Annotated in this window: 47 protein-coding genes and 1 tRNA gene; 23 read left to right on the top strand and 25 right to left on the bottom strand. The window is 72.0% G+C overall.

The window, feature by feature from the left end; translation table 11 throughout:
* Positions 1–66: 66 nt before the first annotated feature.
* The gene (locus ACIPYQ_RS33235; protein WP_401257805.1) at positions 67–714 is read right to left on the bottom strand and encodes a uridine kinase; all 648 of its coding nucleotides are present in this window, start codon (positions 712–714) and stop codon (positions 67–69) included.
* A gap of 93 nt (positions 715–807) precedes the next feature.
* Here ACIPYQ_RS33235 and ACIPYQ_RS33230 point away from each other — a divergent pair, with 93 nt between their 5' ends.
* The gene (locus tag ACIPYQ_RS33230) at positions 808–2,262 is read left to right on the top strand and encodes a WGR domain-containing protein (protein ID WP_401257804.1); all 1,455 of its coding nucleotides are present in this window, start codon (positions 808–810) and stop codon (positions 2,260–2,262) included.
* On the opposite strand, the gene ACIPYQ_RS33225 is transcribed toward ACIPYQ_RS33230, so the two are convergent.
* On the bottom strand, positions 2,215–2,619 hold the full coding sequence (locus tag ACIPYQ_RS33225) for a cupin domain-containing protein (RefSeq protein WP_401257803.1): 405 nt from the start codon (positions 2,617–2,619) through the stop codon (positions 2,215–2,217). The two genes, ACIPYQ_RS33230 and ACIPYQ_RS33225, sit on opposite strands and share 48 nt — an antisense overlap.
* Positions 2,620–2,758: 139 nt before the next feature.
* On the opposite strand from ACIPYQ_RS33225, the gene ACIPYQ_RS33220 reads away from it, so the two are divergent.
* A complete protein-coding gene (locus ACIPYQ_RS33220) occupies positions 2,759–3,415 on the top strand; it encodes a DUF2293 domain-containing protein (protein ID WP_401257802.1) in 657 nt (218 codons plus the stop codon).
* On the opposite strand, the gene ACIPYQ_RS33215 is transcribed toward ACIPYQ_RS33220, so the two are convergent.
* Positions 3,402–4,034, bottom strand: coding sequence for a chaplin (locus ACIPYQ_RS33215; protein WP_401257801.1), 633 nt, complete (start codon positions 4,032–4,034; stop codon positions 3,402–3,404). The genes ACIPYQ_RS33220 and ACIPYQ_RS33215 overlap by 14 nt on opposite strands.
* 196 nt (positions 4,035–4,230) lie before the next feature.
* On the opposite strand from ACIPYQ_RS33215, the gene ACIPYQ_RS33210 reads away from it, so the two are divergent.
* Positions 4,231–4,797 carry a hypothetical protein gene (locus tag ACIPYQ_RS33210; RefSeq protein WP_401257800.1) on the top strand — a complete coding sequence of 189 codons (567 nt, stop codon included), beginning with the start codon at positions 4,231–4,233 and terminating at the stop codon, positions 4,795–4,797.
* Here ACIPYQ_RS33210 and ACIPYQ_RS33205 read toward each other — a convergent pair.
* From ACIPYQ_RS33205 to ACIPYQ_RS33190, 4 genes are all read right to left on the bottom strand, one after another.
* Positions 4,760–9,700 carry a DUF3320 domain-containing protein gene (locus tag ACIPYQ_RS33205; RefSeq protein ID WP_401257799.1) on the bottom strand — a complete coding sequence of 1,647 codons (4,941 nt, stop codon included), beginning with the start codon at positions 9,698–9,700 and terminating at the stop codon, positions 4,760–4,762. The two genes, ACIPYQ_RS33210 and ACIPYQ_RS33205, sit on opposite strands and share 38 nt — an antisense overlap.
* A 145-nt stretch (positions 9,701–9,845) precedes the next feature.
* Positions 9,846–11,063 carry an SWIM zinc finger family protein gene (locus ACIPYQ_RS33200; RefSeq protein ID WP_401257798.1) on the bottom strand — a complete coding sequence of 406 codons (1,218 nt, stop codon included), beginning with the start codon at positions 11,061–11,063 and terminating at the stop codon, positions 9,846–9,848.
* Complete coding sequence (locus ACIPYQ_RS33195; protein WP_401257917.1) at positions 11,060–13,861, bottom strand: DEAD/DEAH box helicase; 2,802 nt, start codon at positions 13,859–13,861, stop codon at positions 11,060–11,062. The genes ACIPYQ_RS33200 and ACIPYQ_RS33195 overlap by 4 nt, the downstream gene beginning before the upstream one ends.
* A gap of 192 nt (positions 13,862–14,053) precedes the next feature.
* Positions 14,054–15,367: a helix-turn-helix domain-containing protein gene (locus ACIPYQ_RS33190; RefSeq protein WP_401257797.1), complete on the bottom strand. Its 1,314-nt coding sequence runs from the start codon at positions 15,365–15,367 to the stop codon at positions 14,054–14,056.
* 172 nt (positions 15,368–15,539) lie between these two features.
* On the opposite strand from ACIPYQ_RS33190, the gene ACIPYQ_RS33185 reads away from it, so the two are divergent.
* Together ACIPYQ_RS33185 and ACIPYQ_RS33180 are read left to right on the top strand one after the other, a co-directional pair.
* Entirely contained in the window at positions 15,540–16,169 is a 630-nt protein-coding gene (locus ACIPYQ_RS33185) for a hypothetical protein (protein WP_401257796.1), read from the top strand.
* A 63-nt stretch (positions 16,170–16,232) separates the two neighbouring features.
* Positions 16,233–16,493: a DUF6343 family protein gene (locus ACIPYQ_RS33180; RefSeq protein ID WP_361770592.1), complete on the top strand. Its 261-nt coding sequence runs from the start codon at positions 16,233–16,235 to the stop codon at positions 16,491–16,493.
* A gap of 33 nt (positions 16,494–16,526) precedes the next feature.
* Here the strand turns inward: ACIPYQ_RS33180 and ACIPYQ_RS33175 are convergent, their stop codons facing one another.
* The 4 genes from ACIPYQ_RS33175 to rpsA all read right to left on the bottom strand — a co-directional run bounded on the left by ACIPYQ_RS33175 (position 16,527) and on the right by rpsA (position 20,332).
* Complete coding sequence (locus tag ACIPYQ_RS33175; protein ID WP_401257795.1) at positions 16,527–16,913, bottom strand: tetratricopeptide repeat protein; 387 nt, start codon at positions 16,911–16,913, stop codon at positions 16,527–16,529.
* 66 nt (positions 16,914–16,979) lie between these two features.
* Positions 16,980–17,588, bottom strand: coding sequence for a dephospho-CoA kinase (gene coaE, locus ACIPYQ_RS33170; RefSeq protein ID WP_401257794.1), 609 nt, complete (start codon positions 17,586–17,588; stop codon positions 16,980–16,982).
* Between the two features lie 48 nt (positions 17,589–17,636).
* Positions 17,637–18,575, bottom strand: coding sequence for a PAC2 family protein (locus ACIPYQ_RS33165; protein WP_361770600.1), 939 nt, complete (start codon positions 18,573–18,575; stop codon positions 17,637–17,639).
* A 248-nt stretch (positions 18,576–18,823) separates the two neighbouring features.
* Complete coding sequence (rpsA, locus tag ACIPYQ_RS33160) at positions 18,824–20,332, bottom strand: 30S ribosomal protein S1 (RefSeq protein WP_327413389.1); 1,509 nt, start codon at positions 20,330–20,332, stop codon at positions 18,824–18,826.
* 351 nt (positions 20,333–20,683) lie between these two features.
* Between rpsA and ACIPYQ_RS33155 the strand changes: the two genes are divergently transcribed.
* Positions 20,684–21,532 carry a class I SAM-dependent methyltransferase gene (locus ACIPYQ_RS33155; RefSeq protein WP_401257793.1) on the top strand — a complete coding sequence of 283 codons (849 nt, stop codon included), beginning with the start codon at positions 20,684–20,686 and terminating at the stop codon, positions 21,530–21,532.
* Between the two features lie 4 nt (positions 21,533–21,536).
* Complete coding sequence (locus ACIPYQ_RS33150; protein WP_401257792.1) at positions 21,537–24,194, top strand: ATP-dependent RNA helicase; 2,658 nt, start codon at positions 21,537–21,539, stop codon at positions 24,192–24,194.
* Here the strand turns inward: ACIPYQ_RS33150 and ACIPYQ_RS33145 are convergent.
* Positions 24,184–25,164, bottom strand: a complete 981-nt coding sequence (locus ACIPYQ_RS33145) for a DUF3068 domain-containing protein (protein ID WP_401257791.1) — start codon at positions 25,162–25,164, stop codon at positions 24,184–24,186. The genes ACIPYQ_RS33150 and ACIPYQ_RS33145 overlap by 11 nt on opposite strands.
* Before the next feature lie 14 nt (positions 25,165–25,178).
* Positions 25,179–25,319, bottom strand: coding sequence for an SPW_0924 family protein (locus ACIPYQ_RS33140; RefSeq protein ID WP_150256957.1), 141 nt, complete (start codon positions 25,317–25,319; stop codon positions 25,179–25,181).
* 207 nt (positions 25,320–25,526) lie between these two features.
* Here ACIPYQ_RS33140 and ACIPYQ_RS33135 point away from each other — a divergent pair, with 207 nt between their 5' ends.
* Positions 25,527–26,528: a hypothetical protein gene (locus ACIPYQ_RS33135; protein ID WP_401257790.1), complete on the top strand. Its 1,002-nt coding sequence runs from the start codon at positions 25,527–25,529 to the stop codon at positions 26,526–26,528.
* Positions 26,529–26,611: 83 nt separating this feature from the next.
* On the opposite strand, the gene ACIPYQ_RS33130 is transcribed toward ACIPYQ_RS33135, so the two are convergent.
* Positions 26,612–27,889 carry a lytic transglycosylase domain-containing protein gene (locus tag ACIPYQ_RS33130; RefSeq protein WP_401257789.1) on the bottom strand — a complete coding sequence of 426 codons (1,278 nt, stop codon included), beginning with the start codon at positions 27,887–27,889 and terminating at the stop codon, positions 26,612–26,614.
* 206 nt (positions 27,890–28,095) lie between these two features.
* Here ACIPYQ_RS33130 and ACIPYQ_RS33125 point away from each other — a divergent pair, with 206 nt between their 5' ends.
* Positions 28,096–28,950: a DUF4184 family protein gene (locus ACIPYQ_RS33125; RefSeq protein ID WP_401257788.1), complete on the top strand. Its 855-nt coding sequence runs from the start codon at positions 28,096–28,098 to the stop codon at positions 28,948–28,950.
* Positions 28,951–28,993: 43 nt separating this feature from the next.
* Here the strand turns inward: ACIPYQ_RS33125 and polA are convergent, their stop codons facing one another.
* A complete protein-coding gene (polA, locus tag ACIPYQ_RS33120; RefSeq protein ID WP_401257787.1) occupies positions 28,994–31,714 on the bottom strand; it encodes a DNA polymerase I in 2,721 nt (906 codons plus the stop codon).
* 130 nt (positions 31,715–31,844) lie between these two features.
* On the opposite strand from polA, the gene ACIPYQ_RS33115 reads away from it, so the two are divergent.
* The gene (locus ACIPYQ_RS33115) at positions 31,845–34,115 is read left to right on the top strand and encodes an FdhF/YdeP family oxidoreductase (RefSeq protein WP_401257786.1); all 2,271 of its coding nucleotides are present in this window, start codon (positions 31,845–31,847) and stop codon (positions 34,113–34,115) included.
* 54 nt (positions 34,116–34,169) lie between these two features.
* The gene (locus ACIPYQ_RS33110) at positions 34,170–34,664 is read left to right on the top strand and encodes a hotdog fold thioesterase (protein WP_361770580.1); all 495 of its coding nucleotides are present in this window, start codon (positions 34,170–34,172) and stop codon (positions 34,662–34,664) included.
* A 49-nt stretch (positions 34,665–34,713) separates the two neighbouring features.
* On the opposite strand, the gene ACIPYQ_RS33105 is transcribed toward ACIPYQ_RS33110, so the two are convergent.
* A complete protein-coding gene (locus ACIPYQ_RS33105) occupies positions 34,714–34,998 on the bottom strand; it encodes a hypothetical protein (protein ID WP_401257785.1) in 285 nt (94 codons plus the stop codon).
* A gap of 188 nt (positions 34,999–35,186) precedes the next feature.
* Between ACIPYQ_RS33105 and ACIPYQ_RS33100 the strand changes: the two genes are divergently transcribed.
* The 6 genes from ACIPYQ_RS33100 (at position 35,187) to ACIPYQ_RS33075 (ending at position 41,813) form a co-directional block, all read left to right on the top strand.
* Entirely contained in the window at positions 35,187–35,585 is a 399-nt protein-coding gene (locus ACIPYQ_RS33100) for a hypothetical protein (RefSeq protein WP_401257784.1), read from the top strand.
* Positions 35,586–36,128: 543 nt separating this feature from the next.
* Positions 36,129–37,361, top strand: coding sequence for a branched-chain amino acid ABC transporter substrate-binding protein (locus tag ACIPYQ_RS33095; protein WP_401257783.1), 1,233 nt, complete (start codon positions 36,129–36,131; stop codon positions 37,359–37,361).
* A 108-nt stretch (positions 37,362–37,469) separates the two neighbouring features.
* Positions 37,470–38,402 carry a branched-chain amino acid ABC transporter permease gene (locus ACIPYQ_RS33090; protein ID WP_319724855.1) on the top strand — a complete coding sequence of 311 codons (933 nt, stop codon included), beginning with the start codon at positions 37,470–37,472 and terminating at the stop codon, positions 38,400–38,402.
* A 5-nt stretch (positions 38,403–38,407) separates the two neighbouring features.
* Positions 38,408–40,129, top strand: a complete 1,722-nt coding sequence (locus ACIPYQ_RS33085) for an ABC transporter permease subunit (RefSeq protein WP_361762519.1) — start codon at positions 38,408–38,410, stop codon at positions 40,127–40,129.
* A gap of 5 nt (positions 40,130–40,134) precedes the next feature.
* Positions 40,135–41,100: an ABC transporter ATP-binding protein gene (locus ACIPYQ_RS33080; protein ID WP_401257915.1), complete on the top strand. Its 966-nt coding sequence runs from the start codon at positions 40,135–40,137 to the stop codon at positions 41,098–41,100.
* Positions 41,097–41,813, top strand: coding sequence for an ABC transporter ATP-binding protein (locus tag ACIPYQ_RS33075; protein WP_361762522.1), 717 nt, complete (start codon positions 41,097–41,099; stop codon positions 41,811–41,813). The genes ACIPYQ_RS33080 and ACIPYQ_RS33075 overlap by 4 nt, the downstream gene beginning before the upstream one ends.
* A gap of 71 nt (positions 41,814–41,884) precedes the next feature.
* On the opposite strand, the gene ACIPYQ_RS33070 is transcribed toward ACIPYQ_RS33075, so the two are convergent.
* Positions 41,885–42,538 carry a response regulator gene (locus ACIPYQ_RS33070; RefSeq protein ID WP_361762525.1) on the bottom strand — a complete coding sequence of 218 codons (654 nt, stop codon included), beginning with the start codon at positions 42,536–42,538 and terminating at the stop codon, positions 41,885–41,887.
* 99 nt (positions 42,539–42,637) lie between these two features.
* Between ACIPYQ_RS33070 and ACIPYQ_RS33065 the strand changes: the two genes are divergently transcribed.
* Positions 42,638–42,710, top strand: a tRNA-Leu gene (locus ACIPYQ_RS33065).
* Between the two features lie 195 nt (positions 42,711–42,905).
* Complete coding sequence (locus tag ACIPYQ_RS33060; RefSeq protein ID WP_401257782.1) at positions 42,906–43,433, top strand: GNAT family N-acetyltransferase; 528 nt, start codon at positions 42,906–42,908, stop codon at positions 43,431–43,433.
* Positions 43,434–43,447: 14 nt separating this feature from the next.
* Here ACIPYQ_RS33060 and ACIPYQ_RS33055 read toward each other — a convergent pair whose 3' ends face one another.
* Positions 43,448–43,903: a MarR family transcriptional regulator gene (locus ACIPYQ_RS33055; protein ID WP_401257781.1), complete on the bottom strand. Its 456-nt coding sequence runs from the start codon at positions 43,901–43,903 to the stop codon at positions 43,448–43,450.
* 64 nt (positions 43,904–43,967) lie between these two features.
* Here ACIPYQ_RS33055 and ACIPYQ_RS33050 point away from each other — a divergent pair, with 64 nt between their 5' ends.
* A complete protein-coding gene (locus ACIPYQ_RS33050) occupies positions 43,968–44,219 on the top strand; it encodes an EF-hand domain-containing protein (RefSeq protein ID WP_361762534.1) in 252 nt (83 codons plus the stop codon).
* A gap of 80 nt (positions 44,220–44,299) precedes the next feature.
* Here ACIPYQ_RS33050 and pyk read toward each other — a convergent pair whose 3' ends face one another.
* Both pyk and ACIPYQ_RS33040 read right to left on the bottom strand, forming a co-directional pair.
* On the bottom strand, positions 44,300–45,727 hold the full coding sequence (pyk, locus tag ACIPYQ_RS33045) for a pyruvate kinase (RefSeq protein WP_401257780.1): 1,428 nt from the start codon (positions 45,725–45,727) through the stop codon (positions 44,300–44,302).
* 147 nt (positions 45,728–45,874) lie between these two features.
* Positions 45,875–46,576 carry an SIMPL domain-containing protein gene (locus ACIPYQ_RS33040; protein WP_327413409.1) on the bottom strand — a complete coding sequence of 234 codons (702 nt, stop codon included), beginning with the start codon at positions 46,574–46,576 and terminating at the stop codon, positions 45,875–45,877.
* Between the two features lie 128 nt (positions 46,577–46,704).
* Between ACIPYQ_RS33040 and ACIPYQ_RS33035 the strand changes: the two genes are divergently transcribed.
* On the top strand, positions 46,705–48,507 hold the full coding sequence (locus tag ACIPYQ_RS33035) for a 5'-nucleotidase C-terminal domain-containing protein (protein WP_361762540.1): 1,803 nt from the start codon (positions 46,705–46,707) through the stop codon (positions 48,505–48,507).
* 90 nt (positions 48,508–48,597) lie between these two features.
* Here the strand turns inward: ACIPYQ_RS33035 and ACIPYQ_RS33030 are convergent, their stop codons facing one another.
* From ACIPYQ_RS33030 to ACIPYQ_RS33010, 5 genes are all read right to left on the bottom strand, one after another.
* Positions 48,598–49,188, bottom strand: a complete 591-nt coding sequence (locus tag ACIPYQ_RS33030; protein WP_401257779.1) for a DUF1963 domain-containing protein — start codon at positions 49,186–49,188, stop codon at positions 48,598–48,600.
* A gap of 44 nt (positions 49,189–49,232) precedes the next feature.
* Positions 49,233–50,642, bottom strand: a complete 1,410-nt coding sequence (locus tag ACIPYQ_RS33025) for a SidA/IucD/PvdA family monooxygenase (RefSeq protein ID WP_361762546.1) — start codon at positions 50,640–50,642, stop codon at positions 49,233–49,235.
* Entirely contained in the window at positions 50,639–52,039 is a 1,401-nt protein-coding gene (locus ACIPYQ_RS33020; protein WP_401257778.1) for a pyridoxal phosphate-dependent decarboxylase family protein, read from the bottom strand. The genes ACIPYQ_RS33025 and ACIPYQ_RS33020 overlap by 4 nt, the downstream gene beginning before the upstream one ends.
* Before the next feature lie 211 nt (positions 52,040–52,250).
* The gene (gene pepN / locus ACIPYQ_RS33015; protein WP_401257777.1) at positions 52,251–54,791 is read right to left on the bottom strand and encodes an aminopeptidase N; all 2,541 of its coding nucleotides are present in this window, start codon (positions 54,789–54,791) and stop codon (positions 52,251–52,253) included.
* A 214-nt stretch (positions 54,792–55,005) separates the two neighbouring features.
* Positions 55,006–55,371, bottom strand: coding sequence for a chorismate mutase (locus ACIPYQ_RS33010; protein ID WP_234323432.1), 366 nt, complete (start codon positions 55,369–55,371; stop codon positions 55,006–55,008).
* A gap of 209 nt (positions 55,372–55,580) precedes the next feature.
* On the opposite strand from ACIPYQ_RS33010, the gene ACIPYQ_RS33005 reads away from it, so the two are divergent.
* Complete coding sequence (locus ACIPYQ_RS33005; RefSeq protein WP_401257776.1) at positions 55,581–55,991, top strand: hypothetical protein; 411 nt, start codon at positions 55,581–55,583, stop codon at positions 55,989–55,991.
* Positions 55,988–56,368 (top strand): winged helix-turn-helix domain-containing protein, encoded by a 381-nt coding sequence (locus ACIPYQ_RS33000; RefSeq protein WP_401257775.1) that lies wholly within the window; start codon positions 55,988–55,990, stop codon positions 56,366–56,368. Before ACIPYQ_RS33005 ends, ACIPYQ_RS33000 begins: the two co-directional genes overlap by 4 nt.
* Positions 56,369–56,568 lie beyond the last annotated feature (200 nt).

The raw sequence follows: 56,568 nt of genomic DNA, 5'->3' as shown, positions 1-56,568 counted from the left end.
GGAGCCCCGGTCTTTCAGCCGCGCCGGCGATTGAGGCGCGGGGGCTCGGGTGGCGGCGCCCCCGCGTCACCGGCGCCGGACCCCCGTCCAGGCGGGGTGCCTGGAATCGTCGGCCCGCACCACCGCATCCGCCGCGCCCGCCGGATCCACCTCCGCCTCGTACCGCGCGAACGCCGCCACCGTCCACCGCGCCGACTCCTCCGTCCGCCGGCCCAGCGCCCCCGGCGACAGCCGGACGTGGACGCTCAGGTCGAAGGGGAACCACTTCCCCAGCAACAGCGGACCGTGCACCACCAGCACCCCACCCGCCGGGAGTTCCGCGTACGGGCTGCGCGTCGCCCGGTCGGTCACGGGGTCCCACAGGTCCGGCAGCACCCGCCCGGTCCCGCCGGGATCCGTCGGGCCGAACACCTCCCGCCAGAGCGCGGACGTGTCGTACCAGCCGTCCAGGTACGCGTCCACGTCCTGCCGGCCGTACTCGAAGCGGAGGGAGGCGGGCCGCAGGAATCCGTCGGTCGCCACCACCATCACCGCACGTCCGCGCCTGCGCAGCGCTTGCGCGAGCTCCTCCGCCAGCACACCGGTCCCGGCGGCCGGCGCTCCGTCGATGCCCACCCGCTGCCAACTGCCCTGCTCGGGCACGTTGTCAGGGTCGTCGAGGTGACCGGCGAGCCGCTCGGCCATCCGCTGCCATGTGATCGCTTCCCACTTCACCGGCCCATTGTCAGTGGTCGGCCTTAGCGTTTTTCACGAGGGATCACCGGCGGAAACGGAGCCGGCGGCCCGGCCTTCGGGGAGGGGTTTGTCATGGCTCGGGAGACGACGTATCTGGAGCTGTCGCAGGACGGCGGCGGAGCGCACAAGTTCTACGAGGTGACCGTGGACGGCACGGCCGTCTCCGTGCGGTACGGACGCATCGGCGCGGACGGCCAGTTGCAGAGCTCGTCGTTCCCGACGGCCGAGAAGGCCCGGGCGGCGGCCGCCAAGAAGATCGGCGAGAAGGTCCGCAAGGGGTACGCCCCCGCCGTGCAGGGGCAGCGCGCGGCCCGGTCGGTGACCCGCCGCCAGGTGACGTCGGCCCCGTCGACGGCGCGCGCGGTGGCCCCGGTCCTGTGGCGGTTCCGCACCGGCTCCTCCGCTTTCGGGATCCACGTGGACGAGGACCGCTGCTGGGTCGGCAACCAGGCCGGTGACGTCTACACGCTGAGCCACGGCGGTGAGGTGCTGGCCCGGTATTCGCTGCCGGACGGGGTGAAGTGCCTGGTGGCGGACGAGTTCTGGATATACGCGGGCTGCGACGACGGCACGGTGTACGACCTGTCGTCGAAGGTTCCCTTCGGGGCGTACGACATCGCGGAGGACGTGGACATCTTCTGGCTCGACATCCGCGAGGGCGTCCTGAACGTCTCCGACGCCAACGGCGGGCTGACGGTCATCGACCACGAGGACGAGTTCCAGTGGTCGAGGCGCTCGGCCGGCTCCAACGCCTGGATGGTCCGGGCGGACGCGGAAGCCGTCTACCACGGGCACAGCAAGGGAGTGACGGCGTACGCGCCGGACGGCGGCCGGGAGCTGTGGCACACCACGACCAACGGCTCGGTGCTGTTCGGCTGGCAGGAGGACCACGCGGTGTACGCGGGCACCGGGCGGAACACCGTGCAGCGGCTGTCGAAGGCGACGGGCGCGGTGGAGGCCACCTACCGGTGCGACGCGGCGGTGTACTCGTGCGCGACCTCGCCGGACGGAAGGTACGTCTTCGCGGGTGACCTCTCGTCCTCGGTGTACTGCTTCGACGCCGACGGGCAGCGGCTGTGGAAGCTGGGCACGGGCAGCGGGTCGGCGCTGTCCATGCAGTACCTGGACGAGCGGCTGTACCTGGTCACCACGGACGGTTCGCTGGTCTGCGTGGATGCGAGCGAGCAGGCGATCACGGCGGCCCAGCAGGGCTCGGTCCCGACGCCGGTGGACGTGAAGTCGGCGGCGGCGCTGCCGGTGTTCACCCCGGCCGCGTCGGCCTCGGCGGTGGCGACGGTCTCGATGGCCGCGGTGGCCGCTGCGCCGGCCGGCGCTGTGGTGGTGGAGTGCGTCCAGCACGGCGGCCGGATGCGGGTGCAGGTGGTGTCGGAGGGCTTCGAGCCCTCGTGGAACGTGCAGTTCCCGCGCGGGATACGGGAGCCGGGCGCCCGGTACGTGGTCGAGGGGCTGCACGCCGCCTCAGGTGGCTTCTACCGGGTCCGCGGCGAAATACGACGGCTTGTGTGACCGGCAGGCCGGCGGCGTGGCTCCGGCCGGGGCCGGGGTGGGTATCGCGAAGGGGGTCCCTTCGGGGAGCGCGGGGGTCACGTAGAGCACGACCGGCTCGGTGCCGAGGTTGTGGCCCAGGTGGATGTGCCCGCTGCCCGCGGGTTCCACGAAGGTGGTCCCGGTCCGGTGCACCTCGACGGTGCGGTCGTGCAGGATCCGGGTCAGGGTCCCCGCCAGCACCACCGCGTCCAGCCGGACCCGGTGGAAGTGCCAGCCGGTGCAGCCGCCGGGCGGGATGACGATCTTCCGGCCCGACGGGGCCCCGGCACCACGTGCCCTGCCCGGCGGTGCCGTCGTCGCCTGTCGTCCACCCATGCTGTCCTCCTCCGTGGGCCGCCCCCTGGGCCACGGCCCCACCGTAGAAGGGGTTTCGATATCCAGGAAGAGTTGATGAAACATCAACCGCCCCTCCCCACCAGGTGATATGAGGCGCCTATGGCGGTATCACCCCTGTATGAGCCTGGTGGTGTTCGAGTCTCTGAAGCAGATCCACTGCGCCGAGTGCCGGCAGGGCCCGCTCCGGCACCTCGTGCGCGAGGCGGGCGTGCCGCGCTGTCTGGACTGCGCGGATCTCGGGCACCTCGTCTACCTCCCGCGGGGGGACGCCGCGCTCACCCGCCGTTCCCGCGAGGCCAGTTCGCTCTCCGCCGTGGTCGTTCGCTTCAACAAGCGGCGCCGCCGGTACGAGCGTCAGGGGCTCCTCGTCGAGGATGCCGCCCTGGCCCATGCGGAGCGCGCCTGTCTCGCGGACTCCGAGGCGCGGTCGCGCCGCCGGGAGCGCGACCGGCTGCGCCGCGCGGCCGAGGACACCCGGTTCACGGCGGCCTTCGCCGCCGAGATAGTGCGGCTGTTCCCCGGGTGTCCGGCCGACCGGGCGGTGGCGATCGCCACGCACGCCTCGGTGCGCGGCAGCGGCCGGGTGGGCCGCACCGCGGCCGGCCGGGCCCTCGACGAGCTGGCGGTCTCGGTCGCGGTACGGGCGGCGGTGCGGCACACCGACACCGAGTACGACGCCCTGCTGATGGCGGGCGTCCCCCGGTTCGCGGCCCGGGCCCGGCTGGCCGCGCGGATCGACGCCATCCTCGACGGGTGGCGTTCTATGCCTGGGTGAGGCGGAAGCGGCGGTAGAGGAGGACACCGCCGAGCAGGAGCGCTCCGCTGCCGGGCAGCAGGTATCCGAGGCCGTCGGCCCCGGTGCGGGCGAGGGCCTCGGTGTGCCGCGGCGGTGCGGGCGGGGTGACCGGCCGTTCGGTGACCGGCCGTTCGGTGACGGGCGGTTCGACGACGGGCGGCTGGGCGGGCTTGCCACCGGTGGGCTCCTCGCCGTTGACGGAGGTGTTGCCGTGCGAGGAGTTGCCGACGCCGACCACGCTCACGGAGTTGCCGCTGAGGTTCAGCGGGAGCTCGACGGGAAGCTGCAGCCCGTTGCCGGACAGCACCCCCGGCGAATCCTTTCCGCGCCCTTCCGCCACGGCCCCTCCGCCGTTGCCGGCTCCCGGTTTCGACGGATGCGAGGACGCCTGCCCGGGATGCCCGCCACCGCCTCCCGGCGTCTGGTTGGTACAGCGGTTCCCGGCGGCCGGGTTGAGCACGCCGACCACGCTCACGGTGTTCCCGCAGACGTTGACCGGGACGTGCACCGGCAGTTGCACCAGGTTCCCCGACAGCAGCCCCGGCGAGCGCTCGGCCCGCCCGCCCGCGTCCGCATCGGCGTAGGCGAATCCGCTCACGCCCGCGACCGCCAGCCCACCTCCCGCAACCACCGCCGCGATCACGCCATTCCGACGACTGTGACGCATCAGTTTCCCTGCCTTCCGGAGGATTCAGCGGGCGCTTCACCCGCACCGGAGATAACGCGGTAAACCCATTCGGGTTATAGAGCAGATAGGCATTTCACTCCATCGTGTACTGGGTAGTGCCTACTTCATGACTGATCGCCCGCTGCTCCTCCTCGACGTGGACGGACCGCTCAATCCCTTCCGTTCGCCCCTCGCCGGTCTGCGCGGCTACCGGACCCACCGGATGCGGCCGGACGTCTGGCTCTCCTACCGCGCCCCGGAGTCCCGCAGCGCGCGGCGCGGCGCACGGGTCCGCCTCCACCCGTCCCACGGGGCCCGGCTGCTGGCCCTGCCCTTCGAGCTCGCCTGGGCCACCGCCTGGACGCACCAGGCCAACACGCTGATCGCCCCGCACATCGGACTGCCCGGAGACCTGTCCGTCGTCGAATGGCCGGAACTCTTCGTCGAGGACCCCGACGGCCTGTCATGGAAGACCCGCCACCTCCTCACGTGGGCGGCGGGCCGGCCCTTCGCCTGGGTCGACGACATGATCAACCCCCGCGACCGGGCCTGGGTCGCGGCCCACTACCCGGCCCCGGCCCTCCTCCTGCGCATCCACCCCCGCCACGGCCTGCGCGACCGCGACTTCACCACCCTGACCCACTGGGCCGCCGGACTCAGCGGGCAGCGACCAGCCGGTCCGGCGTCCCCGTGAGTCCGCCCCGGGCCAGGAGCTCCTTGACGTCGGATTCGAGGGCGATCCTGATGTCGGACCCCATGCGCTTCCAGCCGAAGAACTCCCGTGTCTGCTGGAGCAGTTCCTCCCCGGTCATCCCCGGGCACTCCAGGGCCAGCTCCCGCATGGCCAGCTGCCGCTCCGCCGGTGAGACGTGGGCGATCCTGCGGGGCTGGTCGTCCACCGCCGTGCGGGCACCCCGGACCGACCGGCCGGCGACGTCCACGAAGCCGCCCTGGTGCTCGGCGACCCCCGCACGCACCAGCATGTGCAGGACCTGCTGGGCGTTCTCCACGATCCGCTTGCCCGACTTGCCGAGACCCCAGGCCTCCCGCGCACGCTGGACCAGCAGGTCCTGGTGGATCGGCCCCTCCGTCTCGATGATCTGTGCCAGCACCTTCCGCAGCCTGGGGCGCGCCTCCGGCGTGTGGAACTCCGGCACCGCCCAGGTGTCGACGGACACCTCCGCGAGCACGTACTGGATGCTCCAGTCGCGTACCGGCGCCACGTCCACCAGGAGGACCCGCTCCGGTTCAGGGCGGGGCGCCGGGATCCGGGTCTCGGCCGTCGCCGGGTGCGCGCCGGGTGCGCTCTGCCCGGGCGTGGCCCGTTCCGTCTCCGGACGTGCGAAGGGGTCGGTGGCCACCGCCGCCTCGACCGCCTCCTTCAGACGGCGCTCCGCCTCCGGACGGTTGCGGTACCAATCGGTGCCCCAGATCCGGTGCAGGGTCCAGCCGAGGCCTTCCAGTACCTGCTGGCGCAGCCGGTCACGGTCGCGCGCCGCCCGTGACGAGTGGTACATCGCCCCGTCGCACTCGATGCCGAGCGCGAACGAGCCCTGCGCCGCCGGGTGCCGCAGGCCGAGGTCGACCCGGTAGCCCGCAACGCCGACCTGCGGCTGCACCTCGTATCCCCAGTCGCGCAGAACCGCCAGCACCGACTCCTCGAAGGGGCTGTCCGGCTCGGCGTCCGCCACCACGGTGTCCCTGGCCAGGACCGCGGGCCCGTTCTCGGCGTATTCGAGGTAGCGCTTGAGGTGCTGCACGCTCTCGTTGGGGCCGTCCTTGAGCTGGGACCCGTGGAACGAGGCGACCACCTCCACGCGGAACCGGGCCCGGGTGACGGCGACGTTGAGGCGTCGCCAGCCGCCCTCCCTGTTGATGGGACCGAAGTTGAGCCCCAGCACCCCCCGCTCGTCCGGCCCGTAGCCGAGCGACATGATCATGACGTCCCGCTCGTCGCCCTGGACCGACTCCAGGTTCTTCACGAAGAAGCCGTCGAGGCGGTCCTCGGTGAAGCAGTCGTCGAGATCCGGGCGGCTCAGCCGGGCCTGCTGGACGCACTCGTCGATCGCGGTCGCCTGGGCCTGCGACAGCGCCACCACCCCGAGGCTGCGGCCCGGGCGGGTGTCGAAGTGGTGCAGCACGCGCTGCGCCACGGCCTCCGCCTCCCGCCGGTTGTCCCGGCGGCGGCCCTTGTCGTAGCAGCCGTCCACCTTGAAGAACTCCACCCCGATGTCGGGGCCGCGTTCCAGCGCACCCGGAAAGGTCACCATGGCGTTGCCGTAGAAGGACCGGTTGCTGAAGGTGATGAGGTCCTCGTGGCGGCTCCGGTAGTGCCAGCGCAGCGGAAGCTCGCGCATCGCCCCCGCCTTGCACGCATGGAGCAGCGATTCGAAGGCGTCGGGCACTTCCTCGTCGTACTCGTCGCTCTCGTCCCCGACGGCCGAGTCGAAGAACGAGGTGGGCGGCAGCTGCTTCTCGTCGCCGGCGACGACCAAGGAGTGGCCCCGGTAGACACAGTTGACCGCGTCACCGGGCCTGACCTGCGAGGCCTCGTCGAAGATCACCACGTCGAAGCGGTAGTCGGCCGGCAGGTACTGGCTCACCGAGAGGGGGTTCATCATGAAGCAGGGCTTGACCGCCTGCACCACCTCCCGCGCCTTGCCGAGCAGTTCCCGCACGGCCATGTGCCGGGTCTTCTTCTCTGCCTCACGCCTGATCAGCGAGGCCCCGCCCGCGCCGAAGGCCTTGGGCTTGCGGCTGTTGCAGGACTCGATGACGGCGCCGCTCGCCGCGGCCACCAGCATGCGGTCGGCCGCACGGAAGCTCCGTACCCGGGCGTCGAGTTCCGCGGCGCGCGCCGTACGCAGCCTGCCGTCGGCGGCGAGCAGCGTGTCGGCCCAGAGCTGGAGCAGGGCCCGCTCCACGACTTCGGGGAAGGCCGCTGCGTCGATGCCCCGCTCCGCGGCCCGGGAGACGAGGTCGTCGAGCCCGCGGCCCGTCAGCACCGAGAGCGCACTGCGGTACGTCTGCCATTCCCCGGGGCCCGAGGGGTCCGCCGCCAGGACGGCGAGGGCGCGGGCGGCCTCCTCCAGCGTGCCGCCCAGGGCGGGCAGGAGCTTCAGCCGGCGCCCGTCCTCGAACATCGCGGTCAGCCGCGACGAGGTCTCGGTCCATCGCGCCAGACGCAGGTCCACGACATCGCACCAGTCGGTGAGGGACGCGCGGACGGCCTGGACCTGCAGTCCGGCGTAGCCGTGGTCCGTGTCCGCTCCGAGCGCGAGCCGGTCGGCCACGGCGTCCCGCTCGTTGCCGCCCGCGGTGAGCTCCGCGATCCGGGCGGCGTTCGCCAGGGCCCCGTCGAGCGCCGCGAATCCTTCGGCGCCGCGGGGCGCGTAGGGCCCCAGCAGCGCCCGGTGTTCCTCGGTCAGCCGCAGCACCCGGGTATGGGACTGCTGCCAGGCGAGCGCCTGTGCGAGCCGTGCGGGCAGGTGCTTGTCCCAGGCTCCGGTCACGGTGAGGGCGGTCGCCGCCTCCCGGTCCGCACGGTACCGGCCCTTGAAGCGGGCCGTGAGCCCCTGGTGGTCATCGGCGAACCGGCGCACCAGATCGGCGAGGGCCGCACACTCCAGGACCTGCGGCCCGAACACGTCCTGCGCCGCGTCGCGCGCCGCGTCCGCCTCGCCGACGGCGTGCTTGAGCTGCTCCGCCGCGGCCTGCGCCTGCCGCAGCGTCGCCCCGTCGAACCAGTGGGCCGGGGGCCGGTGCTCGGCACCCTCCAGGTCGACGAGCTCGAACAGCGCGAGCACGGCCGCGATGCCCTGCGGCTTGTCCAGGCCGAAGCCCTCGGCGAGCTGGGCGATGACGGCCGAATGGTCCTCGAACGGCGCGTTCGTCGAGCCCGAGGTGCGTACGGGCAGTCCCGCGCGGAGCTCGTCCGCGATCCGGCGAACGTCCCGGACCGTTCCCGGAAGGGCCGTACCGGCCGCCATGGGCCTGCGCTCCGCGGCCGCCCGGAGCGACTGCAGGGCGTCGGCGGCATCCGCGAGCGCCGTGGTCGGTGAGCCTGCGCCCATCGCCTCCGGATCGCGCAGCCCCCACCAGGCGAAGGCGTCGCCTTCCGCTACGGGCCGCCAGGACCGGGCGACCGAGCGGGCGGCCGCGAGCACCTCGTGCAGTGCGGCGGCGCTGAGGGTTCCGGTGACGGCGGTGGCCCCGGAGGTGAGCGCCAGCTGCGGAACCTCCTCCTGGTCGAGCATCGCGAGCCGGCCCAGTACGTGGTGCAGCGTGCGGCCGAGCGGCTGCCGTTCCTCGTTCATCGCGGCCGCGTAGGCGGACAGTTCCTCACGCAGCCGCCTGGCCTCGTCCAGCTCGTGCTGGGCGGCCCCGGAGGCCCGCACCTCGGTCGTCAGCGCACGGTCCAGTTCCTGGGCGACGGCCTTCTTGCTGGTGTCGCTGCTGTGCAGGGCCAGGACGAAGTCCCCGAGGCCGACGTCCGTCAGTCGGTTGCGCACGACGTCCAGCGCCGCGGCCTTCTCACTGACGAAGAGGACGCTGCGGCCGGAGTGCATCAGGGCCGCGATCATGTTGGTGATCGTCTGGCTCTTGCCGGTGCCGGGCGGGCCGCTCATCACGAACGACCGGTTCGCCATGGCGGCCGCGATGCACTGCCGCTGCGAGGCGTCGGCGTCCAGGACCAGCGGGGTCTGCTCGGGCAGCTGGACCTCGTCGATGCGCTCGATCGCGGGCGGCTCGAAGCCGATGACGTCGTCCGGGAGGCCCGCATCCGGTCCGAGCCCGATCGCCCGGATGAGCGGGCTGGCGAGGATCGCCGCCTCGTTCTCCTTGAGGTCCTGGTACATGGCCTCCTTGTGGGCGGCGAACATGGCGAGGACGACGCTGTCGCGGACCACCCAGCCGGTCTGGCCTGCGGCGGCCGTACGGGCCCGGGCCAGCACGGCAGCCGCGTCGAGGCAGTCCGTGTCCGCCACGGGCGTCCAGTCGACGCCGAGCTGGGCGAGCTTCACCGCGAGCGCCGGATTGTGCAGGGCGTCCTGCTCCTCGGCCTCCTGCAGCCGGATCTTGCCCGTCCGGTCCCGGACGAGCTGGACCGGGACCAGCACGAGCGGCGCCGAGCTGCTCTCGTGGGCCCCTTCCTCGCACCAGTCGAGCATGCCGACGCCGAGCCAGAGCACCCACAGGCCGAAGTCGTTGAAGGTCTGGTTCGACTTCTGGCGCAGCTGGCGCAGGGCGCTGTCGAGAGCCTGCTGGGTCTGCTTCTGCGTGAGGATCCCGTCGGCCGCCCGGGCGGAGGCCGCACCGCGCGGCGCCTTGTCCAGGCTGACTCCGGGCTGCTCTTCCTCGCTCCCGTCGACGGGAGCGAAGTCCCATCCGCGCGCGAGCCGTTCCAGCAGGGGGCGGGCGCCGGGCGAGGTGATGTCCAGCGTGGAGGACCTGGTGTGGCGGAAGTTCAGCAGTCTGTTGCGGCCGCCCAGGTCGATGAGCGACTCGCGCCAGCCGCCCAGTACGGCCCTCAAACGTGCCCGCTCCGGGTCGGCACTTGCGTCGAAGGGCTCGGCATGCGCCGTCCGGCCGTGCATCTGCGGGTACCTCCGGGGCAGAAATCGACAGGACCGGGCAGAAGAGCCCGGCCCTTGTCACGTTCCGGATCACCCAATCACACCACGACACGCAGAACGCCCGGATCTCACGGATCAGGACGGGCGGGTCAGTGGCGGGCGGGCCTCATGAATCTGCGCTCTGGGTGAGCGCGGTGACCGGGTCCGGGGAGGGGCGGCCCTTGGGCCACCAGTCGTTGTCCCCCAGGCGGTCCTCGTAGCAGTACCAGAGGCCCTCGCGGCCGAGGCGGAGCTGGCGGGTGCGGATCGTCAGGCGGTTGCGGTCCGGGCGGAAGGACCCCAGGCCCGCGGCGAGCAGGGCCGGGCGGGCCCGGTCGAAGGGGCCGGCCGGCGGGTCCCAGGGCTCTTCGAGCGCGGCCAGTGCCGGGCGGCCGCCCTGGCGCCACGCGGCGGCGGCCCGGGCGAGATCGGTGGTGGTGCGGCCGGTGGCGCGGGCCAGGTCGCGGTAGAGGGCGCGGGCCGCGCCGGTGAGCCCGGCCGTGGGGTGCGCGGACGCCAGCCGGACGGCGTCCTCCCAGAGGCTGAGCCCGGCGATCGGGTCCTCGCCGGTGGTGAGGAGGGCGAGGGCGCGGGCGGCCGCGTCGCAGGCGAGCTGGTCAAGGGCCAGCGGGTCCGGGGCCGCCGGATCGGCCGGGTAGGCGGGCGGGAGGCCCGCGGCGGCGGGCGCCGGGAGCGGTGCGGGCAGCAGCGGCAGGCCGGTGCGGGCGAGCGCGGCCCGGGCCGGGACTCCGGGGAAGTCCGGTGCCGTGTCGGGCTGTTCGCGCGCGGCGTGCGCGGCGTTGCGGCGGGTGAGCTCCTCGAGGAGCTCCCGCTCTCCCCGGCCGCGCAGGAGCAGCAGGACGAAGGGGTCCTCGTCGAGGAGGCGGGCCGCCCGGTAGCAGAGGGCCGCCGCGTGCTTGCACGGCGGACGTCCGAAGTCCGGGCAGGAACAGTGCGGGACGAGCTCGCCCGCGCCGGGCAGGACGCTCTGCGCGAGCGACTGCGGAACCTCCCGCTCCAGCAGCGCGGCGAGCGCCGCGGGGTCGGCCGCGACCGCCTCCAGCAGTTCGTCCCACTCCGGGTCCGCGAAGGGGGGCAGGGTCAGCTCGGTGCGGTACGGGCGGGCCCGGCTGCCCCGGACGTACGCCACGATCCGGCCGGGCGTGACGGTCACCGCGTCCACGTGCCCCTTCGCGGCGTACGCCCGGCCGCGGGCCAGGCGGGCCGTGTCGTGGGAGACCTCCTCCAGCGCCGTCACCCAGGCCCGGCCCCACCAGCTCACCGCCGCGACCCCCGCGGGCACGGTCTCGAAGGTGCGGCGGCGGTCGTCCCGCGCGGTGATCATGCGGGCCTCCGCAGGGAGACGAGGTCGGCCAGCTCGCGGTCGGTCAGCTCGGTCAGCGCCGACTCGCCCGAGCCGAGGACGGCGTCGGCCAGGGCCCGCTTCGCCTCCAGCATCTCGGCGATGCGGTCCTCCACGGTGCCTTCGGCGATGATCCGGTGGACCTGTACGGGCTGGGTCTGGCCGATGCGGTAGGCGCGGTCGGTGGCCTGTTCCTCGACGGCCGGGTTCCACCAGCGGTCGAAGTGGACGACATGGCCGGCCCGGGTCAGGTTCAGCCCCGTGCCCGCCGCCTTCAGCGACAGCAGGAAGACGGGGACCTCGCCCGCCTGGAAGCGGTCGACGAGCTCCTCGCGGCGCGGCACCGGAGTCCCCCCGTGCAGCAGTTGGTGGGAGATCCCCCGGGCCGACAGGTGCCGTTCGATCAGGCGGGCCATCGTCACGTACTGGGTGAAGACCAGCACCGAGCCGCCCTCGGCCAGGATCGTGTCCAGCAGCTCGTCCAGCAGGGCGAGCTTCCCCGAGCGGTGCGCGATCCTGGGCTGCTCCTCCTTGAGGTACTGCGCCGGGTGGTTGCAGATCTGCTTGAGCGAGGCCAGCAGCTTCATGATCATGCCGCGTCGTTCCATGCCCTCGCTCGACTCGATCACGGCCATCGCCTCGTCCACCGCGGCCTGGTAGAGCGACGCCTGCTCCCGGGTGAGGGAGACGGGGTGGTCGGTCTCCGTCTTCGGCGGCAGCTCGGGCGCGATGCCGGGGTCGGACTTCTTGCGCCGCAGCAGGAACGGCCGGACGAGCGCGGACAGCCGGGCCACCGCCGCCTCGTTGCCGCCGTCCTCCTCCGTCTGGTGCTCCACCGGGCGGGCGTGGCGGGCCCGGAACGCGGTGAGCGGTCCCAGCAGCCCCGGCGTGGTCCAGTCGAGCAGCGCCCACAGCTCGGAGAGGTTGTTCTCCACGGGGGTGCCGGTCAGCGCCACCCGGGCCGGCGCCGGCACCGTGCGCAGCGCCTTCGCGGTCGCCGAATGCGGGTTCTTGACGTGCTGCGCCTCATCGGCGACGACCATGCCCCAGCGCTGCTGCGCCAGCAGGGCGGCGCTGGCGCGCATCGTGCCGTACGTGGTGAGCACGAACCCGCCCTCACACGACGTCAGGTCCTCGGTGCTGCGGCCGCCTCCGTGGAAGCGGCGCACGGGCGTGCCGGGGGCGAACTTCTCGATCTCCCGCTGCCAGTTGCCCAGGAGGGACGCGGGACACACCACGAGCGTCGGCTCGGGCCGGTCCCGGTGCAGGTGCAGCGCGATCAGGGTGACGGTCTTGCCCAGGCCCATGTCGTCGGCGAGGCAGCCGCCGAGGCCGAGGGAGGTCATCAGGTCCAGCCAGGCCAGGCCGCGGGCCTGGTAGTCGCGCAGGGTGGCCTTGAGGGCGGCGGGCTGCGGGAGCGGGGTCAGCTCCCCCGTCAGCCGCTCCCGCAGGGCGGCCAGTGCCCCCACCGGCACCGCCTCGACCGGCTCGCCGTCGACCTCGGCCGTCCCCGACAGGGCGGCGGCCAGCGCGTCCACCGGGTCCAGCACGCCCAGCTCCCGCTTGCGCGCCTTGCGCACCAGCTCCGGATCCACCCGCACCCACTGGTCCCGCAGCCGTACGACGGGCCGGTGGGCCTGTGCCAGCGCGTCCATCTCCCCCGGGGTGAGCCGGTCGCCGCCCAGCGCCAGTTCCCAGGAGAAGGCGAAGAGGTGTTCGGCGTCGAAGAAGGCGGTGCCGTCGGTCGCGGAACCGGGCGCGGTGGACCGTACGACGGCGGTCGCGGACAGCGTACGGGCCAGCTCGCGCGGCCAGTGGACGAGGACCCCGGCGGCCGCCAGCCGGCTCGCGGCCACCCCCAGCAGGTCCTCGAGCTCCGGGTCGGACAGGGCCAGGGAATCGGGCACGGGCTGGTCCAGCAGCCGCAGCAGGGGCGGCCAGACCCGCGCGGCCCGGCGCAGCGCGAGCACGGCGTCGATCCGGGCGCGGGGCCCGAACCCGGCCGCCGCCGTGCCCGCCCACAACTGCCCGGCATCGGTGACCAGGGTCGGATCGGCGAGGCTGTGCACCTGGACGACGGCGGCCCCGGCGCGCCGGACGTCCTCGCCCTCGGCTTCGTCGAAGAGGCGGAAGGAGGACAGGTCGAGCCGCAGCGAGACGCCGACCCCGGCGTCGGCTCCGGCCGCGACCTGCGCGGCCCAGTCCTGTATCCCCGGCACCCGCTGCGCCTCCCGTGCGGCGAACGGCCGCCCGGCGGCCACGGCCGCGGCCGGGGTACGGGGCAGGCTGTCGGCGACGGCGTCGAGGAACGCGCGGACCAGCGCCTCCGGTTCGGGCAGCTGGAGCGGCCGGCGGCCGGGCAAGGGGGTCGCGTACCCCTCGTGCGGCAGGGCCGCGGCGACCGCGCGCAGGTGGTCGATGTCGGCGGCGTCGAGCGGCCCGGCGCGCCAGGCGTCCATCCCCTCGGGGGTGAGCCCGGGGAGCAGCCGGCCGCGGGCGGCCAGGGTGAGCGCCTGCGTGGCGGCGGTCCCCCAGGCGCGGGTGGCGGGGTGCGCCGCGCGGCTGTGCGGCGCCCGTGCGAGGAGGGGCAGGGCGGAGGCCACGGAGAAGGTCACGGCGGGCACGGTCCGGCTGCGGACGCCGTCGCCGTGCGGGCGCACGACGGTGAGCGGCGTCGGCGTGCCCGCCTCCGGCAGGGCGTCTCCCCCGGGCGCCCAGAAGGCGACCCGCCCCTGGCGGGGGACGGCTGCGGGCAGGAAGACGGCGGCGTGGCGCAGCAGGGCGGAAGCCTGCGCGGATGCCGGTGCCTGCGCCGGTGCCGGTGCCGGTGCCGGTGCCTGCGGCTGCGGCTGCGGCTGCGTTGTCACGGTGGCCCCTCCCCCCGTCTCTCCCGTCGATGCGCTCGCGGATCTGCTGATCCGCTCTGCCGACGAGTCTAGGCGCGGCCACCGACAACGCCCCTGACCTGCGGATCACCGCCCCCAGCGGCCCTCTTCCGCCGCGTATCCGTACACCGGCCGGCCGGGGGCCGCGCTCGTGCGCAGCGGCCGCCCGTCGTCGTCGATGCGGAGGGTGCCCGAGCCGGACGGCGCGGACCACCGGAGGTCGAGGGACCAGTCGCAGTCGCAGCCCGTGGTGACCGCCTCCACCCGCAGGACGACCGGTTCGGCCGCCGAGACGCGCATCGGGAAGGCGGGGGCCGGCAGCGTGCCCCCGGCGTCGTTCCCGGCGACCGGGCGGGCCAGCGGGCGCGGCGCGTCCAGGTTGACGGCGAAGACGGCCGGGGTGAGCGCCCCGCCGCAGCCCTGCGACATCTGGTAGACGTTCCAGGCCGGCGGGGTACGCCGGCCCGACACGCGGACCTGCAGGTCCTCCAGGACCACGGCGCCCGCGCCCGTGCCGTGCAGGGTGACCTCCACGATCTGCTTCCCGGCGTGCACGGCGCGCTGCGCCGACGCCCAGGCGGGCGCGTCCGCCTCCACGGGCGGCGCGGGCACCGATCCCGGACCCCGCTCGGCCAGGTAGGCGTGATCACAGCCCGCGGTCCACACGTGCGACCGGACCGCCGCCCTGAGGGGTGCTGCCGGAGCCCGGGGCGGAGCCGGGGCCGGCGATGACGCGGAGGGCGGGAGGGCGGACCCCGGACCCGAACCGCCGGCCGGCGGCGAGGGTTCCGGTGTCCTCGTGGCCCCTGGTTCCGATGCCGGGGCGGACGCCGTTCCGGAGGCGCCCGCGGAGGCCGCGGGCGCCGTCGTACCCGCCCCGGGCCCGTTCCCCTCGGCCGTCGTCCCCGTCCGGGCTCCGGCCCGCGGCGCCCGGAGCTCGGGGCCGGCCGCCGCGAGCAGGGCCACGGCCACCGCGCCCGCCGCCACCCCCGCGGCGGTGACCACCGCCGCCCGCCGCCGGTACCAGGGCCTGCCGCCCGCGGGCTCCGCGACGGCGGCCGGCTCCCCCACGACGACGGGCTGCGCCCCCAACTCCGACTCCGGCTCAGGCCCCGGTTCCGGCCCTTCCCCCGACTCCGGCTCCGCAGGCGCCCCCGCGCGCCGCCGCGCATCGGCCAGCAGCCAGGCCCGGTGCAGGTCCACCGCCTCCCCCGGCGAGGCCCCACAGGCCCGTGCGAAGCGGTCCACCACCGCGAACTCCACCGGCAGCGCATCCCCGTTGCAGTAGCGGTGCAAGGTCGACGTACTCGTGTGCAGGCGGCGCGCCAGGGCCCCGTAACTCAGCCCCCCGCGCTCCTTCAGCTCCCGCATCAGCCGCGCGAAATTCTCGGCCTCGCTCACCGTGTTCCCCCGTCCGGCGTCCCGTGACTGCGTTCCATGCCTGAGGTGTTCCCCCAGGTGACCGTGCGTACGGCCGTTCCGGCGTCCCGAGTTCGCGCCGAACCGTGGCCGGCCGGGCGGCCCGGGGAACAGGCTCGTCAGGCACACCGAACCGCTCACGGGGAGACCGTTCATGTTCCGACGCACCGACACCGTCGCCACCCTCGCCACCGCGCTCGTCGCGGCGGCGACCGCCTTCGTCCTCACCACCTCCGCCTCCGCCACGGCCGCCACCGCGACGCCCGTCCCGCCCGGCTTCCTGGCCGGCGCCGACCTGCCGCCGCACCCCGGCTCGGCCTGGTACCCGGGCAAGATCACCAAGGGGCTGCCCGAGTTCGCGCCGTTCTGCCTGGACGGCGTGCTTCCGGCGGCGGGCAGCTGGCACCGCGCCTTCGGCACCGAGTTCGACACCGGTGCCGTGCAGGTCTCCGTACGGTCCTCCTCGGCCTCCGCCGCCGCCGAACTCGTCGGCAGGCTGGAGCGCAAGGTCGCGGCCTGCGCCGCCGACTGGCTGCGGACGACCCCGGGCGGGACCGCCTCCTGGGAGGACTACGGAACGCTCCCCGTCGAGGAGGGCGCGCACGTCTACGGGGTCCACACCTCGATCCCCGACTCGGAGCCCGGCGTGCACCTCTACGGGATCGGGCGCGACGGCTCCACCGTGACCGTCGTGAAGTGGGGCGAGATGGGCGACCTGTCCCAGGCCCCGGTCGCCGCGTTCAAGAGGACGACCACGACGGCCGTGAACAAGCTCAACCCGTAGCCCGGCCGCCGACCGGCGTGGGACCGCGCCGGAGTGGGACCATGGACGGGAGAGGCGATGGCCATGCGTTCCGGGAATGAGCCGGTGACCGCGCGCAGTCCGCTGCGGCTGCGGTTCTGGCTGGGTGTCTGGGGGCTGATCTGGGCCGCCGCCGGGACGGCCGCCTTCTCGATGGCGGGCCGTCCGGGATGGGCGGCGGCCTGCGGGGCCCTGGCGGTCATCGTGACCGTGGACCTGGCCATGATCGTGCGCCACATCCGGCAGGGGCCGCACTACCAGCCGGGCCGGGACATCCCGCCGTACGAGCCGCCCCACAGCCGGTGAAACCGGCGAGCCGGCAGCCCGTAGGCGATCCGCTCAGGCCTGGTCCTCGAAGCGGGCCGCCGCCAGGTACTCCGGCTGCGGGTCGAGGGCGGCGGCCAGGCGGAAGTGCTTGCGCGCCTGCTCGGGCCGGCCCACGCGCTGATGAGTACGGGCCAGGGCGAAGTGGGCGAAGGCGTTGTCCGGCTCCCGCTCCAGCACCAGCTCGAACTCCAGCTCCGCCGGACGCAGTTGCGCCGCGGCGAAGAAGGCCCGGGCCCGCAGCAGCCGCGCCGCCGTGTTCTCCGGATGGGCGGCTATGACCGAGTCGAGCAGCTTGACCGCGCCGCGCGGGTCGCGTGCGGCCAGCAGCTGCTCGGCGGCCCGGAAGTCGATGACGTGGGTCTCCGGGCTGGCCGGCGTGGGGCGCGTGGTCTCGGACACGGTCGGAATCCTTCCCTCTACGAGCGCGTTCAACGCCCCCACCACGGCCGCTATTCCATGCACACGTCAGGCGGTCGCGCCGGCGGCCCGGGCCGTGAGCTCCTCCCACACCTTGCGCACCTGCGGCTCCAGCGCCTCCAGGGGCCCGTCGTTGTCGATCACGAGGGTGGCCACAGCGAGCCGCTGCTCCCGGGTGGCCTGCGCGGCCATCCGGGCCCGCGCCTCCTCCTCGGCCATCCCGCGCAGCGCCGTCAGCCGCGCCAGCTGCGTCGCCGGCGCCGCGTCCACCACGACCACCAGGTCGTAGAGGGGCGCCAGGCCGTTCTCCGCGAGCAGCGGTACGTCGTGCACCACGATCGCGTCGGCTCCCGCGGCGGCCTCCAGCTCGGCGGACCGGGCCCCGACCAGCGGGTGCACGATCGCGTTGAGCGTCTGGAGTTTCGCCGGGTCCGAGAACACGAGGGACCCGAGCTTCGGCCGGTCCAGCACCCCCTCGGCGGTCAGCACCGACCCGCCGAAGGCCGCCACGACGGCCGCGAGCCCCGGTGTACCGGGCTCCACGACCTCGCGCGCGATCCGATCGGCGTCGACGACGACCGCCCCGTACCCCGCCAGCAGCCGCGAGACCTCGCTCTTGCCGGCACCGATTCCGCCCGTCAGGCCCACTTTCAGCATGCCCGCAGCCTAGACCCCGCCCCCGGCGCCCCTACAGCCCCGTCGGCGTCAGTTCTCGCCCTCGCGCTCCGCCAGGAACCGCTCGAACTCGCGCCCGATCTCGTCCGCCGACGGAATCTCCGCGGGCTCGGCGATCATGTTGCCCCGGGTCTCGGCTCCGGCGGCCGCGTCGAACTGGTGCTCCAGCCCCTGGACCAGGGCGACCAGCTCCTCGTCGCCCTCCCGGATCTGCCGGTCGATCTCCGTCTGCGTGCGGTGCGCCTCGGTCCGCAGCGCGTGCGCCACGGCCGGCAGGACGAGCCCGGTCGCCGCCGTGATCGCCTCCAGCACCGTCAGCGCGGCGTCCGGGTACGGGGAGCGCGCGACGTAGTGCGGTACGTGTGCGGCGACGCCCAGCACGTCGTGCCCGGCCTGGGCCAGGCGGAACTCCACCAGGGACTCCGCGCTGCCCGGCACCTGCGCCTCGTCGAAGGGACTGCGGTGGCCGGGCATGAGGTCGGTCCGGTTGCCGTGCGGGGTGATGCCCACGGGACGGGTGTGCGGAACGCCCATCGGGATGCCGTGGAAGTTGACCGAGAGCCGGACCCCGAGGCGTTCGACGATCTGCCGGACGGCGACGGAGAAGCGCTCCCACTCCACGTCCGGCTCCGGGCCGGACAGCAGCAGGAAGGGGGCTCCGGTGGCGTCCTGGACCAGCCGGACCTCCAGCCGGGGCTCCTCGAACTCCGTCCAGTGGTCGCGCTGGAAGGTCAGCAGCGGGCGGCGTGCCCGGTAGTCCACCAGCCGGTCCGCGTCGAACCGGGCGACCACCTGGTGGGGCAGGGTGTCCAGCAGCCGCTCGACGATCTGCTCGCCGGCCTCACCCGCGTCGATGTACCCCTCGAAGTGGTACAGCATGACCAGCCCGGCCGAGTCCTGGGCGACCGCCAGGTCGGCCACCGCCAGGCCCTTGGCATCCCATTCGTACAAACCCTGTGGATCAAGCACCGCCACCACTCCTCCTCGCCGCGTTCTCTGCCAAGAACGTCCAAGACGACGCGACCATTCCCCAGTTGGCCGCATTCACGGGAACGCAACGGATCAACGGCGGCCCGGCGGCGGCCCAGCGGCGCTCCGGCAGCGCTTCGGCGGCGCTCCGGCCGGAAACGCGGTGAGGCCCGCCCCCCGAAGGGGACGGGCCTCACCGTTCAACTCAGCTCAGCTCTGCTCACACCGGAGTGTGATGCGCGCTGCGATCAGCTCTGGCCGCCGGCCAGCTTCTCGCGGAGCGCGGCCAGGGCCTCGTCCGACGCCAGGGCGCCGGAGGTCTCGTCCGACTCCGAGGAGTACGAACCACCCGAGATGCCCGCACCGGCGTTGCCACCGGCGGCCGGGGCGGCAGCGCCCTCGGCAGCAGCGGCCTCGTCGGCCTCGCGGCTCTTGATGACCTGGGCCTGGTGCTGCTCGAAGCGCTGCTGCGCCTCGGCGTACTGGGTCTCCCAGGCCTCGCGCTGCTTCTCGTAGCCCTCGAGCCAGTCGTTGGTCTCGGGGTCGAAGCCCTCGGGGTAGATGTAGTTGCCCTGGTCGTCGTAAGACGCGGCCATGCCGTACAGGGTCGGGTCGAACTCGACCGACGCCGGGTCGGCACCGAAGGACTCGTTGGCCTGCTTCAGGGACAGCGAGATCCGGCGACGCTCGAGGTCGATGTCGATGACCTTGACGAAGATCTCGTCGTTGACCTGGACGACCTGCTCCGGGATCTCCACGTGGCGCTCGGCCAGCTCGGAGATGTGGACCAGACCCTCGATGCCCTCGTCCACGCGGACGAACGCACCGAACGGAACCAGCTTGGTGACCTTACCCGGGACGACCTGACCGATCTGGTGGGTCCGGGCGAACTGCTGCCACGGGTCCTCCTGCGTCGCCTTCAGCGACAGGGAGACGCGCTCGCGGTCCATGTCAACGTCGAGAACCTCGACGGTGACCTCCTGGCCGACCTCGACAACCTCGGACGGGTGGTCGATGTGCTTCCAGGACAGCTCGGAGACGTGGACGAGACCGTCGACGCCACCCAGGTCCACGAAGGCACCGAAGTTGACGATCGAGGAAACGACGCCGGAGCGGACCTGACCCTTCTGCAGGGTGGTGAGGAACGTCTGGCGAACCTCGGACTGGGTCTGCTCCAGCCAGGCACGGCGGGACAGGACCACGTTGTTGCGGTTCTTGTCCAGCTCGATGATCTTCGCCTCGAGCTCCTTGCCCACGTAGGGCTGGAGGTCGCGGACACGACGCATCTCGACGAGAGAGGCCGGCAGGAAGCCGCGGAGGCCGATGTCGAGGATGAGACCACCCTTGACGACCTCGATGACGGTACCGGTGACGATGCCGTCTTCTTCCTTGATCTTCTCGATCGTGCCCCAGGCACGCTCGTACTGAGCGCGCTTCTTGGACAGGATCAGGCGGCCTTCCTTGTCCTCCTTCTGGAGAACCAGGGCCTCGATCTCGTCGCCGACCTTGACGACCTCGTTCGGGTCGACGTCGTGCTTGATCGAGAGCTCACGGCTCGGGATCACGCCTTCGGTCTTGTAACCGATGTCGAGCAGGACCTCGTCCCGGTCGACCTTCACGATGACGCCGTCGACGATGTCGCCGTCGTTGAAGTACTTGATCGTCTCGTCGATCGCGGCGAGGAAGGCTTCCTCGTTACCGATGTCGTTGACCGCTACCTGCGGAGTGGTAGAGGTGGTCTCGGTGCTGCTCGTCATGTGGGAAAGGGCTCCGGTTACGGACAGAAAGTCGTAGGTACTGCTACGCCGGGAGCCCTTATCGGCATCTGCCGAAGCCGGACAGCCAAGGAGACCCCCATTCCGCGAAGTGCGGCGGGGCCTCGAAAACCGAGGGGACATCAACAGATACAAGCGCAGCCTGCTAGGTCTGAGGAGCACAGGCTCGCAGCGCAACTTGTAGCATACGGGGGCGGCCGGACAGGGTCAATGCGCGAAGGCGCACACCCCGGGCGGATCACCGCATAACCGGCACAATTCGTGGGCGGGAGCGCGTTCCTGACGCTTCCTGCCACTTTCCGAAGACATTCGCAGACTACGACGACGGGCCCCATGAACCAAGAGGACTACGCCTCCGAAGACGCGTACGAAGCCGATCCGGGCTCCGTGGAAGACGCCGAGGCCACACGGCGTGACGCGGGGGAAGCGGAGAGCAGCCGGGCGAGCCGGGGCTGGTGGGACCGCAACGCCGACGAGTACCAGAGCGAGCACGGCGCCTTCCTCGGCGACGACCGCTTCGTATGGGGGCCCGAAGGACTGGACGAGACGGAGGCGGCCCTCCTCGGCCCCGCCGGCTCCCTCAAGGACAAGGACGTCCTGGAGATCGGCGCCGGCGCCGCCCAGTGCTCGCGCTGGCTGGCCGCGCAGGGCGCCCGCCCGGTGGCCCTCGACCTCTCCCACCGCCAGCTCCAGCACGCCCTGCGCATCGGCGATGACGTCCCCCTGGTCGAGGCCGACGCCGGAAGGCTCCCCTTCCGCGACGGCTCCTTCGACCTGGCCTGCTCCGCCTACGGCGCCGTCCCCTTCGTCGCCGACCCCGTCAACGTCATGCGCGAGGTGCACCGCGTCCTGCGCCCCGGCGGCCGCTGGGTCTTCTCCGTCACCCACCCCATCCGCTGGGCCTTCCCCGACGAGCCCGGCCCCGAGGGGCTGTCCGTCGCCGCCTCCTACTTCGACCGGACCCCGTACGTGGAGCAGGACGAGCAGGGGCGCGCGGTGTACGTCGAGCACCACCGCACCCTCGGCGACCGGGTCCGCGACGTGGTGGCGGGCGGCTTCCGCCTGGTCGACCTGGTCGAGCCGGAGTGGCCCGAGTGGAACAGCCAGGAGTGGGGCGGCTGGTCCCCGCTGCGCGGCAACCTGATCCCGGGCACCGCGATCTTCGTGTGCGAGAGGGCCTGATCCCTTGATCCGCCAGGCCGCCCTCGACGCCCTCCCCGTAGGAGAGGCCGTACCCGCGCTGATCTCCGCGCTGGACGGCCACGGCGCCGCGGTGCTCTGCGCCCCGCCCGGCACCGGCAAGACCACGCTGGTGCCGCTGGTGCTGGCGGGGCTGGTGGGCGGCGGGCCACGGCGCCGGGTCGTGGTCGCCGAGCCGCGGCGGATCGCCGCCCGGGCCGCCGCGCGGCGGATGGCCTGGCTGCTGGGCGAGCAGGTCGGCGGCGCGGTCGGCTTCACCGTGCGCGGGGAGCGGGTGGCGGGTCCCGGCACGGTGGTGGAGGTGGTCACCACCGGGGTGCTGCTCCAGCGGCTCCAGCGCGACCAGGAGCTGACCGGGGTCGACGTGGTGGTCCTGGACGAGTGCCACGAGCGGCACCTGGACGCCGACACGGTCGCCGCCTTCCTCCTCGACGTACGGGAGACCCTGCGCCCGGAGCTCCGGCTCGTGGCGGCCTCGGCGACGACGGACTCCGCCGGCTGGGCCCGCGTGCTCGGGGGCGCGCCGGTGGTGGAGGCCGCGGGGGTCTCGTACCCGGTGGAGACCGTGTGGGCCCCGCCGGCCCGGCCGGTGCGGCCCCCGCACGGGATGCGGGTGGATCCGGCGCAGCTGACGCACGTGGCCTCGGTGGTGCGGCGGGCCCTGGCGGAGCGTTCGGGTGACGTGCTGTGCTTCCTGCCCGGCGTCGGCGAGATCGCGCGGGTGGCGGGGCAGCTGGGCGGGGTGGACGCGGAGGTGCTGCAGGTCCACGGCCGGGCCCCGGCCGCCGTGCAGGACGCGGCGCTGACGGCCTCGGACCACCGCCGGGTGATCCTTTCCACCGCGGTGGCGGAGTCGAGCCTGACCGTTCCCGGAGTACGGGTGGTGGTGGACTCGGGGCTGGCCCGCGAGCCCCGGGTGGACCATGCCCGGGGGCTGGGCGCGCTGGCGACCGTACGGGCCTCCCGCGCGGCCGGGCGGCAGCGGGCGGGCCGGGCCGGGCGTGAGGCGCCGGGTGCCGTGTACCGCTGCTGGGCCGAGGCGGAGGACGGCCGGCTGCCGGCGTTCCCGTCGCCGGAGATACGCATCGCCGATCTGGCGCAGTTCGCCCTGCAGGCCGCGTGCTGGGGCGACCCGGACGCGTCCGGACTGGCCCTGCTGGACCCGCCGCCCGCCGGGGCGATGGCCGCGGCGCGGGAGGTGCTGGTCGCGGTGGGCGCGGTGTCCCCGGCGGGGCGGCCGACCGCGCGCGGGCTGCGGATGGCCCGGCTCGGGCTGCACCCGCGGCTGGCCCGTGCCCTGCTGGACGGCTCGGCCGCGCTCGGTGCCCGGCGGGCGGCGGAGCTGGTGGCCCTGCTCAGCGAGGAGCCGCCGCGCGAGTACGGGGACGACCTGGCCGGTGCGTGGCGGCAGGCCCGGCGGGGCGGCGACGGCTACGCGGCGCGGTGGCAGGCGGAGGTCCGGCGGCTGGACCGTGCCGTGCGCGACCCTGCGGGGCTCTCCCCCACCCCGCCCCTTCCCGAAACCGGGGCTCCGCCACGGACCCCTTCGGGGGCTCCGCCCCCGCACCCCCGCGCCTCAAACGCCGGCGAGGCTGTCTCTTCAGCCCCTCCGGCGTTTGAGGAGCGGGGTCCGGGGCGGAGCCCCGGCAGTGGTGCTGCGCACGATGACGGGGCCGCCGGGCTCGTCGCCGCGCTGGCGTTTCCGGAGCGGGTGGCCAAGGCCAAGGGGGAGGGGGCCTTCCTCATGGCCTCCGGGACCGGGGCCGAGCTCGGCGACGGGTCACCGCTGCGCCGCGCGCCCTGGCTCGCCGTCGCAGTCGCCGACAGGCCCCCGCACTCCGCCTCCGCCCGGATCCGGCTGGCCGCGGTCATCGACGAGGACACCGCCCTGGCCGCCGCCGCCCACCTGCGGACCGAGGGCGAGGAGGTGCGCTGGGAGGACGGGGACCTGATCGCCCGCGCGGCGCAGCGGCTCGGGGCGATCGAGCTGGCCGTGCGCCCGCTGCGCACCCCCGACCCGGCGCTCGTACGGGCCGCCCTGCTCGACGGGCTCCGCTCCGAGGGCCTCGGCCTGTTGCGCTGGTCCCAGGACGCGCAGGCCCTTCGGGCCCGGCTGGGCTTCCTGCACCGCACGCTCGGCGGCGCGTGGCCCGACGTAGAAGGGGACGGCGCCCTGCTGGACCGCGCCGACGAATGGCTGGAGCCCGAGCTGTCGCGGGCCCGGCGCCGCGCGGACCTGGGACGGATCGACGCCGGGCAGGCGCTGAACCGGCTGCTGCCGTGGGCCACCGGTGAGGCCGCCCGGCTGGACGAGCTGGCTCCGGAACGGCTGGAGGTGCCCAGCGGATCCCGGATCCGGCTGGACTACTCCGCCGAGCACGGCCAGCCGGTGCTCGCGGTGAAGCTCCAGGAGCTGTTCGGGCTGGCCGAGACCCCGAAGGTGGCCGGTGTGCCGGTGCTGGTGCACCTGCTGTCGCCCGCCGGACGGCCCGCCGCCGTCACCGCCGACCTCGCCTCCTTCTGGCAGGGCGGCTACCGCGCCGTCCGTGCCGAGCTGCGCGGCCGCTACCCCAAGCACCCCTGGCCGGAGGACCCGGCCACCGCCGAGCCCACCCGCCACACGAACGCCCGGCTCAGGCGCTGACCTCTTCCCCTTCTTCCCGCACCCGCCGGCTGCGGGCCTCCAGCCACAGCGCCAGCCCCAGCAGCGCGAGCCCGCCGCCGGCCAGGCCGACGGGCGCGTAGGTGTGCAGTGCGAGGACCTTCATCCGGTTCGACTTGACCAGGTCGACGGTGTAGTCGGAGTAGTCCTCGCGCATCGTCACGTGCCCGGCGAAGGCGGTGAGCTTGCCGTCGGGGCCGCCCGCCGCGATGCCGCCCCGCATCTCCTGCTGGATGTCCTGCTCGGCGTTGACCGGCGCCCCGGTCACCGGGTCTACCCAGAACCTCACCTTGGCGGTGTACCAGAGGGTGGTTCCGGTGGCGGCCTCGATCGTCGACGGGTCGATGCCCTCGATCGGCATCTTCTTCGGCATGGAGACCTTGGTCCAGGGGATCGTCTGCTCGAAGTAGTAGACGTCCATGCCCTTGAAGGTGCGCGGTCCGACGTAGTGGATCGGCGAGGAGGTGCGGGTCTGCGCGTCGAAGTACAGGTAGTCGCGCGGCTCGGTGAAGAAGGGCCACTTGAACTCGATGCCCTCGCGCTTGACGGCGTCCCCGTCGACCATCTCGCCGGTGGCGTGCACCGGGTCCTGGGTGTGGGCGTCGAATATGTAGCGCTCGGGGATCTGGGAGACCATCTTGCCGTCGGGGCCGATGATGTAGGACAGCGTGTCCCAGACGACGACGTCCTTGCCCGCGCTCGACTCGATCTCCTTCGACGCCTCCACGTTCCCCTTGAGGGTCTGGACGATCGTGACCTTGTCGACCTTCTTGGGCTGCATGCCGCCGGTGTAGTCGAGGAGGGTCGCGTCCTTCGCCTCCAGGACCATCTCCTGGTACTGGCTCGGCGGGATCTTGGCGAGGCGGGGGTACGCGTACCAGCGCAGCAGTGGCGCGAGGGCTGCGCAGAACACGGCTAGGGCCAGCAGGACAAGGCTCGCTCTGCGTCGCAAGGCCGGGCCCTCCTCTACTTTCCGGGCGCGGGGGGCGCGGTGGTGAGCAGGGGCTTGGGTGAGGTCTCGCCTTCGGGCACCCCGAACGCCGTGATGGCGAACACGAGGGCCAGCGCGGCCGCGAGGCCGATGGCGGCGGCGACGAATGCGCGCATGCCGGGGCTCCGAAATCTGATGAGGCGTCAGAGATGGGGCACCGTAGCAACGCGGGGGCGAGATGAGAACCGTTCGAGCCGCAGATCACCACTGGGCCACCCGGGGGGCCTCGGCACCCGCCGGCACACCCGCCCCCGCGTTGCGCACGGCGGGACACCCACCCCATGGAACACTGATCGCAACAGAATGTAATCAAATGATTACATATGGCGATCGGAGAAGTGATGTACAGACGTCGGCTCAAGGCCGTGGCCCTGGCCGTGCCGTTCGTGGTCGCGGTCAGTCTCGGCAGCACTGCGGGCGCGACCTCCCTGGCAGCCATTCCGTGCGACGTCACCGCACTCAACAACGCGATCAACGCCGCGAACAACAACACCGGACCGCACACCATCCGGCTCGCACCCAAATGCGTCTACAACGTCCTCACTCCCGCGTCGACCGGCGGTCTCGGCCTCAACGCCCTGCCCATTATCACGGGCACCGTCACGCTGCTGGGAGACAAGACCACCATCCGACGGGATCCCGACGCGACCGAGGGCTTCCGGATCGCGGAGGTCGACGGCCCCAACGGGCGCCTGACCATCGAGGGTGTCACCGCGACCGGTGGCGGCTATCTCGAGTACGGCGGCACCTACCTGCCCAGATCCGGAGGGACGCTCATCCTCAAGCACAGCACCGTGACCAACAGCACGGCGAACGTGGGGGGCGCCATCGTCGTGGACCTGAGCAGCACTCTTGAGATGCACGACAGCGTCGTGCGGGACAGTGCTGCCGTGCAGGGTGGTGCCATCTACAACGGGCCGGGAAGCACCACCCTGCTGCAGAAGACCAAAGTGGTGCGGAACCAGGCCACGGAGTTTGGGGGCGGCATCTTCACCGCCGGGGTCTCTCTGACCATCAAGAACTCGCACATCGAAGGCAACCGCGCCTTCCAGCAGGGCGGCGGAATCTACAACGACCGCGCTCCGATGGACATCTCTTCGACGACCATCGCGGACAACCGCGCGGGCCAAATGGGTGGCGGCATCGCCAATGACGGCACCACCACGCTGACGGACACAAAGGTGCGGCGCAACATCGCGCTCAACGGCGGCGGCGTCTGGCAAGGAACCTCTGGCGGCTCCCTGACCCTCGTCAGGAGCCGGATCTTCGACAACACGCCCAACAACTGCCGGCCCGTCGGGGTGATTCTCGGCTGCACGAACTGACCCCAGGCTCGATCCGCGAGCCCGACTTGATCCACAAGGCGCGGCCTGGTGCTGTGACCCGGTGAACCTTCCCGGTCACAGCACTAGGTGTGTTGCCCCGGGGTCGACCGGGGCACCGCCGGAGTGGAGGCCGGAGACGCAGTGGGCTTCGGCGTGCGTGACGAGCTGGGCGTCGGGCTGGACGTCGGGGTCGGCGAAGGCTTCGGGGTCGGGGTCGGCATGGGGGTGGGCGTCGGGTCCGGCGAGGGCTTCGGGTCCGGCGTGGGCGTAGGCGTCGGGGTCGGCGTAGGCGTCGGGGTGGGCTTCGGATCCGGCGTAGGCGTGGGAGTCGGAGTAGGCGTCGGGTCCGGAGTCGGCGTGGGCTTCGGGTGCGGCGTCGGCGTGGGCTTCGGATCCGGCGTCGGGGTAGGCGTCGGCTTCGGGTCCGGCGTCGGCGTGGGCTTCGGAGTGGGCGTCGGCGTAGGTGTGGGCTTCGGCGTCGGTGTCGTGGGCGTGCCCGTGCCCGTACCGGGCCTGTCCGGGACCTCGTGCGTGCCCTTGAGGTAGTACGTGAACCAGGACCGGACCGTCCGCAGGTACTCCGTGGAGTGGTTGTAGGAGAGCACGGCCCGGTCCAGGTCCGCGTCCGTCCGCAGGTCCCGGGTGCCCGCGCACAGGTACCGCCCGGCCGCGAGGGCCGCGTCGTGCACGTTGTTCGGGTTGCGCCGGCCGTCGCCGTCCGCGTCCTGGCCCCAGGCCGCCCACGTGGAGGGGATGAACTGCATCGGCCCGACCGCCCGGTCGTACCGGGTGTCCCCGTCGTAGGCCCCGCCGTCCGTGTCCGAGATGTTCGCGAAGCCGTTGCCGTCGAGGACCGGCCCCAGGATCGGCCGCAGCGTGGTCCCGGCCGCGTCGACCTGGCCGCCGCGCGCCTGACCGGACTCCACCTTGCCGATCGCCGCGAGGAGTTGCCAGCGCAGTCCGCAGCCGGGGTCGCTCTGCCCCACCGTCTTCTCCGCCCGCTGGTAGGCCGCGAGCACGCTCGCCGGTATCCCCTGCGCCCCTTCGGCCGGTCCGGTCGCGGCGCCCGCCGGCACCGCCACCGTCTCCGGGGCCTGCGGCTGCGGGGTCTGGGCTTCGTCCGGCAGCACCACGGCCGGCGGCTCCGGGCTCGCCAGCGGCGGGAGTTCGGTGAAGTAGGCGGTGTCTCCGCCGCTCGCTTCGGCCGGGAGGGCCTGCTCGCCCTCGCCGATCGCGACCGTCCGGTCCTCTTCGGCGCCCGCCGGCCCCTGCGAAGCGGTCAGCGCCGCGGCCACCAGCGCGGAGACCAGGGCGGCGGCGGCCCCCTTGCGCAGCCTGCGTCCGATTATTCGAGCCGACATGAGCCGGACCCCTCCCCCTCGACGTCCGCGTGACCATACGTCAACTCCCTGCAATGGGCACGGACAGCGGGCCGGAATTCACCACATCGACACGTCCGTGCGCAGGTCACGCATACTGTCGGGACCCTTCGGGCGCATTGGCCCGAAGTAAGGAACACCACGCCAGCACCACAAGAACGTCCGCGAGAACGTCCAGGAGAAGTGCCATGCCGTTCACTCTCAGCCATGCGGCCGCCGTGCTTCCGGCCATCCGCCGGACCGGGCGTGCGCGCGGCCCCCTCGTCGCCTCGGCCCTGGTCCTCGGGTCGTTCGCGCCGGACACCTTCTACTTCACGGACGCGATCGTCGAGGGCGTCATGGCCTACGGGACCTTCACGCACTCGCTGGCGGGGGTGTTCACCGTGGACGCCGTGCTCACCGCCGCCCTCGTGGGGTGCTGGCTGCTGCTGCGCGAGCCGCTGGTCGCGCTGCTGCCGCGCGGCTGGCGGGGCCGTGTCCATGCGTTCGTACGCGGCGAGCACTGGAGTGGGCGCCGACTGCCCGCGCTCGCCGCCTGGTTCTACGCCTCGGCCGTCACCGGCTCCCTCACGCACGTGGTGTGGGACAGCTTCACGCACATCGACCGCTGGGGAACGAACGCGCTGCCGGAGCTCGAAGAGCCCCTCGCCTTCGGCCTGCCCCTCTACTCGTACCTGCAGTACGGCACTTCGGCGCTCGCGGCCTGCGCGCTGCTCTGGTTCACGGCGACCGCCCTGCGCCGGCTGCCCGCCTCCCCCGCCCCCGCGTCCGTGCCGGTGCTCGGCCGGGCGGAGGTCTGGGGCGCGCTCGCCCTCGTCGTGGGGTGCGTGGCGGTCGGGGTCACCATGCGCGTGATCCGCTTCTTCACCTTCTTCGACCGGATCCGTACGCCGCTCGACATCATCCCGACCGTCTGCTTCGGCGCGGGCGGCGGCCTCGCCGTGGCCCTGCTGCTGTACGGGGTGCTCGTACGGCTGCGGCACCGCGGCGACCGCACCGCCCGTACGGACGAGGAAACGCGGACGCCCGTCCCCACCGCCTGAGCGAGCGGGGACGGGCGCTTGGCGCTGCTTGGCCGTACGGGCCTCAGTGCGCGGCGGACTCCCAGTCCGGGCCGACGCCCACGGACACGTCCAGCGCGGCCCGGAGCTCGACGGCGGCGCCCATCTCGCGCCGCACCAGCTCCTCGACCTGCTTCCGCTCGCCCGGGGCGATCTCCAGCACGATTTCGTCGTGGACCTGGAGCAGCATCCGCGACCGCAGGCCGGCCCCGGTGATCGCCTCGTCCACGCGCAGCATCGCGACCTTGACGATGTCGGCGGCCGTGCCCTGGATCGGGGCGTTGAGCGCCATCCGCTCGGCGGCCTCGCGGCGCTGGCGGTTGTCGCTGTTGAGGTCGGGCAGGTACCGGCGGCGGCCGAAGACGGTCGCCGTGTATCCGGTGGCGCGGGCCTCGTCCACGACGCGCTGCAGGTAGTCGCGGACCCCGCCGAAGCGCTCGAAGAAGGTCTCCATCAGACCGCGCGCCTCGGCGGGCTCGATGTTCAGCTGCTGGGCGAGGCCGAAGGCGGAGAGCCCGTACGCGAGGCCGTACGACATGGCCTTGATCTTGCGGCGCATCTCGGCGTCGACCTGGGACCGCTCCACGCCGAACACCTGGGAGGCGACGGTGGTGTGCAGGTCCTCGCCGGTCGCGAAGGCCTCGATCAGGCCCTCGTCCTCGGAGAGGTGGGCCATGACGCGCAGCTCGATCTGGCTGTAGTCGGCCGTCATGAGGGACTCGAAGCCCTCGCCGACGACGAAGCCGCGGCGGATGGCCCGGCCCTCGTCGGTGCGCACCGGCACGTTCTGCAGGTTGGGGTCGGTGGAGGACAGCCGGCCGGTCGCGGCGACGGTCTGGCTGAACGTGGTGTGCACCCGGCCGTCGGCGGCGATGGTCTTGACCAGGCCCTCGACGGTGACGCGCAGCTTGGCCTGCTCCCGGTGGCGGAGCATGATCACGGGCAGTTCGTGGTCGGTCTGCGTGGCCAGCCAGGCCAGCGCGTCCGCGTCCGTGGTGTACCCGGTCTTGGTCTTCTTCGTCTTCGGCAGGTCCAGCTCGCCGAAGAAGACCTCTTGGAGCTGCTTGGGCGAGCCGAGGTTGAACTCGTGGCCGACCGCCGCGTGCGCCTCCTTGACCGCCTGCTGCACGGCGCCGGCGAACTGCTGCTCCATCGCCTCCAGGTGGTCGCGGTCGGCGGCGATGCCGGCCCGCTCCAGCCGGGCGAGGAGCTCGGAGGTGGGCAGCTCCATGTCGTGCAGCAGCTCGGCGGCGCCGACCTCGGAGAGCTTGTCGGTGAAGGCGTCGCCCAGGTCGAGGACGGCGCGGGCCTGCGCCATCAGCGCCTCGGCCTCGGCCGTGTCGTCGGCGCCGAAGGCCAGCTGGCCGTCGGCGGCGGCGGGCGCCAGCTCGCGGTGCAGGTACTCCATCGACAGGACGTCCAGGCCGAAGGACCGGCGGCCCGGCTTGACCAGGTACGCGGCGAGCGCGGTGTCCATGGTCACGCCGGCCAGCGACCAGCCGTGCTCGGGGAAGACCCGCCACAGCGCCTTCGCGTTGTGCACGACCTTGGGGCGGGCCTCGTCCGAGGCCCAGGCGCGGAAGGCCAACTCGTCGGCCTCGTCCAGCGACAGCGGCTCGAACCAGGCGGCCGCCCCGCCCGCCGCGGCAAGCGCGACCTCGGTGATCCGGCCGGCGCCCAGCGCCCAGCTGTCGACGGTCGCGATGCCCAGCGGTCCGCCCGCGTGGGCCTCCAGCCACGGCGCCAGCTCGCCCGTGCCCAGTACGGAGGCGTCCAGCTCCACACCGGCCGCCGGAGCCGGGGGCTCCTCCTCGGCCGCGCCGGGGTCCACGGCGAGCAGCCGCTCGCGCAGCGAGGCGTTGCGGATCTCCAGCACGTCCAGCACGCCGAGCATGGCGGTCCGGTCGTAGGCGACGCGCACCAGGTCGGCGGGGGTCTTGGGCAGCTCCACGTCCTTGACCATCTCGGTCAGGACCCGGTTGAGCTTGACGGCCTCCAGGTGGTCCCGGAAGTTCTGCCCGGCCTTGCCCTTGACCTCGTCGGCGCGCTCCACGAGCTCCGCGAACGACCCGAACTGGGTGATCCACTTGGCGGCGGTCTTCTCGCCGACGCCCGGGATGCCCGGCAGGTTGTCGGACGGGTCGCCCCGCAGGGCCGCGAAGTCGGGGTACTGCTGCGGGGTGAGCCCGTACTTCTCCTCGACCTTCTCCGGCGTGAACCGGGTGAGCTCGGAGACGCCCTTGGTCGGGTAGAGCACGGTGGTGTGCTCGGACACCAGCTGGAAGGAGTCCCGGTCGCCGGTGACGATCAGCACGTCGAAGCCGAGGGCCTCCGCCTGCGTCGCCAGGGTCGCGATCACGTCGTCGGCCTCGAAGCCGTCGACCGCGAACCGCGGCACGTGCATCGTGTCGAGCAGCTCGCCGATCAGCTCGACCTGGCCCTTGAACTCGTCGGGGGTCTTGGAGCGGTTCGCCTTGTACTCGGGGAACTCCGTCGAGCGCCACGTCTTGCGCGAGACGTCGAACGCCACCGCGAAGTGCGTGGGCGCCTCGTCGCGCAGCGTGTTCGCCAGCATGGACGCGAAGCCGTAGATGGCGTTGGTCGGCTGGCCGGTCGCGGTCGTGAAGTTCTCCGCGGGCAGCGCGAAGAACGCCCTGTACGCCAGGGAGTGCCCGTCCATGAGCATCAGGCGGGGGCGGTCCGCTGCGGTCGTCTGGTCGCTCTTCTTCGATGCTGTCTCTGCCACGCCCCCGATCCTAGGCGCCCCCACCGACAAAACCGGACGGCCGGAGCGCAGGGACAAATCCGCCGTCGGCGATGTCGGCGGAGCGTGACAGGATCGGTGTATACGACAGGACTGTTCAAAGGGGAGCGTCATGGCCACCAAGCCGCCCGCAGGTGATCCGGTACAGGATGCTCCGCAGGTCGCGCCCCCCAAACACGCGGCCGCGGGGCTGCCCGCCATCGGGCACACCCTGAGGATCGCGCAGCAGCAGATGGGCGTGGCCCGCACCGCCCGCACCCTGCTCAAGGTCAACCAGAAGGACGGCTTCGACTGTCCGGGCTGCGCCTGGCCCGAGGGCGACAAGCGGCACACCGCCGAGTTCTGCGAGAACGGCGCCAAGGCCGTCGCGGAGGAGGCCACCCTGCGCCGGGTCACCCCCGAGTTCTTCGCCGCGCACCCGCTGGCCGACCTGGCCACCCGCTCCGGCTACTGGCTGGGGCAGCAGGGCCGGATCACGCACCCCATGTACCTGCCGGAGGGCGGCGACCGGTACGAGGCGATCAGCTGGGAGCGGGCCTTCGCGGTCATCGCCGAGGAGCTGACCGCCCTGGCCTCCCCCGACGAGGCCCTCTTCTACACCTCGGGCCGCACCAGCAACGAGGCCGCGTTCCTGTTCCAGCTCTTCGCCCGCGAATTCGGCACGAACAACCTGCCCGACTGCTCCAACATGTGCCACGAGTCCTCGGGCTCCGCGCTGAACGAGACCATCGGCATCGGAAAGGGCAGCGTCTCCCTGGAGGACCTCCACCGGGCCGACCTGATCATCGTCGCCGGGCAGAACCCGGGCACCAACCACCCGCGCATGCTCTCCGCCCTGGAACAGGCCAAGCCCTCCGGCGCGAAGATCATTTCGGTGAATCCGCTGCCCGAGGCCGGCATGGAGCGGTTCAAGAACCCGCAGACCCCCCTCGGCATGCTCAAGGGCACCGCCCTCAACGACCTCTTCCTGCAGATCCGCATCGGCGGCGACCAGGCCCTCTTCCGCCTCCTGAACAAGCTGGTCATCGAGGCGGGCGACGCCACCGACGAGGCCTTCATCCGCGAGCACACCCACGGCTACGAGGAGTTCGCCGCCGCCGCCAAGGAGGCCGACTGGGCGGAGACCCTCACCGCGACCGGCCTGACCCGGCCGGAGATCGAGCAGGCGCTGGCCATGGTCCTGGCCTCGGAGCGCACCATCGTCTGCTGGGCCATGGGGCTCACCCAGCACAAGCACGCCGTCGCCACCATCCGCGAGGTCGTCAACCTGCTCCTGCTGCGCGGCAACATCGGCCGGCCCGGCGCCGGCGTCTGCCCGGTCCGCGGCCACTCCAACGTGCAGGGCGACCGCACCATGGGGATCTTCGAACGGCCCGCGCCCGCCTTCCTCGACGCCCTCGACCTCGAATTCGGCATCACCTCGCCGCGCGGGCACGGCTTCGACGTGGTCCGCTCCATCCAGGCGATGCGCGACGGCAGGGCCAAGGTCCTCTTCGCCATGGGCGGCAACTTCGTCGGCGCCACCCCCGACACCGAGGTCACCGAGGCCGCGATCCGGCGCACCGCCCTGACCGTGCACGTGTCCACCAAGCTGAACCGTTCCCACGCGGTCACCGGCCGGCGCGCCCTGATCCTGCCCACCCTCGGCCGCACCGACAAGGACGTACAGGCCGCCGGGAAGCAGTTCGTCACGGTCGAGGACTCCATGGGCATGGTCCACGCCTCCCGCGGCAACCTCGCCCCCGCCTCCCCGCACCTGCTCTCCGAGCCCGCGATCGTGGCCCGCATGGCCCGCGCGGTCCTCGGCGCCGCCTCGGCGACCCCTTGGGAGGAGTTCGAGCGGGACTACGCCTCGATCCGCGACCGGATCTCCCGCGTCGTCCCCGGCTTCGAGGACTTCAACGCCAGGGTGGCCCGCCCCGGAGGCTTCCAGCTGCCGCACGCCCCGCGCGACGAGCGCCGCTTCCCCACCACCACCGGCAAGGCCAATTTCACCGCCGCGCCCGTGGAGTACCCCACGGTTCCGCAGGGACGGCTCCTCCTGCAGACCCTGCGCAGCCACGACCAGTACAACACCACGATCTACGGGCTCGACGACCGCTACCGCGGCATCACCGGCGGCCGCCGCGTCGTCATGGTCAACCCCGAGGACGCGGCCGAGCTGGGCCTGGCCGACGGCTCGTACACCGACCTGGTGAGCGAGTGGAAGGACGGCGTGGAGCGGCGCGCGCCCGGCTTCCGCGTCGTGCACTACCCGACGGCCCGCGGCTGCGCCGCCGCGTACTACCCCGAGACGAACGTCCTGGTCCCGCTGGACTCCACCGCGGACACCAGCAATACCCCGGCGAGCAAGTCCGTCGTCGTGCGTTTCGAACCGGCCTGATAGAACGACCTCAGGACAAGAAGGTTAACGAGCGTTGACGAACGGAGCCTGACCATGGGCGAGCAGCACGCAGTGAAGTTCCCGCAGGAGGTACTCGACGAGTACGCGGCCCTGGGCATCGACCTTCCCGCCCTGTTCTCGGCGGGAGACCTCGGCGAGCGGATGGACATCCGCATCCTGGAGGCCTCGGCCGACCGCGTCGTCGGCACCATGCCCGTCAAGGGCAACACCCAGCCCTACGGGCTGCTGCACGGCGGGGCCTCCGCCGTACTGGCCGAAACCCTCGGCTCGATCGGCGCGATGATGCACGGCGGCATCACCAAGATCGCCGTCGGCGTGGACCTGAACTGCACCCACCACCGGGGCGCCCGCACCGGCATCGTCACCGGCGTAGCCACCCCCGTGCACCGTGGCCGCTCGACCACCACCTTCGAGATCGTCATCACCGACGAGCAGGACAAGCGGATCTGCACCGCCCGCCTGACCTGCCTGCTGCGCGACGTCGACCAGCTGGCCGGAGCCGCCACCGAGGCCCCCGCGGGGGCCTGACCCGGCCCGCGCGGGCGCCTTGCCGAGCGACTCCGCCGCGCCCCGGGAGTCAGGCCGCCCCCTCACCGGGGGACTCCCGGAGCCGGAGCTCGTAGGGCGCGGTGGCCGTGCAGATCGCGTGGAGCGCGGACTCCCGCAGCGTGTGGCTCTCGTCGGAGAGCGCGACGGCCACGAGGCGCTCGATCGCCCGCTCGGCGTCGGCCTGTGTCAGGCGGCCCGTCTCCAGGACGTCGCAGACGACTTCGAGACAGCTGTCCCGGCGGCCCGTGTCGGGGGCGTCCAGCTCCTCCCAGGCCGATTCGACCCACTCCTCGGGGCTCCGGTATCCGCTCACCCCCGGAGCGTAGGAGACACGGTCACCGCCCGGTTTCGCAGGCCCGGATCCGCCGCCCCGGGGTGGCGGATCCGGGCCTGTGCGCGTTCCCGGACCGGGCTCACCGGCGACCGCCCGGAACCCGCCAGTCCGCACGCTTCGCGGTGACATCTGTTGTGTCACCGATGGTGACCGCCTACCTTCCCCTCATGGGGACCACGCCACGCCCGGCCCGGTACGCCGCCCTCACCCTCCTCGCGGCGCTCGCCCTGACCGGATGCTCCTCCTCCGCATCACCCACGGCGGTGGCCCCACAGACCCCTTCCGCCGGCCCCTCCTCGCCCGCACAGGTGTGCACGAGCCTCGTGTCGTACTGGGCGAAGGAGACCCTCCTGGGCGCCAAGTGGTCCGGCCTCGACTGGGAGCAGAAGGGCCTGTCGAACGCGCAGTACGCGATCCACGAGGACGCGGTCGCCGCCGGCCGCGCGGAGGAGCGAACTGCCGGACAGGCCAAGGCACTTGAGCTCATCGACCGCTTCGTGGCCCGGCGCTGCACCGAGGAGGGCGGCGCGACCGGCAGCTCGGAGAACTGGCGACCCCCCACGTGACCCGGGTCACCGCATTCCCGAGCACGCTGTCCGCCTTCCGGGCAGATCCGCACGTACGACCGAACCGCAGGTCGGAGGCCATGCAGCCGACCCGGACAAGATCCATCCGGCGGGGGTGCGTCGGGCATTTCATTACTCTGAGTAATTCACATGCCGTACGCAATCCGTCTTTTCCTCCGAGAATCGCCACTCGGAGGATTCTTTCAGACACGCACCGCCACATTCGGCTGAATTTGATCTAAGACAGGTGCATGGAGGCCTCAAGCCCCTTAGGGGAACAGGTAATTCTCAGGATGCGGACACTATTCACCGTCACGAAATGTCCGTTCTGTCCACACTCTCGCCACACATTCTTGGCCTTGGCATAACAAGAGCGTCACATCCTCCTTTCCCGCCTCCCGGTGCTCGTCACCTCGGGCCTAGAGTCACGGCCAGTCACCGCGCCACAGAGCGCGAATCAGCACGGCCGTGGACCTCCCAGTGCGGCCCGGCGACCTAACGGCACCTCTCCAAGAGAGAGCCGCGCCAGGGAAAGGAAGAATCGTGCGACACCGTTCTTTGCTCGTCCTCACCACCGTGATCACCACGGGAGCACTGACCCTCACCGCTTGCGGATCGCGCGACGGAGACTCCAAGGACAACGGCGGCGGCAAGAAGACCGTCGTGGTCATCGGCGTGGATGCCCCGCTCACCGGCTCGCTCTCCGCGCTCGGCCAGGGCATCAAGAACTCCGTCGACCTCGCGGCCAAGACGGCCAACAAGAACAACGAGGTCCCCGGGATCGAGTTCAAGGTCGAGGCCCTCGACGACCAGGCGGTCCCCGCCTCCGGTCAGGCCAACGCCACCAAGCTCGTCGGCAACAAGGACGTCCTCGGCGTCGTCGGCCCGCTGAACTCCGGCGTCGCCCAGCAGATGCAGGGCGTCTTCAACTCCGCCAACCTGGCGCAGGTCTCCCCCGCCAACACCAACCCCGCGCTCAGCCAGGGCGACAACTGGGGCAAGGGCGAGTTCAAGCGCGGCTTCAAGACCTACTTCCGCACCGCCGCCACCGACGTGGTCCAGGGCAAGTTCGCCGCCCAGTACCTCTTCAATGACGCCGGCAAGAAGAAGGTCTTCATCGTCGACGACAAGCAGACCTACGGCGCCGGCCTCGCCGCGATCTTCGCCGAGGAGTTCAAGAAGCTCGGCGGCGAGGTCGTCGGCACCGACCACGTCACCGTGAAGGAGACCGACTTCTCCTCCACCGCCGACAAGGTCAAGTCCACCGGCGCCGACTCCGTCTACTTCGGCGGCCAGTACCCCGAGGGCGGCCTGCTCGCCGACCAGATCAAGAAGGCCGGCGCCAACGTCCCCCTCATGGGCGGCGACGGCATCCAGGACCCGGCCTTCATCAGCGCCTCCGGTGAGGCCAACGAGGGCGACCTCGCCACCTCCATCGGCTACCCGGTCGAGAAGCTCCCCACCGCCAAGAAGTTCATCGAGGACTACAAGGCCGAGGGTTACAAGGACCCGTACGCCGCCTACGGTGGCTACTCCTACGACGCCGGCTGGGCCGTCATCCAGGCCGTCAAGGCCGCCGTCGCCGCCAACAGCGGCAAGCTGCCCACCGACGCCCGCGCCAAGGTCGTCGAGGCGCTCGGCAAGGTCTCCTTCGAGGGCGTGACCGGCAAGGTCGCCTTCGACGAGTACGGCGACACCACCAACAAGCAGCTCACGGTCTACAAGGTCGAGGGCGGCAAGTGGGTCGACGTCAAGAGCGACACCTTCAACCAGTAAGCCCCTAGTCCCCAGCACCACCCGCTCCACCTGAACCAACGCCGCGCGAGGGCGCAAACAGCGCCCTCGCGCGGAGTCTTATCCGACACGCTCATCGGAGGCCCTGCGGTGCACGAACTGCCGCAACAGCTGGCCAACGGCCTGGCCCTCGGTGCTCTCTATGGTCTCATCGCCATCGGGTACACCATGGTCTACGGCATCGTCCAGCTCATCAACTTCGCCCACGGCGAGATCTTCATGATCGGCGGCTTCGGCGCGCTCAGCGCCTACGCCATCCTCCCGACCGGCACCTCCCTGCTGATCGCGATACCCGTCATGATCGTCGGAGGTGCTGCCACCTCCGTCGCCGTGGCCTGCGCAGCCGAACGCTTCGCCTACCGCCCACTGCGCAGCGCGCCCCGGCTCGCACCCCTCATCACCGCAATCGGCCTCTCGATCGCGCTCCAGCAGCTCGTCTGGCAGTTCTACCCGGACGCCAAGAAGGCGGTCAGCTTCCCTGAGTTCAAGGGCGCGGCCTTCAAGATCACCGACAGCCTGGCGATCCAGCGCGCGGACCTCTTCGTCCTCATCCTCGCCCCGCTCTGCATGCTCGCCCTCGGCATCTTCGTCCAGAAGAGCCGCAGCGGCCGCGCCATGCAGGCCACCGCGCAGGACCCGGACACCGCGAAGCTGATGGGCATCAACACCGACCGCATCATCGTCATGGCCTTCGCCATCGGTGCAGCGTTCGCCGCCGTCGCCGCCGTCGCCTACGGCCTCGACAAGGGCCAGATCAACTTCGAGATGGGCTTCATCCTCGGCCTCAAGGCCTTCACCGCGGCCGTCCTCGGCGGCATCGGCAACATCTACGGAGCCATGGTCGGCGGCGTCGTCCTCGGACTCGCCGAAGCCCTCTCGATCGCCTACATCGAAGAGATCCCCGGCATGTCGCAGCTCGGCGGTGGCGCCTGGTCCAACGTCTGGGCCTTCGTACTCCTCATCGTCGTCCTCCTCGTGCGGCCACAAGGCCTGCTCGGTGAGCGCGTCGCGGATCGGGCGTGAGAACCATGACCACCAACACCACCCCGCAGACCGACACGGTGAAGCAGGGCCCCGCGCCCACCACGCTCCTGTACGCGGTCATCGGCGGCAGCCTCCTCACCATCGTCAGCGCGTTCCTCGCGTGGACGTGGACCGCCGAGTTCCCCGGCGACCTGACCTACTACGGAAGCCCCGCCGGCCTCCAGTTCGTCACCCTCGCCGGAGCCGCCCTCACCCTCGCCTACGCGCTCTCCGCGCTCGGCGTCAAGGGCCTCGGCTGGCTCGCCCCCACCGGCACCCGCAAGGCCGTCTGGTTCCTGGCCCTCGGCAACCTCGCCGCCACCTGGTTCACGGTCATCTCCATCACCGTCGTCCTCGGCGGCGTGATCAACCTCGAACCCGGCGCGTACGTCGCCCTCGTCGGCTCGCTCGTCCCGGCCCTCGCCGCGTACAAGCTCCCGGACGACACCCGCAAGGCGGCCCCCGCCAAGCAGCTGCCCTCCTGGGCCGAAATCCTCATCATCACCGGCGTCTTCGCCATCGGCCTCTTCGTCATCACCTTCGGCATCGACACCGATGACAAGGAACCGCAGCTCTTCGTCGCCTACCTGATCACCGTCGGCTTCGTCGCCCTCGCGCTGAACAAGGCCGGCCTCTTCGCCCGTCTCGGCGGCATCACCGCCAAGCACCGCCAGGTCACCCTCATCGGGTCCGCGGCCGCGGCGATCGCCTTCCCGTTCATCCAGCAGAGCGGCGACACCTACACGCTCATCGCGGTCAACATCCTGATCTTCGCGACCGTCGCCCTCGGCCTCAACGTCGTCGTCGGCCTCGCCGGCCTCCTCGACCTCGGCTACGTCGCCTTCCTCGGCGTCGGCGCCTACGCCGCGGCCCTGGTCTCCGGCAGCACCGCCTCCGCCTTCGGCATCCACCTGCCCTTCTGGGCAGCGGTCATCGTCGGCGCCCTCGCCTCGCTCATCTTCGGCGTGGTCATCGGCGCACCGACCCTGCGCCTGCGCGGCGACTACCTCGCCATCGTCACCCTCGGCTTCGGAGAAATCTTCCGCATCGCCATGGGCAACCTCGACGGCACCTCCGGCCCGGACATCACCAACGGTCCGAACGGCATCCCCAACATCCCCCACCTCGAACTCTTCGGGTGGAACTTCGGGGAGTCCCACGTAGTCGGCGGCATCACCCTCGGTGCCTACGCCAACTACTACTTCCTGATGCTGCTCGTCATGGCCCTGGTCGTCGTGGTCTTCGCCCGTGCCGGCAGCAGCCGCATCGGCCGCGCCTGGGTCGCCATCCGCGAGGACGAGACCGCCGCCGAAGCCATGGGCATCAACGGCTTCAAGGTCAAGCTCATCGCCTTCGCCCTCGGCGCCACCCTCGCCGGCCTCGCCGGCACCGTCCAGGCACACGTCAACAGCACGGTCGTCCCCGAGAACTACGTCTTCGCCGGGCCCGTCCCGCCGAACTCCGCGTTCCTCCTCGCGGCCGTCATCCTCGGCGGCATGGGCACCATCCGCGGCCCCATCCTCGGCGCCGCACTGCTCTTCCTGATCCCGGCGAAGCTGGCCTTCCTCCAGGACTACCAGCTCCTCGCCTTCGGCATCGCCCTCATCCTGCTCATGCGCTTCCGCCCCGAAGGCCTCATCGCCAACAAGCGCGCGCAGCTCGAGTTCCACGACGACACCGCTGACCAGGCCCCCAAGGACCTGGCCACCGCCAAGGCGGGGGCGTGAACAACATGACGACCACCACGGACACCACCACCAAGACCACGGTTCTCGAAGCCAAGGGCGTCACCATGCGCTTCGGCGGCCTCACCGCCGTCAAGGGCGTCGACCTCCAGGTCAACTCGGGCGAGATCGTCGGACTCATCGGCCCCAACGGCGCCGGCAAGACGACCTTCTTCAACTGCCTCACCGGGCTGTACGTCCCCACCGAGGGATCCGTCAGCTACAAGGGCACGGTCCTGCCTCCCAAGCCCCACAAGGTCACCGAGGCCGGCATCGCCCGCACCTTCCAGAACATCCGGCTCTTCCACAACATGACCGTGCTGGAGAACGTCCTCGTCGGACGCCACACCCGCACGAAGGAAGGCCTCTGGTCCGCCCTGCTGCGCGGCCCCGGCTTCAAGAAGGCCGAAGCCGCCAGCGAGGCGCGCGCCATGGAACTCCTGGAGTTCATCGGGCTGGAGAACAAGGCCCAGCACCTGGCCAAGAACCTCCCCTACGGCGAGCAGCGCAAGCTGGAGATCGCCCGCGCCCTCGCCAGCGACCCCGGCCTCATCCTCCTGGACGAGCCCACCGCCGGCATGAACCCGCAGGAAACCCGCGCTGCCGAAGAACTCATCTTCGCCATCCGCGACATGGGCATCGCCGTCCTCGTCATCGAGCACGACATGCGCTTCATCTTCAACCTCTGCGACCGCGTCGCCTGCCTCGTCCAGGGCGAGAAGCTCATCGAGGGCACCGCGGCCGAGGTCCAGGGCGACGAGCGCGTCATCGCCGCCTACCTGGGCGAGCCCTTCGAGGGCGACCCGGGCGCGGCCGAGGACGCCGAGGTCGTGGCGGCGGAAGCCGCAGCGGCCGCCCCGTCCGACGAGGCGGAGGCCGAAGCCGAGGCGGACGCCGACGCTCCGGCGGACGCCGACGCGGACAGCACCACCAGCACCACCAGCACCACCAGCACGGAAGGAGAGGCCAAGTGACCGCACTGCTCAAGGTCGAGGACCTCAAGGTCGCCTACGGCAAGATCGAAGCCGTCAAGGGAATCTCCTTCGAGGTCAACGAAGGCGAGATCGTCTGCCTCGTCGGCACCAACGGCGCCGGCAAGACGACCACCCTGCGCACCCTCTCCGGGCTCATCAAGCCCAAGAGCGGCAGCATCACCTTCGACGGCAAGCCCCTGGCCTCCGTCCCCGCCCACAAGATCGTCTCCCTGGGCCTGGCCCACTCCCCCGAGGGACGGCACATCTTCCCCCGGCTGACGATCGCCGAGAACCTCCAGCTCGGCGCGTTCCTGCGCACCGACAAGGAGGGCATCGAGAAGGACATCCAGCGCGCCTACGAGATGTTCCCCATCCTGGGCGAACGCCGCAAGCAGGCCGCCGGCACCCTCTCGGGCGGTGAGCAGCAGATGCTCGCCATGGGCCGCGCGCTCATGTCGCAGCCCAAGCTGCTCATGCTGGACGAGCCCTCCATGGGCCTCTCCCCGCTGATGATGCAGAAGATCATGTCGACCATCAAGGAGCTCAAGGCCGCGGGCATGACGATCCTGCTGGTCGAGCAGAACGCCCAGGCGGCGCTCTCGCTCGCCGACCAGGCGCACGTCATGGAGATCGGCAAGGTCGTTCTCTCCGGCACCGGCCGGGACCTCCTCCACAACGAGGACGTCCGCAAGGCCTACCTCGGCGAGGACTGAGCCACCCAGTACGCGTGAGGCCCGCCTCCCCTCGGGGGGAGGCGGGCCTCACGCCTGTTCCGGGACGGGAACTACTTCCCGCTCTCCTTCTTCTTCGCCTCGGCGTCCTCGATGACGACCTCGGCGACCTGCTGCATGGACATCCGGCGGTCCATGGACGACTTCTGGATCCAGCGGAAGGCGGCCGGCTCGGTGAGCCCGTACTGCGTCTGCAGGATGCTCTTCGCCCGGTCCACCAGCTTGCGGGTCTCCAGCCGCTGGGAGAGGTCCGCGACCTCCTTCTCCAGCGCGCGCAGCTCCGCGAAGCGCGAGACGGCCATCTCGATGGCCGGCACCACGTCGCTCTTGCTGAACGGCTTCACGAGGTACGCCATGGCCCCGGCGTCCCGGGCCCGCTCGACGAGGTCGCGCTGCGAGAACGCGGTGAGCATGAGCACGGGGGCGATGGACTCCTCCGCGATCTTCTCGGCGGCGGAGATCCCGTCCAGGACGGGCATCTTCACGTCGAGGATGACGAGGTCGGGCCGGTGCTCGCGCGCGAGCTCGACGGCCGTCTGCCCGTCCCCGGCCTCGCCGACGACGGAGTACCCCTCCTCCTCCAGCATCTCTTTCAGGTCCAGGCGGATGAGCGCCTCGTCCTCGGCGATGACGACGCGGGTCGTCAGCGGCGGAACGTGCGACTGGTCGGCGTCGGGCGTGGGCGTCGACTCGTGCTCGGCGGTCACGGGGGCTCCTTGTTGCAAGGCGATTCAGCTCCCCCGAGCCTACCTAGCTCCTGTATGTTTGTGACACGGAGGGTCTTCGGTATCCTTCGTTTCGAAGGGGCCCCGGTAGCCCAGCGGTAGAGGCGATGGATTCAAAACCCATTCAGCGTCGGTTCGAATCCGACCCGGGGTACTTCTCCTTCAATTTCAAGGTCGCCAAGCGAATTTAGCGATCTTCACTCGTCACGGTGAACGAAACTTCGAATTGCGGCCAACCGGACGAAGAGCGGCGAAGCTCCGGACGTGGAGCACAATCCCTCGATACGCGAAGAAGCCGTCCCGCTTTTACGCCGAGGTGTGACCACCGAGTTCTGCCTAGGCTGCCGCCATGAACGACAGCACACGCATACGGATCAGGCCCGGCGGTCCCGAGGACGCCGTGGGCATACTCGCGATGCTCGATTCCGCGGTGGCCTGGATGAACGCGCGGGGCAATACCGGGCAGTGGGGCACGGTCCCGTACTCGCAGCGGCCCGGCGGGGTGGAGCGGGTGGAGCGGTACACGACCGAGAACGTGCCCTACGTCGCGGAGTTGGACGGGGTGCCGGTCGGGGCCCTGGTGCTGGACTCCGGGCCGAGTCCGCAGATGCCGATCGGGCCGGCCGGCGAGCCCGAGCGGTACGTGCGGCTGCTGGTCTCCGACCGGCGGTACGCGGGGCTGGGGATCGGGGCGGCGCTGCTGGGCCATGCGGCCGAGGAGACCCGGCGGGCGGGCGTGGCGTTGCTGCGGGTGGACTGCTGGGCGGGCGGCGGGGGCGCCCTGGTCGCGTTCTACGAGCGGAACGGCTTCGCGCCCACCGAGCGTTTCCTGGACGGGGACTGGCCGGGCCAGGTGCTGGCCCGGCGGGTCGGCTGACGAGCCGGCCCGGTCTAGGGGAGGTCGGCGTTGCCGCCGAGGTTGGCTACCAGGAGGCGGAGGGTGTTGATGGTGGCTGCGTACGTGGCGTCGTCGATGCCCTCGCGCATGCGGGCGTGGACCTTGGCGTTGCGGTCGTGCGCGCGCAGGCGGCCCGCTTCGCCGGCTTCGGTGAGGGTGAGGCGGTCGCCGGTCTCGGTGATCCAGCCACGGGCGGCGAGGTCGGCGTAAACGGCTTCGAAGTCGGTGTTCTGGTCGTCGAAGGGGGTCAGCTTCGCGGTGAGGGCGGCGCGGGTCCATGCACCGGGGGTGCCGGCCACGTGGTTGAGGGTCCACCAGTGGGGCTGGGTGAGGTGCTCCTCGGCGAGGGCGGCGCGGAGGCCGCCGATGACCAGATCGGCCGCCGCGCGGGTCCAGTAGCCGATGGGCTGGGCGGCGAGCCGCTCCTGGGGGTATTCCTTGATCGTCATGTGATGACCGTATGAGCTCAGGTTAGGTTGAGGTCAAGGTCGACGACGAAGTGGGGATCCTGTGATGAGTGAGAAGGCCCGGAAGCTGTTCGACGCGCTCGATCTGAACGAGGACGGTGAGCTGACCCGGGTGGAGGTGATCTCGGCTCTGCGGTCGAAGGGTCCGACGCTGGCCGCGCGTGGGGATCTGCCGTTCTGGGGCCTCGGGGACGCCGACGCGTCGTCGGCGCTGTTCGATGCGGCTGATGCGAACGGGGACGCGGTGCTGACGTTCGAGGAGTTCGCGGCTGTGGTGGACCGGCGCTTCGGCTGGTAGGGCCGGCTGCGGGTGACCGCGTCGGGCCGGTGGGAACTGCCCGACGCGGTGCGTGGCCGCGGCTGCCGCGGCGGGCGGGTTCAGCGGACCGCGTCGCCGATGTGGTGGACGCGGACGAGGTTGGTGGATCCGGTGACGCCGGGGGGTGAGCCGGCGGTGATGACGACGGTGTCGCCGGGTACGCAGCGGCCGATCCGCAGGAGTTCTTCCTCGACCTGGGCGACCATGGCGTCGGTGGAGTCGACGTGGGGGCCGAGGAAGGTTTCCACGCCCCAGGTGAGGTTGAGCTGGGAGCGGGTGGCGGGGTCGGGGGTGAAGGCGAGGAGCGGGATGGGTGAGCGGTAGCGGGAGAGCCGGCGGACGGTGTCCCCGCTCTGGGTGAAGGCGACGAGGAACTTGGCGTCGAGGAAGTCGCCCATTTCCGCGGCCGCGCGGGCGACGGCTCCGCCCTGGGTGCGGGGCTTGTTGCGGTCGGTCAGGGGCGGCAACCCCTTGGCGAGGATGTCCTCTTCGGCGGCTTCGACGATGCGGGACATGGTCCGCACGGTTTCGACGGGGTACTTTCCGACGCTGGTCTCGCCGGACAGCATGACGGCGTCGGTGCCGTCGATGACGGCGTTGGCGACGTCGGAGGCCTCGGCGCGGGTGGGCCGGGAGTTCTCGATCATCGAGTCGAGCATCTGGGTCGCGACGATGACGGGCTTGGCGTTGCGCTTGGCGAGCTTGACGGCCCGCTTCTGGACGATCGGGACCTGTTCCAGGGGCATTTCGACGCCGAGGTCGCCGCGGGCGACCATGATGCCGTCGAAGGCGGCGACGATGTCGTCGATGTTCTCGACGGCCTGGGGCTTTTCGATCTTGGCGATGACGGGGAGGCGGCGGTCTTCCTCGTCCATGATGCGGTGGACGTCTTCGATGTCGCGGCCGCTGCGGACGAAGGAGAGGGCGATGACGTCGGCGCCGATGCGCAGGGCCCAGCGGAGGTCTTCGATGTCCTTCTCGGAGAGGGCGGGGACGGAGACGGCCACGCCGGGGAGGTTGAGGCCCTTGTGGTCGGAGACCATGCCTCCTTCGACGACGCGGGTGTGGACGCGGGGGCCGTCGACGGCGGTGACTTCGAGGGTGACGCGGCCGTCGTCGACGAGGATGCGTTCGCCGGTGGTGACGTCGGTGGCGAGTCCCTTGTAGGTGGTGCCGCAGGTGTGGCGGTCGCCTTCGTGGTCTTCGACGGTGATGGTGAACTCGTCGCCGCGTTCAAGGAGTACGGGTCCTTCGTGGAAGCGGCCGAGACGGATCTTCGGGCCTTGAAGGTCGGCGAGGATACCGACGCTGCGGCCGGTCTCGTCGGAGGCCTTGCGTACGCGCTCGTAGCGCTCCTCGTGTTCGGCGTAGGTGCCGTGGCTGAGGTTGAGGCGGGCGATGTCCATTCCGGCCTCGACCAGGGCTTTGATCTGGTCGTATGAGTCGGTGGCGGGGCCCAGGGTACATACGATTTTCGCTCGGCGCATGAGGCGAGCGTATTCCCCTACCAGAGAGTAGGTAATCGCTTCCGGGTGTCCACTCAACAACCTTTGAGCAAAAGGTTGTTGACAACTGTTGAATGTGCATGGGGGTGCTCTGATGAGCACCCCCGGGGCGCCGATTTCGTCGTTTTTTCAGAGCTGCGGAGGGGTCATCGTGAACCGGGCGTTCACCTGGGCGTAGACGGTCTGGCGCTGCGGTTCGAGGTCGAGCGGCGGGGGGCCGGCGTCCTCGGCGGCGCTGAAGGCCATGGTGCGCATTCCGGCGCCGGGGGCGGCGGGGAACGGGTTGGCGTTCTCGGCGCCGAGGTCGGCGAGTTCGACGAGGGCGGCGAGGCGGGCGCCGAGGGCTTCGGCGTATTCGCGGGCGCGCTGGACGGCTTCGAGTACGGCTTGGCGGCGGGCCTGGCCGTGGGCGGGCGAGGTGGGGCGCAGGGCCCACCAGGGGCCGTCGACCTGGGTGAGTTCGAGGTCGGCGAGACGGGTGGTGAGTTCGCCGAGGGTGGTGAAGTCGCTGAGTTCGGCGGTGATGTGCACGCGGCCGTGGTAGGCGCGGATGCGTTCGGCGCGGCCGTGGCGGGTGAGTTCGGGGGTGATGGAGAAGGATCCGGTTTCGAGTTTTTCGACGGGGTCGCCGTAGCTCTTGATGAGGTCGAGGACCGTGTTGTTGCGCCGGGTGAGGTCTTCGAGGGCGGTGCGCCGGTCGGTGCCGCGGGCGCTGACGGTGATGCCGATGCGGGCGATCTCGGGGTCGACTTCGATGCGGGCTTCGCCGCGGACTGCGACGCGGGGTACTTCGGGGGTGCCGTAGGGCTGGTGCGATGCGTCCTGGGTCATGGATTCACTCTCGCACTGTCGCTCGTACGGGTGTGGTCATCGGATCGAAACCTGACGGGGGTGTTGCTGCTTGTTACCAGTGGGTCAGAATCTACGCGCGTTGTTCAGGCCTCAAAAGGGGAGATGGCATGGCGTTCGACCGCAGGACTTTTCTGGGGACCACGGCCGCGACAGGTGCGGCCGTTGCGTTGGCGGGGGCCACGAGCACCCCGGCCGCCGCACAGCAGCAGGAGGTGAAGGGCCGGGCGCCGCGGACGTACGCGTTCACGGTGATGGGCACGACCGACTTGCACGGGAACGTCTTCAACTGGGACTACTTCACGGACAAGGAGTTCGACGACAAGGCGCACAACGACGTCGGCCTGGCGAAGATCTCCACGCTGGTGAACCAGGTGCGGGCGGAGAAGGGGCGGCGCAACACGCTGCTGATCGATGCCGGTGACACGATCCAGGGCACGCAGTTGTCCTACTACTACGCCAAGGTGGACCCGATCACGGCCCGGCGCGGTCCGGTGCACCCGATGGCGCAGGCGATGAACGCGATCGGGTACGACGCGGCGGCGCTGGGGAACCACGAGTTCAACTACGGGATACCGGTGCTGCGCAAGTTCGAGGAGCAGTGCGACTTCCCGCTGCTGGGGGCGAACGCGCTGGATGCGAAGACGCTGCGGCCGGCGTTCCCGCCGTACAGCATGCACCGGCTGCGGACGCCCTGCGGGCGGGACGTGAAGGTGGCGGTGCTGGGGCTGACGAACCCGGGGATCGCGATCTGGGACAAGGCCAATGTGCAGGGGAAGATGACGTTCCCGGGGCTGGAGGAGCAGGCGGCGAAGTACGTGCCGAAGCTCCGTTCGATGGGCGCCGACGTGGTGATCGTGTCGGCGCACTCGGGGTCGAGCGGGACGTCCTCGTACGGGGACCAGCTGCCCCACATCGAGAACGCGGCCGGGCTGGTGGCGGAGCAGGTGCCGGGGATCGACGCGATCCTGGTGGGGCACGCGCACACTGAGATTCCCGAGTACCGGGTGAAGAACAGGGCGACCGGCAAGGACGTGGTGCTGTCGGAGCCGCTGAAGTGGGGGCAGCGGCTGACGCTGTTCGACTTCGAGCTGGTGTGGGAGAAGGGCCGCTGGTCGGTGGCGAAGGTCGCGGCGAAGGTGCTGAACTCCAACGCGGTCGCCGAGGACCCGAAGATCACGCGGCTGCTGTCGGACGAGCACCGCAAGGTCGTGGCGTACGTGAACCAGGTGATCGGTACGTCCACGCAGGCGATGTCGTCGGCGGAGGGGCCGGTCAAGGACGTGGCGATCATCGATCTGATCAACCACGTGCAGGCGGAGACGGTGAAGGCGGCGCTGGCGGGTACGGAGTGGGCGGCGCTTCCGGTGCTGTCGCAGGCTTCGTGCTTCTCGCGGACGGCGGCGATCCCGGCGGGGCAGGTGACGATCCGGGACGCGGCGGGCCTGTACCCGTTCGAGAACACGATGGAGGCGCGGCTGCTGACGGGTGCGCAGCTGAAGGAGTACCTGGAGTACTCGGCGCGGTACTTCGTGCGGACGGCGCCGGGTGACGCGGTGGATCCGGCGAAGCTGACGAACGCGGAGAGCATTCCCGACTACAACTACGACGCGGTGTACGGGCTGGCGTACGACATCGACATCGCGCAGCCGGCGGGTTCGCGGATCACGGGGCTGTCCTTCCAGGGGAAGGCGGTGGATCCGGCGGCGCAGTTCGTGTTCGCGGTGAACAACTACCGTGCCTCGGGCGGCGGGAACTTCCCGCACGTGCCGCAGGCGAAGCAGCTGTGGTCGAACTCGGACGAGATCCGCAACACGATCGTCCAGTGGGTGAAGGCGAAGGGGACGATCGACCCGGCGCAGTTCGCTTCGGTGGACTGGCGGCTGACGCGGGCCGGCGTGCCGGTGTTCTAGTCCGTTCGCGGGCGGTGCGGCCGGGACCTGGCGGGGCGGGGTCCCGGCCGCTGTGCGTGGGGGTGGGCCGCGGCCGTCGGGTGGGGGGGGTCAGCACTGCCAGAGGAGTGCCGCCCGGCCGCAGGGGGTGCAGGTGTGGACGTAGGCGCGGCCGGAGCCGAAGTTCATGGCGGTGACGGGGTCGGGGCCTTCCGTCAGCTCGGCGGCGAAGTCCATCGGCCGTGCGCAGGTGGGGCAGTCGGGTGTCTCGTCGTACTGGAGCCAGTCGGGGGTGCCGCCGAGCCGGCCCAGGACCGTCGCGGTGGCGGGTGCCGTGGGGGCGGGTACGGCGGCGCGGACGGCTCCGAGTCCGAGGAGGTCCTGGTCGGCCTCGTCGGGGGGCCGTACGGGTTCCAGGCGGTCGGCGGGAAGCAGCAGGGCGAGGTTGCCGCCTGCGGTGGGGCTCCATTGCTCGCACTGCCCGGGGCGGTTCGCGCACATGAAGAGGGCCAGTACGCCGGGGGTGGGGGCGGTGTGGCCGGGGAGGTCGCCGAGGTGGATCTGGGCGAGGAACTGCAGGGGTGCGGCGCATGAGGCGCAGGTCGGCCATGCGGTGCCGGCGGGGGCCAGGGGTGTGCCGCCGGTGCGGGTGACCGGGGCGTCCGGGGCGACCGGCCCGCCGTCGAGGAGGAGCGTCGTCATGCCGGGAATGTATGCGCAGGGGTGTGGCGGGCCGGGCGGTGGGGTCAGGGGTGGTCGACCAGCGGGAGCAGGTCGCCGGCGGGCCGGGGGCGGGTGTGTTCCCGCTGTTCGAGGCCGAAGGTGGTGAAGGCGGTCCGGGCGGGCTGGGGGTAGGGGTCCTTGCCGGTGAGGGTGTTGAGGATGGCGGCGCTGCGCCAGGCGGCGAGGCCGAGGTCGGGGGCTCCGACGCCGTGGGTGTGGCGTTCGCCGTTCTGGACGAAGATGCTGCCACTGACGGCGGGGTCGAGGATCATCCGGTAGCGGTCGTCGATGCGGGGGCGGCCGGCGGAGTCCTTGCGCAGGTAGGGGTCGAGGCCGGCGAGGAGGCCGCTGAGGGGACGCTCCTGGTAGCCGGTGGCGAGGACGACGGCGTCGGTGGTGAGGCGGGAGCGGGTGCCCTGCTCGACGTGTTCGAGGTGGAGTTCGACCTTGGTGGTGGCGACGCGGCCGGCGGTGCGGACGCTGACGCCGGGGGTGAGGACGGCGTCGGGCCAGCCGCCGTGGAGGGTGCGGCGGTAGAGCTCGGCGTGGATGGCGGCGATGGTGTCGGCGTCGATGCCCTTGTGGAGCTGCCATTGGGCGGGGACGAGCTGGTTGCGTACGGGTTCGGGGAGGGAGTGGAAGTAGCGGGTGTAGTCGGGGGTGAAGTGTTCGAGGCCTAGCTTCGAGTACTCCATGGGGGCGAAGGAGGGGGTCCGGGCGAGCCAGGTGAGGCGTTCGCGGCCGGCGGGGCGGGCGCGGAGGAGGTCGAGGAAGACCTCGGCGCCGGACTGGCCCGATCCGACGACGGTGACGTGGTCGGCGCCGAGGATGCGCCGGCGGTTGTCGAGGTAGTCGGCGGAGTGGATGACGGGGACGGTGGGGGCTTCGGCGAGGGGGCGCAGGGGTTCGGGGATGTAGGGGGCGGTGCCGATGCCGAGGGCGAGGTGGCGGGTGTAGGTGCGGCCGAGGGCTTCGGCTTCGCCGTCGGCGTCGAGTTGGGTGTAGTCGACTTCGAAGAGGTCGCGTTCGGGGTTCCAGCGGACGGCGTCGACCTGGTGGCCGAAGTGGAGGCCGGGGACGCGGCCGGCGACCCAGCGGCAGTAGGCGTCGTATTCGGCGCGGTGGATGTGGAACTGCTCGGCGAAGTAGAAGGGGAAGAGCCGTTCCTTGTGCCTGAGGTAGCTGAGGAAGCTCCAGGGGCTGGTGGGGTCGGCGAGGGTGACGAGGTCGGCGAGGAAGGGGACTTGGAGGGTGGCGCCTTCGATGAGGAGTCCCGGGTGCCAGCGGAAGTCGCGGCGCTGGTCGTAGAAGACGGTGGCGAGTTCGCCCGCGCCTTGTCGGGGCAGGCCGTGGGCGAGGGCCGCGAGGGACAGGTTGAAGGGGCCGATGCCGATTCCGACGAGGTCGTGGGGGGCATCGAGCTGGGCGGTCATCGGTGGGTGCTGCCTTCCAGGAGGGCGATGAGGGTGTCCAGGTCCCCCGCGGTGGTGTGCGGGTTCAGCAGGGTGGCTTTGAGCCACAGGCGGCCGTCGGCGTGGGTGCGGCCGAGGACGGCGCGGCCTTCGTGCAGGAGGGTGCGGCGCAGGGTGGCGAGCTGGTCGTCGTCGGCGTGGGTGGGCCGGAAGAGGACGGTGCTGATGGTGGGGGCCGCGTGGAGTTCGAAGCCTGGGTGGGCGTCGAGGAGTGCGGCGAGGTGCTGGGCGAGTGCGCAGGTGTGGTCGATGAGGCGGACGAGGCCGTCGCGGCCCAGTGAGCGCAGGGTGGTGGCGATCTTGAGGGCGTCGGGGCGCCGGGTGGTGCGCAGGGAGCGGCCGAGGAGGTCGGGCAGGCCCGCTTCGGTGTCGTCGGTGGCGTTGAGGTAGTCGGCCTGGTGGGCGAGGGGGGCGAGCAGGGCGCTGTCGGGGACGGCGAGGAGTCCTGCGGCGACGGGCTGCCAGCCGAGTTTGTGCAGGTCGATGGTGAGGGAGTGGGCGCGGCCGAGTCCGGCGACTTTGTCGCGGTGGCGGGGGCTGAGGGCGAGGAGGCCGCCGTACGCGGCGTCGATGTGGAGGTCGGCGCCGTACCGGTCGCAGAGGTCGGCGATGCGGTGGAGGGGGTCGACGAGTCCGGCGTCGGTGGTGCCGGCGGTGGCGGTGACGAGGGTGGGGCCGGGGGTGGCGGCGAGGGCTTCGGCGAGGCGGGCGGGGTCGAGGACGCCGGCGGGAGTGGGGAGTTCGGTGGCCGGGGGGAGGCCGAGGAGCCAGGCGGCGCGCGGGACGGAGTGGTGGGCGTTGGCTCCGTGGAGGACGGTCAGGGCGGGGCCGTGGCGTTCGCGGGCGAGGAGCAGGGCGAGCTGGTTGGCTTCGGTACCGCCGGTGGTGACGAGGGCGTCGGCGTGGGGGGTGTCGTAGAACTCGGCGGCGAGGGCGCGGGTGAGGAGGGCCTCGACGGCGGAGGCGGCGGGTGCCTGGTCCCAGGAGTCGAGGGAGGGGTTGAGGGCGCTGGCGGCGAGGTCGGCGGCGGCCGCGACGGCGAGCGGGGGGCAGTGTAGGTGGGCGGCGCAGAGGGGGTCGGCGGGGTCGGCGGCGCCGGCGGCGAGGGTGCGGACGAGGGTGCGGAGCGCCTCGTGGTCGCCGGTTCCGTGGGCGGGGAGTACGTCGCCGAGTGCGGCCCGGACGCGGGCGGCCTGGGCCTCCGGACCGCCGGCCGGCAGGGGCCCGCCGCGGTCCCGGGCTCCGTCGGCGAGGGCGTCGAGGACCGTGTCGAGGAGGGGCCGCAGGGCCGTGGGGCCGCCTGCTCCGCCGGCGAGCGGGGGCGGCGGGCCTGTGCCTGTGCCGGGCGGCGGGGTCATCGGGGTCCTCCGGGGCTGGGAGGGGTGCGGGGCGGGGCACCCTGCCCGTACAACGATCAGACCCGAATGGGGTAACCGCCGGGGTTTGTCCGGAGTTTCCGGTCGGTCCCCTGCGGGGCGGGGGCCGCTGCGCGGCGCCTTTCCCCACCCCGCCCCTTCCCGAACCGGTGGCTCCGCCCCCGGACCCCCGCTCCGCCGGCGGCGGGGGTGGTCAGGCGGTGCGGACGCGGAGGGCGCGGGCGAGGTCGTCCAGCTGGTCCACGAGTTTGCGGCGCAGGAGCGGGAGGATGTCCGGGTCGGCGAGGCAGGCGTGGCCGGCCTGGAGGTTGGCCTCGTCGATGGCGTAGGCGGGGAAGGCGTAGCGGCCGGCGGCTTCGCCGATGGCGGGGCCGCGGCGGGCGCCGAGGGCGACGGCCTCGGGGTAGTAGCGGGTGACGTACTCCTCGACGAGGTCGGCCTGTTCGGGCTGCCAGAAGCCCTGGGCGGTGGCGCTGAAGAGGTAGTTGGACAGGCTGTCGTCGTGGAAGAGCCGCTCCCAGGCGGCGGCCTTGGCCTCCGGCGTGGGGAGTGCGGCGCGGCAGCGGGCGGCGCCTTCCTGGCCGGTGGCGCTGGGGTCGGCGGCGAGGGCGGCGTCGATGTCGCCCTCCTCGACGGCGCCGAGGACGGCGAGGCGGGCGAGGATGCGCCAGCGCAGCTCGGGGTCGAGCGCGGGGCCGCCGGGGACGGTGCCGTCGGCGAGCCAGGCGGCGATGGTGTCGGGCTGGGTGGCGCTGTCGATGAGGACGCGTACGGCGCTGAGCCGCATGCCGGGCTCGGAGCCGTCCTCGGTGCGGCGCAGCAGGTCGCGGGCGGTGGTGGTGAGGGTGGCCAGGGCGGCGGTCCGGTCCTCGGGGGCCACGTAGCGCACCGCGACGTGGGTGCGGGCGAAGGAGAGGACGCCCTGGACGATGGCCAGGTCGCGTTCCTCGGGCAGGTGCGCTTCGGCGGTCGCCAGGTAGGCCTGCGGGTCCAGTTCGCCGTCGCGGACCATGTCGCGCAGGGCGTTCCAGACGACGGCGCGGGTGAGGGCGTCGGGGATGCCGGACAGGCCGCGCAGGACCGTTTCGAGGGAGGTCTCGTCGAGGCGGACCTTGGCGTAGGTGAAGTCCCCGTCGTTGAGCAGGAGCAGCGCGGGGCGGGCGCCGGTCACCGAGACGACCTCGTCGGAGGGGACGTCGAGGGTGAGCTGTTCGCGGGGCTCCAGGGTGCGGCCGTCGGCGGGGTCGCGGTCGTAGATGCCGACGGCGATGTGGTGCGGGCGGCTGCCGTGGCGGTCGACGGTGAGGGTCCAGCCGGCGGCTTCGTCGGCGCCGTGGGGGGCTTCCTCGATGCGCGGGGTGAGGGTGTCGATGCCGGTGGTGCGCAGCCAGATCTCGGCCCAGGCGCGGACGTCGCGTTCGGTGTGGGCGGCGAGGGAGTCGATGAAGTCGGCGAGGGAGGCGTTGGCGAACTTGTGGCGGGCGAAGTGGGTGTTGATGCCGGCCAGGAAGTCCTTCTCGCCGAGCCAGGCGACGAGCTGGCGCAGGGCGGAGGCGCCCTTGGCGTAGGAGATGCCGTCGAAGTTGAGGAGGGCGGAGGCGGTGTCGGGGACGTCGTCGGGGGCGGGGGCGACGGGGTGGGTGGAGGGCCGCTGGTCGGCGTCGTAGCCCCAGGGCTTGCGGGTGACGCCGAAGTCGGTCCAGGTGTCGGTGAAGCGGGTGGCTTCGGTGAGGGTCTGGTAGCCCATGTACTCGGCGAAGGACTCGTTGAGCCAGATGTCGTCGAACCAGGCGAGGGTGACGAGGTCGCCGAACCACATGTGGGCCATCTCGTGGGCGATGACCATGGCCCGGGACTGGCGCTCGGTGTCGGTGACGGCGGAGCGGTAGATGAACTCGTCGCGGAAGGTGACGAGTCCGGGGTTCTCCATGGCGCCGGCGTTGAACTCCGGTACGAAGGCCTGGTCGTAGGAGTCGAAGGGGTAGGGCTCGGTGAACTTCTCCTGGTACCGGTCGAAGCAGTCCTTGGTGACGGAGAGGATCTCCTCGGCGTCGGCGTCCATGTGGGGTGCGAGGGACTGGCGGCAGTGGATGCCGAAGGGCAGTCCGGCGTGTTCGGTCGTCACGCTGTGCCAGGGGCCGGCGGCTACGGCGGCGAGGTAGGTGGAGATGACGGGGGTCGGGGCGGAGGTCCAGGTGGCGGTGGCGGTGGCGTCGCCGGTGGGGGTGCCGGTGCCGGTGCGCGTGGTGATGCCGTTGGCGAGGACGGTCCAGTGGGCGGGGGCGGTGACGGTGAACTCGAAGACGGCCTTGAGGTCGGGCTGGTCGAAGGCCGGGAAGACGCGCTGGACGTCGTCCATGAACATCTGGCTGTAGACGTACGTTTCCCCGTCCGCGGGGTCGGTGAAGCGGTGCAGGCCCTCGCCGGTGCGGGAGTAGCGCATGCGGGTGTCGAGGTGCAGCTCGTGGGGGCCCTGGGTGAGGCCGGTGAGCGGGAGGCGGTTGTCTTCGAGGGCGGCCGGGTCGAGGGGACGGCCGTCGAGGGTGACGGAGCGCAGCTCCACCGGCTTCAGCTCGACGAAGGTGTCTCCGGCGGTGCGGGCGGTGAACCGGATGACGGTGGTCGAGTCGAAGGTTTCGTCGTCGTCGCCGGTGAGGTCGAGGGTGACGGCGTAGTGGTGGACGTCGAGGAGCCGGGCTCGGAGCTGCGCTTCGGTGCGCGTCAGTGCGGACATGGGGCCATGCTGCCCCAGCGGGGGGCGGAGGTCGGTCTTCCGTTTCCGTCTTGCGGTGCGGGGCCGCCGCGTTCGTCTGCCGGTGCGGGGCCGCCGCTTTCGTCTTGCGGTGCGCGGCCGCCGCGGCCGTCTTCCGTTGCGCGGCCGCCACTTCTGCCTTGCGGTGTGCCGCCGCCGCTTCCGTCTTCCGCTGCGCGGCCGCTGCTCCGAGCGGCTACTCCTCGCCCGCGGCGATCGTCTCGTGGTGGCGGATGACCTCGGCGATGATGAAGTTGAGGAGCTTCTCGGCGAAGGCGGGGTCGAGTTTGGCGTTCTCGGCGAGCTGGCGCAGCCGGGCGATCTGGCTGGCCTCGCGGCCCGGGTCGGCGGGCGGCAGCTGGTGCCGGGCCTTGAGGTGGCCGACCTGCTGGGTGCACTTGAAGCGTTCGGCGAGCATGTGGACCACGGCCGCGTCGATGTTGTCGATGCTGTCCCGCAGGCGGGCGAGTTCGGCGGTGACGCTCTCGTCGATGCCGCCGGCGGCGCCCTTGCCGGTGCCCGCGCCCGGGCCCGCGCCGTTGTCGAGGTCGCTGATGTTCATGGTTCCCGAGAATACGTGGCGGCGGCCGGTGAGTCTCCGGGCAGTCGGCCTGTGAGACGGGGGCGGGCAGTGGTGGGTCCTGGCGGCGCCTCCGGGGTGGTTCGGGTCGCGCTTGGCCAGCTGCCTTCCCTGACGACAAGTACTTGCCAATGTGGAAAGTAATCGCCATATTGGAAATCGACTGATGAGTGTTCGGACGAGGGGGAGTCATGCACGAGGCGACAGAGGCGTTGGGCCGGGCGGCCGGTATGGAGAAGGCGGCCCGGGCGCGGAGCGGCTGGTACGCGCGCTACCTGTGGGTGTTCGCCGCCGGGCAGCTGCTGCTCGTACCGGTGGCCGTGCTGGGGCGCGGTCCGGTCGCGGCGGCGGTGATGGGGGCGATCAACGTGCTGCTCGTGACCGGGCTCAGCGTGTACGCGGCGCGGCAGAGCGTCGTGCGCCGGGGCTTCGGTGTGAAGCACGGGGTGCTGGTCGGGTCGTGGGCGGCGGTCTTCGCCGTGATGGTCCTGCTCGGCACCACGGTGTTCGGCCGGAGCGTACCGTTCGCGGCGGGGGCCGCGCTGGCGTGTGCGCTGCCGCTCGCGCTCGGCGCGTGGACCGAGATGCGGCGTGCGGCATGACGGGCGGGGAGACCACGGGCGCGGCGGGGGCCGCGGGTCCGGACGGGGCGGCGGGTCCGGACGGGGCGGCGGAGGCGAAGCGGGCCGGCCATCCGCGGCACGACCTGGCGCCGCTGCTGAACGCGCCGGTACGGCTGTCGGTGGTGGCGGCGCTGGTTCCGCTGGACAAGGCGGAGTTCGGTTTCGTACGGGACCTGGTCGAGGTCACGGACTCGGCGCTGTCCAAGCAGGTCGCGGCGCTGGAGGAGGCGGGCTGGGTGGCGGTCCGCAAGGGCCGCGTGGGGCGTCGGCCGCGCACCTGGCTCTCGCTGACGCCTGAGGGCCGGGCCGTGTACGAGCGCCACCTGGCCGCGCTGCGGGCGATCGCGCTGGGCTAGGCCGTGGCCTGGGCGGCGGGCTTCGCCGGTGCGGCTGGCCTGGCCGGCCGGTTGGCTGCGCCGCTCGGGCGGGGTCGGCGGGGGCCGGTGTACGGGTTGGCTGCGCCGCTCGGGCCGGGCCGGGGCGGGCCAGCTGCGCTGGTGCGGCTTGGGCCGGGTGTGTTCCGGGGCGTCTCCTCGGGCGTCGAACGTGTCGGGGG

Source organism: Streptomyces sp. NPDC090045 (assembly GCF_044747975.1).
Classification (GTDB): Bacteria; Actinomycetota; Actinomycetes; order Streptomycetales; family Streptomycetaceae; genus Streptomyces.
Note: the sequence above shows the minus strand (reverse complement) of the source record. Positions and strands in the feature narration are given on the sequence as shown.

Coding starts and splice junctions, on each gene's coding strand:
- ACIPYQ_RS33230 (WP_401257804.1), top strand. CDS start 808: ATGGCTCGGGAGACGACGTATCTGGAGCTGTCGCAGGACGGCGGCGGA.
- ACIPYQ_RS33225 (WP_401257803.1), bottom strand. CDS start 2,619: ATGGGTGGACGACAGGCGACGACGGCACCGCCGGGCAGGGCACGTGGT.
- ACIPYQ_RS33220 (WP_401257802.1), top strand. CDS start 2,759: ATGAGCCTGGTGGTGTTCGAGTCTCTGAAGCAGATCCACTGCGCCGAG.
- ACIPYQ_RS33210 (WP_401257800.1), top strand. CDS start 4,231: ATGACTGATCGCCCGCTGCTCCTCCTCGACGTGGACGGACCGCTCAAT.
- ACIPYQ_RS33205 (WP_401257799.1), bottom strand. CDS start 9,700: ATGCACGGCCGGACGGCGCATGCCGAGCCCTTCGACGCAAGTGCCGAC.
- ACIPYQ_RS33200 (WP_401257798.1), bottom strand. CDS start 11,063: ATGATCACCGCGCGGGACGACCGCCGCCGCACCTTCGAGACCGTGCCC.
- ACIPYQ_RS33185 (WP_401257796.1), top strand. CDS start 15,540: ATGTTCCGACGCACCGACACCGTCGCCACCCTCGCCACCGCGCTCGTC.
- ACIPYQ_RS33180 (WP_361770592.1), top strand. CDS start 16,233: ATGCGTTCCGGGAATGAGCCGGTGACCGCGCGCAGTCCGCTGCGGCTG.
- coaE (WP_401257794.1), bottom strand. CDS start 17,588: ATGCTGAAAGTGGGCCTGACGGGCGGAATCGGTGCCGGCAAGAGCGAG.
- rpsA (WP_327413389.1), bottom strand. CDS start 20,332: ATGACGAGCAGCACCGAGACCACCTCTACCACTCCGCAGGTAGCGGTC.
- ACIPYQ_RS33155 (WP_401257793.1), top strand. CDS start 20,684: ATGAACCAAGAGGACTACGCCTCCGAAGACGCGTACGAAGCCGATCCG.
- ACIPYQ_RS33140 (WP_150256957.1), bottom strand. CDS start 25,319: ATGCGCGCATTCGTCGCCGCCGCCATCGGCCTCGCGGCCGCGCTGGCC.
- ACIPYQ_RS33135 (WP_401257790.1), top strand. CDS start 25,527: ATGGCGATCGGAGAAGTGATGTACAGACGTCGGCTCAAGGCCGTGGCC.
- ACIPYQ_RS33130 (WP_401257789.1), bottom strand. CDS start 27,889: ATGTCGGCTCGAATAATCGGACGCAGGCTGCGCAAGGGGGCCGCCGCC.
- ACIPYQ_RS33125 (WP_401257788.1), top strand. CDS start 28,096: ATGCCGTTCACTCTCAGCCATGCGGCCGCCGTGCTTCCGGCCATCCGC.
- ACIPYQ_RS33115 (WP_401257786.1), top strand. CDS start 31,845: ATGGCCACCAAGCCGCCCGCAGGTGATCCGGTACAGGATGCTCCGCAG.
- ACIPYQ_RS33110 (WP_361770580.1), top strand. CDS start 34,170: ATGGGCGAGCAGCACGCAGTGAAGTTCCCGCAGGAGGTACTCGACGAG.
- ACIPYQ_RS33100 (WP_401257784.1), top strand. CDS start 35,187: ATGGGGACCACGCCACGCCCGGCCCGGTACGCCGCCCTCACCCTCCTC.
- ACIPYQ_RS33085 (WP_361762519.1), top strand. CDS start 38,408: ATGACCACCAACACCACCCCGCAGACCGACACGGTGAAGCAGGGCCCC.
- ACIPYQ_RS33080 (WP_401257915.1), top strand. CDS start 40,135: ATGACGACCACCACGGACACCACCACCAAGACCACGGTTCTCGAAGCC.
- ACIPYQ_RS33060 (WP_401257782.1), top strand. CDS start 42,906: ATGAACGACAGCACACGCATACGGATCAGGCCCGGCGGTCCCGAGGAC.
- ACIPYQ_RS33055 (WP_401257781.1), bottom strand. CDS start 43,903: ATGACGATCAAGGAATACCCCCAGGAGCGGCTCGCCGCCCAGCCCATC.
- ACIPYQ_RS33050 (WP_361762534.1), top strand. CDS start 43,968: ATGAGTGAGAAGGCCCGGAAGCTGTTCGACGCGCTCGATCTGAACGAG.
- pyk (WP_401257780.1), bottom strand. CDS start 45,727: ATGCGCCGAGCGAAAATCGTATGTACCCTGGGCCCCGCCACCGACTCA.
- ACIPYQ_RS33040 (WP_327413409.1), bottom strand. CDS start 46,576: ATGACCCAGGACGCATCGCACCAGCCCTACGGCACCCCCGAAGTACCC.
- ACIPYQ_RS33035 (WP_361762540.1), top strand. CDS start 46,705: ATGGCGTTCGACCGCAGGACTTTTCTGGGGACCACGGCCGCGACAGGT.
- ACIPYQ_RS33030 (WP_401257779.1), bottom strand. CDS start 49,188: ATGACGACGCTCCTCCTCGACGGCGGGCCGGTCGCCCCGGACGCCCCG.
- ACIPYQ_RS33025 (WP_361762546.1), bottom strand. CDS start 50,642: ATGACCGCCCAGCTCGATGCCCCCCACGACCTCGTCGGAATCGGCATC.
- ACIPYQ_RS33020 (WP_401257778.1), bottom strand. CDS start 52,039: ATGACCCCGCCGCCCGGCACAGGCACAGGCCCGCCGCCCCCGCTCGCC.
- pepN (WP_401257777.1), bottom strand. CDS start 54,791: ATGTCCGCACTGACGCGCACCGAAGCGCAGCTCCGAGCCCGGCTCCTC.
- ACIPYQ_RS33010 (WP_234323432.1), bottom strand. CDS start 55,371: ATGAACATCAGCGACCTCGACAACGGCGCGGGCCCGGGCGCGGGCACC.
- ACIPYQ_RS33005 (WP_401257776.1), top strand. CDS start 55,581: ATGCACGAGGCGACAGAGGCGTTGGGCCGGGCGGCCGGTATGGAGAAG.
- ACIPYQ_RS33000 (WP_401257775.1), top strand. CDS start 55,988: ATGACGGGCGGGGAGACCACGGGCGCGGCGGGGGCCGCGGGTCCGGAC.